This is a genomic window from Novosphingobium sp., assembly GCF_037133355.1.
Lineage (GTDB): Bacteria > Pseudomonadota > Alphaproteobacteria > Sphingomonadales > Sphingomonadaceae > Novosphingobium.
In genome coordinates, this window is record NZ_JBAXOI010000005.1 from 167,452 (window position 1) to 221,726 (window position 54,275).

Sequence of the window (54,275 nt, forward strand, 5' to 3'; positions counted from 1 at the left end):
GGCGATGTGAACTTCGACGTCGAGAACACTGGCATTGTCGAGGCCAATGTCTCGATTACCGGTTCATCGTTTGAAGGCAAGAACAGCATTAGCGCTGGCGCAATTGGGGCTACCTTGGGCAATTCGGTGAAATTCATCAACTACACCGGTGAAGCCGTTTCCTTCCACGGCACGTACGGAACGGTGAACTACATTGTGCTCAACACCGCATCAATCCGCGCCTCCGGCGGGATGGATGCCCCTGTGATCCCTGATGGCTTCGGCATCGGCTGGTCCGCGAACGCGATTGGCGCGGCTGCCTCGTTCTCGCTCTAAACCAGCGCCCCCTCTTCTTTCGATCACGGTTCTGGCGTAAGGGCATCGGCCTATGCCCTCGAGCCCACCTCCCCGCACCTTCCACGTCAAGAGCTTCGGCTGCCAGATGAACGTCTATGACGGCGAGCGAATGGCCGAACTGCTGACCGCAGAAGGCATGACGGCGGCCTCGGAGCGCGAGGCGGCCGATCTTGTCGTGCTCAACACCTGCCATATCCGCGAGAAGGCGACCGAAAAGGTCTATTCCGATATCGGCCGGATCGTGAAGGAAGGGCGGCGTGAGGACGGCTCGGCGCCGCTGATCGCTGTGGCCGGCTGCGTCGCGCAGGCCGAAGGCGAGGAAATCATGACGCGGGCCCCCGCGGTGCGCGTTGTGGTCGGGCCACAGGCCTATCACCGCCTGCCCGCGATGGTGGCGGAAGCGGCGGCGGGTGGCCGCGCGACCGAGACCGACATGCCGGCCGAAGCCAAGTTCGCCGCCTTGCCGAAGCGCCGCAAGGTGGGCGCCAGCGCGTTCCTTACGGTGCAGGAAGGCTGCGACAAGTTCTGCACTTATTGCGTCGTTCCCTATACGCGCGGCGCCGAGCTTTCGCGGCCCTACGCCGATCTCGTCACCGAAGCGCGCGCCTTGGTCGAGGGCGGCGCGCGCGAGATCACGCTGCTCGGGCAGAACGTGAATGCATGGGCGGGCGAGGACGAACTTGGCCGCACCGTGGGACTGGCCTGCCTTGCCGAAGAACTCGGAAAGATCGAGGAACTCGCCCGCATCCGCTACACCACCAGTCACCCCGCCGACATGGACGAGGCGCTGATCGAGGCGCATGGCCGAAACCCGAAGCTGATGCCGTTCCTCCACCTGCCGGTGCAATCGGGTAGCGACCGGGTGCTGAAGGCAATGAACCGCAGCCACTCGGCCGAAAGCTACCTGCGCATTCTGGAGCGCGTCCGCGCCGCCCGGCCTGATATTGCGCTTTCGGGCGATTTCATCGTCGGCTTTCCCGGCGAAACCGAGGCCGAGTTCGAGGCAACGCTGCAGATCATCGAGGCTGCACGCTATGCGCAGGCTTTCAGCTTCAAGTTCTCCTCGCGTCCCGGCACGCCGGCTGCGACCATGGATGGCCAGATCGCGCCAGAAGTGATGGACGAGCGGCTGCAGCGCCTTCAGGAAGCCCTCCAGCGCCACAGCCTGGCCTTCAACCGGGCAAGCGTGGGCAAGCGGTGCACCGTGCTGGTGGAGCGCAAGGGGCGCCATGCGGGGCAGTGGCTCGGCAAGTCCCCCTGGCTGCAATCGGTGTACTTCACCGGCGATGCGGTGCTGGGCGACCTTGTGGAGGTGGACCTGATCGAGGCCGGGCCCAATTCGCTGGGCGGCAAGCTGGTGGGGCGCGCTGCGGCCTGACGCACGCCTGATGCCGGATCATGGCCCGGCGTGATGAAACTCCGGAAAACCGGCGAGCGGTGCCCGGCCAATGCAACAGGACGGTGCATAGGATGCGATTTAGCGCCCGCTTGTCTTGCGCCTGTCGCATCGCTGCCTAATCTGGTGCGGCACAAACTGAAAGGAGCGCATGGCCCGCAAGTTTCCCCGCTCGCACGAAGAGGCTGCCCGCAGTTATGGCAGCGATCGACCCGATTTGCGCCGGGGTGATCCGCCCTGGGGTGAGGCGGCAAGATCCGACGCCCCCAAGCGCGCCCGGATCGAGATCGCGTTCGAGGAGCAGACCGTTCTCGGCGCGCTGTTCGGCCAGTTCGACCAGAACCTCGTGCAGATCGAGAACAGGCTCGGCGTCTATATCTCGGCGCGCGGCAACAAGGCGGTGATCGAAGGGCCGGACGAAGCTGTCGCCCGCGCGCGCGATGTGCTCAAAGGCATGCACCAGCGCCTGCTTTCCGGGCACGAAGTCGATGCGGGTGCGGTCGAATCGCTGATCATGATGTCTAACGAACCGACGCTGGAAGGCATCATCACCGGTGCGCCTGACGGTGCGCCGCCGATCATGATCCGCACGCGCAAGAAAACCATTGTCCCGCGCTCGGCCACCCAGATCGAATACATGCGCGCGCTGGTGCGTGATGATCTCATCTTCGCGCTTGGCCCGGCAGGCACCGGCAAGACCTATCTCGCGGTGGCGCAGGCGGTGGCGCAGCTGATCAGCGGCAGCGTCCAGCGCCTGATCCTCTCGCGCCCGGCGGTGGAAGCCGGCGAGCGGCTCGGCTTTCTTCCCGGCGACATGAAGGAGAAGGTCGACCCCTATCTGCGCCCGATCTACGACGCGCTCTACGATTGCATGCCGCCCGAGCAGGTCGAACGCCGCCTCGCCTCCGGCGAGATCGAGATCGCACCGATCGCCTTCATGCGCGGGCGCACGCTGGCCGATGCCTTCGTCATTCTGGACGAGGCCCAGAACACCACGCCGATGCAGATGAAGATGTTCCTCACTCGCTTCGGCCAGAACAGCCGCATGGTGATCTGCGGCGATCCCAAGCAAACCGACCTTCCCGGCGGCCCGGCCGCCAGCGGTCTCAACGATGCGGTGAACCGGCTGGAAGGCGTGGACGGCATCGGCATGGTGCGCTTCAATGTAGCCGATGTGGTGCGCCACCCGATTGTCGGGCGAATTGTCGAGGCCTACGAGGGCAAGGACGGATGAGCGAGCGGCGGATCGCTGTGATGATGCGACAGGTTGCGGCGACACTGGCCCTGGCGGCCATGACGATCCAGCCGGTCATGGCTGCTCCGGCCACGTGCCTCCGCTCGTCCGACTTCCGCGCCGCCGCGCATTTTCTGGTGCCGATTGCGGTCAATGTCCTCAGCACCAAGTGCATGCCCATGCTGGGCAACACCTCCTACCTCGCCACCAAGGGCAGCGAACTTGCCAAGCGCTACGAGGCGCTGCCCGGGGACGACAGCGTGGTGGCCAGCTTGGTCGAGAAGTTCGACTCGAAAGGCGAACTGAAGGACATGACCGTCGATGAGCTCCGGGTCTTCATCAAGGTCGGATTTGCGAAAGAGCTGAGCAAGGAGCTAAAGCCCGAACTGTGCCGCAAGATCGACAAGGTGCTGGCCATCGTTGACCCGCTGCCGGCTGAGAATACCGCCGCACTGCTGGAATTCATCATTCGCGAGGTCGAGGCCAGCGACGCCAAGAAGGCCATGCGCAGCGGCAAACCGTTCGAGGCCAAGCTGTGCCCGCTGCCGTGATCCATTTCGCCCCGCCGCGATGACCGCGCCCACTTTCGAGATAGACATCGACCCGGTCTGGCCGAGCACCACCGACTGGGAGGCACTCGCCGCACGCGCGGCAGAGGCGGCCGGGGCGGTCGCGCCCGAACTGGCGCACGAGCATCTGCTCGTCAGCCTCGTTCTGGCAGACGACGAGGAAGTCCATGCGCTCAACAAGCAGTGGCGCGCCAAGGACAAGCCGACCAATGTGCTCTCCTTCCCCATGCTGAGCCGCGAGGAAGTGCTGGCCGCCGCCGCCGCGCCCGGTGCGCCAGGCATGCTGGGCGATCTCATCCTCGCCCACGGTGTCTGCCTGCGCGAAGCGGAGGAGAAATGCGTGGCGGTCGAGGCCCATGCCGCGCACCTCATGGTCCACGGGCTGCTGCACCTTGCGGGGTACGACCATGAGACCGGCGAAGATGACGCTGCGGAAATGGAAGCTTTGGAGACAAAGGCGCTTGCGCTCATGGGCCTCGCAGACCCATATGCGGCACTGCAATAAAGCAGGAGTTCGGGGCAGTGCCGGAAGTTGGTGGGTCGGGCGGCGAAAGCCGATCAGGCGAAGGCGACAGTAGCCGCGCGCTGTGGCGCGCGCTCAAGGCGTTCTTCCGGGGGCCCGATCAGGACCAGTCGCTGCGTGCGCAGATCGAGGAAGCGATCGAGGAGCATGAAGGCGAACCGGGCAAAGGCAGCGGTGCGGATGGCGATCTGCTGCCGCTCGAGCGCCAGATGCTCAAGAACCTGCTCCATTTCAGCGAGAACGACGCCGACGACGTCGCCATCCCGCGCGGCGAGATTGTGGCGATCCCGGCTTCGGCCACGTTCGAGGAAGTGGTCGGCGCCTTTGCCGAACATGGCCACAGCCGCTTGCCGGTCTATGCCGACTCGCTCGACGAGGTGATCGGCATGCTCCACGTGAAGGACCTTTTCCCGATCGTGGCGGGCATGGCGATTGCCGGCAAGGCCGCGCCGAAGGACTGGGGCAGCCTGATGCGCCAGCCGCTGTTCGTGCCTCAGGCCCGCGGCGCGCTCGACGTGTTGGCCGACATGCGCGCCAGCCGGACGCACCTTGCCATCGTGATCGACGAGTATTCAGGCACCGACGGGATCATCACCATCGAAGACCTTGTCGAGGAGATCGTCGGCGAGATCGAGGATGAGCACGACGACGCGCCGACCGAGCTGCTCTGCCGGATCGATGAGTACACCTGGGAAGCCGACGCGCGCGCCGAGCTCGACGATGTGGGCGAGACGATTGATCCCCGGCTTGCACTGGTCGACGAGGATGTCGATACTCTGGGCGGCCTTGCGGTGGTGCTGGCAGGTGAAGTCCCGCCGGTCGGCCGCGTGCTCGAACACGACAGCGGATGGCGGATCGAGGTGACGGCAGGGGACGAGCGCAGGCTCACCCGGCTACGCCTCCATGCGCCCATTCCCGAGATACCTGAGGAAGACTGAGCCTGCGATGATCCGCCGCCTGCCCCCGCTGCGCTCGCTCGAGGCGTTCATCCGCGTCGTGCGCGCAGGTTCGGCCAAGACGGCCGCAGCCGAGCTTGCGCTGAGCCCCTCGGCGCTCTCGCGCCGGTTGGGCGCGCTTGAGGAGTTCATCGGCAAGCCGGTGTTCGAACGCAAGCACCAGCTCCTGAAGCTGACCGAGGAAGGCCAGCAGCTCTACGATGCCGTCGCGCCGCTGATCGACGAGATGGCCGACCGGATCGACCGCCTGATCGATACCGGGCAGGTGCTGCGCCTGCGCCTCGGCGTGCTTCCCCTGTTCGGCAGCCAGCGCCTGTTTCCAAGGCTGGGTGAACTGCGCAAGCTCCACCCCCAGCTCCACATCGATATCGACAGTTCGGCCGCCGCCGAAACCAAGCTGGGTGACACGATCGACGCGGCGATCATTCTCTCGGAAGGTCCGGACGGATCGCTCCACTCGGTGCGGCTCGATCACAACCGTGTCTATGCCATCGCCACGCCCGATATCGTTGCCGAACTCGGCCACCGGCCCGATCTCGCCAAGCTGAGCAAGCAGACCTTCCTCGTGCACAACGACCTGCCGATGAGCTTCGAGGCATGGAAGCGCACGCTCCACCTCGAAGCCTTGCAGCCCGCCGCGATCGACCACTTCGATTCCGGCCAGCTGATCCTCGAGGCCGCCGCGCAGGGCCTTGGTATCGCGATCATGCACGATGACCACTACAAGCGCAGCCACGACCCACGCGTCGCCCGGCTCTACGATATCGAGGTGGATAGCCCCTATTCCTACTGGTTCGTGTGCCGCCCCCGCGCGCTGCAATCGCGCCCGGTGCGATTGTTCCACGACTGGATGATCAAGGCGGGGCTCTGAAGATGGACACCGCCAGCAAGCCCGCACTGCGCGTGGCCGTTCATGTGCCCGTCGCTGCCGAGACGCTCGCCGCGCTGCTAGCCGGCAATCGCGGCGCGCTGGAGGCCGATCCGGTCATGGCCCGCATGCTGGCGATCCTGCGCGCCCCGGGCGCACTCGGCGATTTCGGCGTGTATCACGGCGTCGCCGAAATCGGCCTCGGCTGGGAGACTTTCGCGCCGAGCCCCGATGCCAATCCGACCCTTGGTGCGGCAGGCAAGATCGAACATTCGCCGACCGTCACCCTCGTCAGCTGGATCCCGGCAGAAGCGCCGGCCGCCGCCATCGACGCCGCGCTCGCCGCGCTGATGGACGCCCACCCCTGGGAAGTGCCGGTGATCGAGGTGACTGAAACGCGGCTGCTGGTGCGGGGCTAGCGATCGGTCCGCTGACCGGCTTCGAACCGCTCCGAATAGCGATCGACCAATTGCTCGGCATGCGGCCGCAGCAGCACGGTGAAGCGGACGAGTTCCTCCATCACGTCGACGATGCGCTCGTAGTAGGTCGAAGGCTTCATCCGGCCCTCCGCGTCGAACTCCATATAGGCCTTCGCCACGCTCGACTGGTTGGGTATGACGAACATGCGCATCCAGCGGCCAAGGATGCGCAATGTGTTGACGCTGTTGAACGACTGCGATCCGGCGCTCACCTGCATCACCGCCAGCGTGCGCCCCTGCGTCGGTCGCAATCCCTGATAGGCGAGCGGCAAGTGGTCGATCTGGGTCTTCATGATCCCGGTGATCTGGCCATGCCGCTCCGGGCTGCACCAGACCTGGCCCTCGGACCACAGCGCGTGTTCGCGCAGTTCATGAACCGCCGGGTGATCGTCGCCCGCTACCTGATCGGGGAGCGGCAAATCGGACGGATCGAAAATCCGCGTCTCGCAGCCGAAGAACTGCAGCAGCCGCGCGGCTTCCTCAACCGCATGGCGCGAGAACGAGCGTTCGCGCAGGCTGCCGTAAAGCAGCAGGATACGCGGGGGGGTGCGTGAGATCGCCAAGGCCCACCGCTGGGCTCCGGTGAACGTAGGCCGGGTTCAGCGCTGGAAGGTGGTCTGGATCGGCAAGCGTGCGCAGACGGGTGTGGGTGGTCATGCTATCCCTCGCGGCCCAGCTACAGCATCACCCGGTACTGCACGAACCCCGAGCGCTCCGCGACCTTGTCGTAGAGCTTCATCGCATCGGTATTGGTCTCGTGCGTCAGCCAATAGAGCCGCGAGGCGCCCGCCGCCTCGGCCTCCGCACGCACATGCGCGATCAGGGCCCGGCCGGCGCCGCTGCCGCGCACATCCTCATCGACATAGAGGTCCTGCAGATAGCAGTAGTGCCCCGCCGTCCAGGTCGAGCGGTGGAACACCCAGTGGACCATGCCGACCGCCCGCGCGCCAGACCACGCCAGCGCCGCAGCCATCGGCTCGGCCGGATCATGCAGCCGTGCCCAGGTCAGATCGCTGACGGCCTCGGCGATCTCCACCTTGTAAAAGCGCTGGTAGCCCTGCCACAGGCGGTCCCAGGCGGCGCGGTCCGCCGCCCCGGGAGGCCTGAGCGCGAGGTCTGCCACGCGCCCGCCCGTCAGGCCGCGACGATCGCCGCCTTCTGGATCACACCCGGCTTTGCCGGCGGCTCGCCCTTGGGCAGCGCGTCGACGTGTTCCATGCCGCTCTCGACCGTGCCCCACACGGTGTACTGCTTGTCGAGGAAGCGCGCATCATCGAAGCAGATGAAGAACTGGCTGTTGGCCGAATGCGGATAGCTCGTGCGGGCCATCGAGCACACGCCGCGCACATGCGGATGATCGTTGAACTCGGCCTTGAGATCGGGCTTCGACGAGCCGCCCATCCCGGTGCCCTGCGGGCAGCCACCCTGGGCCATGAAGCCGGGGATCACCCGGTGGAACTTGACCCCGTTGTAGAAGCCCTCGCCCACCAGTTCCTTGATCCGCTCGACATGCCCGGGCGCAAGATCGGGACGCAGCTTGATCACCACATCACCGCCATCGAGCGTCAGCACCAGATTTTCGTCAGCCATGGTCCACAAATCCTTCCTGTCTGGCGAGCGCATATAGTCCCTTGCCCGCCAAAGTATACCTCTTGGAGCCAACGAGGTTGCTTTTGACGCATGCCCGCGTATCGCCTTGGGTCATGGCGCGCGATGAAGACCGGCACGACTCTGCTCTGGCGGAAGGCGGCTCCGTGATGACGGAGGCGCCGGTCGCCATGGAGCTTGCGCGCAACGCCGAGAGCCTCGACGACGAGGACAACACGCTGCGTCCGGGCTTCATCCGCCGCGTGACCGAGGCGCTCGACGCCGAGGATCAGGAGACCGTCTACAACCTCGTCGAGCCGCTCCACCCGGCTGACATCGCCGACTTGTTCGAACTGATCGGCCCCGATTACCGCGTCGATCTGGCCCGTGCGATCAACGACCTGCTCGGCAGCGAGGTGATCGCCGAGCTCAATGATTATGTCCGCGACGATCTCGTCGAGGAGCTCGATCCCGACGAAGTCGCCGAACTGGCCGGCGACATGGAGACCGACGACGCGGTCGCGCTGATCCAGGACCTCGACGAGGAAGACCAGCAGGCCGTCCTCGCCGAAATGGAGCCCGAGGACCGCGCCGCGATCGAAAGCGCGCTGGCCTATCCGGAAGACTCCGCCGGCCGCATGATGAGCCGCGAGGTGATCGCGGTGCCCGAGCACATGACGGTCGGCGATCTCATCGACTACATGCGCGAAGATCAGGACCTCGCGACCGAGTTCTGGGAAGTGTTCATCGTCGATCACAAGCACCACCCGATCGGCACCTGCGCGCTTTCGTGGATCTTGCGCACCCCGCGCTCGATCGCGCTGACCGACGTGATGAAGCGCGACCAGACGCTTATCCCGGTGACGATGGACCAGGAGGAAGTCGCCCTCCGCTTCCAGAAATACGCGCTGATTTCCGCCGCGGTGGTGGATGAGAGCGGACGCCTCGTCGGCCAGATCACCGTCGACGACGTGGTCCACATCATCCAGGAAGAGGCGAGCGAGGACATCCTTCGCCTCTCGGGCGCGGGCGACGGCGATATCAACGAGCCGATCCTGATGACGGTGCGCACGCGCCTTTCATGGCTGGTGGTCAATCTCGGCACCGCGATCATCGCTTCCTCGGTGGTCGGCATGTTCCAGGGGGCGATTGCCAAGCTGGCGCTGCTCGCCGTGCTGATGCCGATCGTCTCAGGGATGGGCGGCAATGCGGGAACGCAGACGCTTGCAGTGGTGGTGCGCGCCATTGCCACCAACCAGCTGACGAGTTCGAACACCGTCCGCATGATCCTGCGCGAATTTCGCATCGCGCTCGCCAACGGACTCTCGCTTGGCCTGATGATCGGCACCGGCACCGCACTCCTGTTCCAGAACCCGCTGCTCGGCGCGGTGATCGGCGCGGCCATGGTGATCAACAACCTCGTCGCCGGGCTCGCCGGGATCATGGTGCCCGTCACGCTTGACCGGCTGAAAGTCGATCCCGCGGTGTCCTCGGCCGTATTTGTGACGATGGCGACCGATGTGATGGGCTTCTTCTCGTTCCTTGGCCTTGCCGTGCTGAGCGGGCTGGCCGGCTAGACCCATGCCCCTCCACATGACCAAGGTCGCCTACGGCGCGACATCGTTCGAAGACCTCCACGGCTGGTTCAAGACGCGCGGGCAAACCGCCCGCCTCACCACGCGCTACCTGCCCAAACGCCATGCCGAGATGATCGGCGGCTCGCTCTACTGGATTTTGAAACACCAGCTTGTCGCGCGCAGCGAAATCCTCGGCTTCGAGGAAGCGGAGGGCGGGCGCACGCATATCGTGATTTCGACCAGGCTGGTCGATGTTCACCCCAAACCCAAGCGCGCCCATCAGGGCTGGCGCTATCTGGAAGAGGCGGACGCGCCCGCCGATCTGGCGGACGATGAGAGCGCCGAGATGCTGCCGCCTTCGATGGCGGGGGAGTTGGCGAAGCTGGGACTGGTTTAGAACGCGACCACCCGGTCCGGTCGCGGCAGCGTTTCGGCAAAGGCGGCAGGAAGCACCGCGTTATCTGCCGCCGCGATCCGCAGGCCAAGTCCGATCCGCACAGGTCCGCCACTCAGCTTCGGCCGCACATCGTCCGGCGTCGTCACGTCGCGTGATCCGTGCAGCAGGCGCGGGTGAAACACGAAGAATGTGCCCGGCTCGAGCAGCATGGGGAGCGCGTCAAGCTGACCGCCTGGATCGCGCCAGAAATTGGGCGCACCATACTTGCCGCCCTCGCTTCCCGGAACCAGCCGGAAGCCCCTTGCGGCAAGCTCTCCGCGGCCGAAGGCGTGGCTGCCCGGCACGATACGAATACAGTTGTCCGCAAAAGTACGGGAGAGCGAGAGGTGAACCGAAACCTGCCGCGTATCGTCCGCCAGCAGCGTGAGATACTGGTCCCGGTGCCAGCGCAGGCCCTTGCCCGTTTCCATGAAGAACATCTGCGAGCGCCACAGCACCATGTCGGGCCCCAGCAGCGCGCGGGCAAGTGCCAGGATCGGCGCGGCGCGGGCGATGCCGTCGATCAGCGGCCAGTCAAGATGGCGATTGCGCCGGGCTGCGAAAGGCGCGTCCGACCCGCCAACCTCGCGCCGCAGCGTCTCGGCGGCAGCCAGTGCCTCGGCTTCGGGCATTGCCCGGAACGGACCGGCGTAGCCCTCGGCGCGGAATTGCTCCCTTGCTGCCGCGAGCGACGGTCCGGCCACGCCGTCAAGCGCCTGCATCAGGCCGCCCCGGCAGTCTCCGCCGCCAACGCCGCCTCACGCGCCACTACGCGGCGCAGGGCATTGGCGTAAGTCGCCGGGTCCTGCGCGCCGGGGATCATGTATTTGCCGTTGATCACCATCGCAGGGACGCCGCTCACGTTCCAGTCCCAGGCCTGCCGTTCGCCCGCATCGACAATCGCGTCGATCTCGGGATCGGTCAGCGCGGCGGCGGCTTCGGCGCGGTCGAGGCCGACCGAGGTTGCGATGTCCGTCAGGACGGCGGGGTCGTTCATCCGGCGGCGCTGCTGGAAGTGCGCGTCGAACAGCGCGCGCTTGAGCTTCACCTGCATGTCCGGGCCGTGCTCACGCAGCGCATGGACCAGCAGGCGGTGCGCAAGGCGGGTGTTCCACATCATCGCCGGCGGCGGATCGCCTTCTCCAGTGTAGCTGAACGAATAGCCTGCCGCTTCGGCCGCCTGCGCCATCCGCCCGCGCGCGTCCGCCGCCTGATCGGGGGTGCGGCCATACTTGCGCTGGATGTGGGCAGCGCTTTCCTCGCCGCCCTCGGGCATGTCAGGGTTCAACTCGAAGGGGTGGAAGCGCACCGTAGCGCTGATCTCGCCCGCGAGCCCGGCGAGCGCGGTCTCAAGCTGGTTGTGGCCGATCACGCACCACGGGCACATGACATCGGACCAGATATCGACGGTGACTGCTGCGGGAGTGCTCATTGCTCGATCCACCATTTGAGGAGGTGATGGGCCACCGCGAAAGGCGGCGGGGCGATGAAGGCGCCGTCTTCGCGCCCGGTTTTGAGGCCTTCCATCGCGTAGACCACCTCTTCGCGCGTGAACCAGCGCGCGTCGTCGAGTTCGGTCTTGTCGATGGTGATCGAAGGATCGTCGGCATAGGCATGGCAGCCGATCATCAGCGAGGAGGGGAACGGCCAAGGCTGGCAGGCAACATAGCGCACATCGCGCACCCGCACACCGGCTTCCTCGAACACTTCGCGCGCCACGGCTTCCTCAATCGATTCACCCGGCTCGACAAAGCCGGCCAGCGCCGAATAGCGCCGCGCCGGAAAGCGCGGCTGGCGGCCGAGCAGCAGTTGGCCTTCCCATTCGACCGACATGATCGTCACCGGATCGACGCGGGGGAAATGCTCCGCCTTGCAGTCCATGTTGACGCACTTGCGCTGCCAGCCACCCTTGCCGAGCTTCGTGGTATAGCCGCAGCGCGCGCAGAAGCGGTGCCGCGCATGCCAATCCACCAGCGCCCGCGCGCCGCCATAGGCAGCAAGATCGCCCGCCGGGAGCGAGGCCATCGCGCCCCAGAGCCGCGGATTGGCCGGTCCCGGATTGCCTTTGAGCGTAGGCGCAACCGCCGCGAAGCAGGCCCTCCCGCTCTCGTCGAGGCCGAGGAACACCAGTTCATCGGCCGGGTCCGCCTCGGCAAGGCTCGCCCAGACCAGCGCGCCATCGTCGCCGATCACCGGATCGAGCCCGTCCATGCGCATCAGGCGCGCACGCCAGTTCATCAGTTCGGCAAGCTTGTCGGGATCGGCGCGGATATGATCGGCGCGGTCGAGACCTGCCCCGGTGAAGGCGATCGGAGGATTGGGCCGGTAGAGCATCGCCGTCACGCCGCCTTCTTCATCGCCGAAACATCAGTGAGCACCGCCTTGGGGAATTCCTCCCCGAGCGGCAGCGCCATCGATGGCATGTACTGCACATAGAGACCGGCGCGCAGGCCGATCCGCGTATTGACGAAGCCCACTGTGCCCGCCGCGCCCGACCAGCCGAACGTCCCGGCATCGGCGCCCAGTCCGACCCGGCCGCCCGCCCCAAAACCGGCGCCCGCGATCCACGTGCCCGCAAGGTCCACGGCCTGCGGCAGAAGATTGCTGGTGCCGAGCCGAACCGCCGCCTCGCTCATCACCCGGGCGCCGCCGATCATGCCCCCGCCCGCCAGCATCATCAGGAACCGGTCATAGTCGCGCGGGCTGCTGATGAGCCCCGCGCCGCCGAAGGCAAATGCCGGCGGATCGAGATAGACCGAGTTGGCGCCGGGATCGAGCAGGTCGGCCTTGCCATCGTGCAGCACAAAGTTCGATGTGAGGCGCGCGGCCTGTGCGGGGCTGACCTGGAAGCCGGTGCTCGTCATGCCGCAGGGGCCGAACACGCGTTCGGCAAGGAACGCATCGAAATCCTGACCGGTGACGACTTCGATGATTCGCCCGACCAGATCGAGGCTCACCGAATAGCTGAAACGCGTGCCCGGCTCGTAGACCAGCGGCATCTCGGCGAGCCGGTCGGCAAACAGGGCGAGGGTGGCGGCTGTGTTGACATTGCCGAGCACCGGAATGGGCTGGCGGCTGACCCGCGCGGGGACCAGCCCGGCCGCCTCGTAAGCGTCTTTCAGCGGGCCTTTCTGGATGATCGTGTAGCCAAGGCCTGCCGTGTGGGTGAGCAGATGGCGCAAGGTGATCGGCGTCTGCGCGGGCTTCAGATCGGTGATTGAGCCGTCCGGGGTCACCTGCACCTGCATCTTCGCGAACCTGGGCAGGAAATCACTGATCGGCTGGTCGAGCTCGATCTTGCCCTCGTCAACCAGCATCATCGCGGCCATGCCAGTAATCGGCTTGGTCATCGAATAGATGCGGTAGAGGCTGTCCAGATCGACCGGCACCAGCGAGTCCGGCGCCAGCGTACCGCGCGCGATCTGCGCGGGCGGCGCGTCGCCCCAGCCAAGTGCGGCCACCACGCCCGCCAGCTTGCTCGACGCGACGTATTCGTAAACCAGGTTCGCGACCGACGGGTACATCGCCTCTGCCGCAGGCTGGGCGAGCAGGCGGGCGGGCAGCAGCCCCGAACCGGCGAGGCCGGCACCGAACCATCCCGCACTGCGCAGCAGCGAGCGCCGGGAGAGCAACATCGTCGTATCTTGCATGGACTACCTGTTTGCGAGCGCCAGGCGCGCGGCCTTGGCAAAAACTGTGGGTAGCCCAGCCGCCTCGATCCTCTCGACCGGCCAGAACTCTCCCTCCGGCAGACTAGCCGATTCGGCGTCGCGGCAAAGCATCAATTGCAGTTCGAGATCGAAATGCGTGAAACCATGCCGCACCGTGCCGCCCGCGTGCCACGCGCCCGGGAAAGGCGGGGTGCCGTGCCCGTCGGCGCGCGCGGACCAGGCGTCATCGGGCAGCGCGCGCATACCGCCGAGCATGCCTTTCCCCACGCGGGTCACAAGGAGCACCGCCCCCGCGCGCTCGACCCACCAGGCCGTGCCGGTGCGCGTCGGCTTGGCTTTCTTCGCAGCCTTGACCGGATAGGCCTCAGCCTCACCTTGCGCACGCGCGGCGCAGTGGTCTGAGAGGGGGCACAGCAGGCAGCGGGGACTGCGCACCGTGCAGATCGACGAACCCAGATCCATCAGCCCTTGCGCGAAATCGCCCGCCCGGCGCGCCGGTGTGATCGTGTCGGTCGCAGTGCGGATCGCAGTGCGGCCACCGGGCAGCGGCTCGGCAATCGCGAACAGGCGCGAGACCACGCGCTCGACATTGGCATCGACCACCACCGCGCGCTCCCCGAAAGCGATCGCGGCGACGGCAGCGGCGGTATAGGCGCCAAGGCCGGGCAAGGTGCGCAAGCCCTCCTCGGTGCGCGGGAAGGCGCCCAGCCGTGCCACCTCGCGCGCACAGGCCAGCAGATTGCGTGCGCGGGCATAATAGCCAAGCCCCGCCCAAGCGGCCATGACATCGGCGTCCTCGGCCGCCGCCAGCGCCTCGACCGTAGGCCAGATCGCGAGGAACTTCGCGTAATAGGCGCGCACCGCCGCCACAGTGGTCTGCTGAAGCATGACCTCCGAGAGCCAGACCTTGTAGGGTTCCGGCCGCGGCTCACCCGGCAGCGCGCGCCAGGGCAAGCGCCGGGCATTCAGGTCATACCACGCCAGCAGCGCCGCCGCGACCGCGCCTGCTTCCCCGATCTCCACGCTCTCGCCACTGGCCTGCATGGCGCGGCTATGGCATGGCGGCGGGCACAATGGAAAGTGATCCGCCGCCCCCTGCCCGCAAGACCAAACCCGCACCTGCCGCCCGCACCTACGAGCGACCGCGCGGTGGCGAGGCGCGCGCGATTGCCGATCTCATGCCCGCGATCGGTCGCACCGCCTTTCGCCGCTTCGGCTTCGTGCAGAGCTCGGTCGTCTCCCGCTGGCCCGAGATCGTCGGGGCCGCGCATGCCCGGCACTGCGCGCCCGAATCGATCCGCTTCCCCCCCGGCGAAAAGGCAGACGGCATTCTGCAGCTCGTTGTCACCCCGGCACATGCTCCGCTCATCCAGCACGTTATTCCCGAGATCATGGAGCGGGTGAACCAGTTCTTCGGCTACCGCGCGGTGGCACGGGTCAAGCTTCGGCAAGGTGCTGTTCAGCCGCCCGCCGCCATTGACGCACAGCGTCCGCACCGGACCGCGCCGCCATCGCTCAAGCCGATTCCTGTGGAACTCGGCGACAGCCTGCGCGATATCGGCGACCCGGAGCTGCGCACGGTGCTTGAATCGCTGGCGCGCAGCCTCGGCGAGGTCAACGGGAAGCAAGACTGACGATGCGCAATTTGTTCAAGACGATGGGCCTTTTCCTTGCCGCGCTGTGCGGAACGGTGCTGCTGACGGCAGCCGCCAAGCCGGCACCGGCACCAGCAAAGGCTAACTGGAACAACGTTGTAACCCGCACCGCGGCCGACAGCCACCTGCTGGGCAACCCGGCCGCGCCGATCAAGCTGGTCGAGTATATCAGCTACACCTGCCCGCATTGCGCGCACTTCGAAGCAGAATCCGATGCCCAGCTGCGTATCGGCTTCGTCGCCACGGGCAAGGGCTCGATCGAGGTGAGGAGCTTCGTGCGCGATCCTGTCGACCTCACGGTCGCGCTCCTTGCCCATTGCGGGCCTCCGTCGAAGTTTTTTGCCAACCACAGCACCTTCTTGCGCCACCAGACGACCTGGCTGGCACCGCTCGCCAATCTGACCGAAGCGCAGCGCGCGCGCTGGTCGAACCCCGACTTCTCCGCGCGCACCCGCGCCATCGCTGGTGACCTTGGGCTCTACACGCTGATGGAGGCGCGCGGCTATGACCGGCCCACGCTCGAGCGCTGCCTGGCCGACAAGGCGCTGGCCGAGCGGCTGGCCCAGCACACCAAGGACGCAGCCGAAAAGGATTTCGTGAACGGCACGCCCAGCTTCCTCCTGGGCGGCGTGCCGCTCAGCGGAACCTACACCTGGGAGGCGCTCAAGCCGCAGATCGAGGCACGGCTGCGCTGAACGATCACCGGCCAGTTAATCCCCGGGGCTTGCAGCCCGGCCTCTTCAATCCCGCTGGCCGATGCGCTAGCAAAACCGGCGTCTGTCCTCCCAGCCACGAAGCGAAACCCAGCCCCATGCAGACCAAGCTCTTTTCTCCCGGCCGTCTCCTTCTCGCGCTCATTGCGCTTCCGCTCGCCCTCGGCCTTGCCGCCTGCGGCAAGAAGGACGATGCCCCGGCAGCAGGCCCGGTCGGCGGGCCGCTCGCCGCGGTTGCGCCGCCGGCGGGCAAGGCCTGGACCGACATCGTCGCGGTGACGCCGGATGGCGGCTATGTGATGGGCAACCCCAATGCGCCGATCAAGGTGGTCGAGTTCGGGTCGCTGACCTGCCCGCATTGCGCCGAGTTCGCCGAAAAGGGCTTCCCGCGCCTGCGCGAAGATTATGTCGCCAAGGGCACGGTCAGCCTCGAATTCCGCAACTTCGTGCGCGATCCCTACGATACGACCATGGCCATGCTGGTGCGCTGCGGATCGCCCGAAAGCTTCTTCGCGCTCACCGAGCAGGTCTACGCCAACCAGAAGGATATCTTCGACAAGCTCCAGCCGATCGGCGCGCAGCTCCAGGCCGAGAACCTGCCGCCGAACCAGATGTTCAAGGCGATCGGGGAGCGCGGCGGGCTGACCGACTTCTTCGCCGCGCGCGGGATCGCCAAGGATCAGGCCATGCAGTGCCTTGCCAAGAGCGAGTCGGCCACCAAGCTGGTGAACGACACCTCGAAAGCCGGCGACACCTACAACGTGACGGGTACGCCGACTTTCCTCGTCAACGGCCGCAATGTCGAGGTCGCGACCTGGGAGGCGCTTGAGCCCATCCTCAAGCAGGCGGGCGCACGCTGACCGGAAGCGGCGATCCGGCGGTTCTGATCGCAGCCATGCAACGCGGGGGCGGATAGCAGCGTGGACGAACGGGTGCCGATGCAGTTCACGCGGCTCAAGCTCTCTGGCTTCAAGAGCTTCGTCGAGCCCGCCGAACTGCGCATCGAACCAGGCCTCACCGGCGTGGTCGGACCCAACGGCTGCGGCAAGTCCAACCTGCTCGAAGCGATCCGCTGGGTAATGGGCGAAGGCTCGGCCCGCTCGCTGCGCGGCGGGGGGATGGAGGACGTGATCTTCGCCGGCACCGCGAGCCGCCCCGCGCGCGACTTTGCCGAAGTCATGCTCACGGCCCAGACCGATCCTTCGGGCACCTTCGGCGGCGAGCTTGAAGTCGTGCGGCGGATCGAGCGCGGTGCAGGCAGTGCCTACCGCGTCAACGGACGCGATGTGCGCGCCAAGGATGTCGCGCTGGTGTTTGCCGATGCCGCGACCGGCGCGCACAGCCCAGCGCTTGTCAGCCAGGGCCGCATCGCCGCCGTGATCGCCGCCCGCCCTGCCGAGCGCCGCGCCATGCTGGAGGAAGCTGCCGGCATCGCCGGGCTCCACGTTCGCCGCCGCGATGCCGAAAGCAAGCTGCGCGCCACCGAAACCAACCTCGCCCGGCTGGACGACCTCATCGTCACACTTGAAGCCCAGGTCGGCACCTTGCGGCGACAGGCGCGCGCGGCAGAACGCTACAAGGCGCTCAGCGAACGGGTGCGCGTCGCCGAAGCGCGGCTGATCTTTGCGCGCTGGCGCGATGCGGCGAATGCGGCCGAAGCGGCGCGCGCCGCCGCAAGCCGCGCCGAGGAAGCCGTCACTGCCGCGCAAGGCGCCGCGCGTGCCGCTCAGGACGCGCAGCACAATGCTGCCGCCGCGCAGAGCGCCGCCCGCGATACGCTGTTCGAACGGCGGCAGGATGCGGCGGCGCAAGGCCAGCGCATTGCCGCGCTCAGCGCACAAGCTGAAGCCGCCGCCCAGCGTCTCGCTGATATCGACCGCCAGATCCGCCGGATCGAGGACGAGCGCAACGAGGCCGACCGCCTTACCCGCGATGCCGCTGCCGCGCTCGCCCGGCTCGAGGCCGACCTTGCCGACGCGGAAGCCGCGCTTGCTGCCCAGACTGCCGAGGCCCCTCCGCTCAAGGCAGCCGAAGCGGCCGCAGAGCAAGCCGCACGCGCCGGTGAACTCGCGCTGGCTGCAATGGTGGCCGAACAGGCCGGGATCGAGGCCGAATGGCGCGTGGCCGAAGCCGCCGTCACCGCCGCACGCCAGCGTCTTGTCCGTCTCGAGGGTGAGGCAGCCAGGCTCGCCGCGAGCACGCGCGCGCTCGAAGCCGAGCCTGATCCGGCCGAGGCCATGATCGCCGCCGAAACCCGGCGCGCCGCTGCCGCCGCCGCACTCGCCGAAGTGAGCGAGACGCGCGCCCTTTTGACCACCCAGCGCGAAACGCTCGCCGCCGCGCGTGAGGCTGCCTCCGCAGCGCTTGCCGCCGCGCGCGCCGATCTCGTGGGGATCGAGCGCGAGGCGGCAGCGCTCGCACGCGACAAGGCGGCGCGCGAAGCTGCGGCCGCGCGCGCCGGACGCGGGCAGAGCGCGCTTGCCGCCACCCGCGCCGCGCCGGGCTACGAACGCGCGCTCGCCGCTGTGCTCGGCCGCGATGCCGCCGCCCCGCTGGGGGCCGCACCGGCCGAGGGCGATGGCCGCTTCTGGACCGGCGCTGAAGCCTGCTCCCCACACGCCGACGCGCTGCTCCATCACGTGACCGCATGCCCGCCCGAACTCGCCGCACGGCTCGCCATGGTGCGTGTGGCCGAAGTGGACGCGGGCGTGCCGCTCGCGCCGGGCGAATGGCTGGTCACGCTGGCCGGCCACTTGCGCCGCTGGGACGGCTTTGTCGCGCGCGGCGAAGGCGGGGCGGAAGCTGCTGTGCTCGCCGCCGAGAACCGGCTGGCCGAACTCGAAGCCGCGCTCCCCGAACGCCGCTCCGCCGCCGAAGCCGCCGAGGCTGCGAGCAGCGCCGCGCAAGCCGATCTCGCGCGCGTGCAGGCCGAACTTGCCGCGAGTGAACGAGCGCTCGCCGCCGCCGCCGATGCCGAGCGCAGTGCACTGCGCGCGATCGACCAGGCCGAGGCTGCGCGCGCGCGCATGGCTGCAAGGCGCGCGGAGCTCGACCGCGCCGCCGCCGATCTCGCCGCCCAGCGCCGCGCGGCCGAAACCGATCTCGCGGAAGCCGAGGCGCGCCGCGCCGCGCTCCCGGACCCCGCTGCCGGCCGCGCGGCGGTCGATGCCGAGCGCCGGCGCAACGACCTCGCCCGCAGCGCCTACCAGTCCGCGATGGCTGCTGTCGCCGCACATGGGCAAGCGCTTGCGGTGGGCAAGGAGCGGCTCGGCGCGCTACGCGGGGACATCCGCGGCTGGCAGGCCCGCGCCGGAGACGCCGCGCGGCGATTGGCGGCCATGGCCGGGCAAGCCGAGGACCTTGCCGGCGAGCGCGCGGTTCTCGCCGCCCGTCCCCCGGCCCTGGCACGCGATATCGCGGAGGCAGAAGCGGTGCATGGGCGCTTTGCCGCTGCCTTGACCGAGGCCGAAACGCAGCTGGCCCGCAGCGAGTCGGAGGCCCGCATCGCCGAGGCCGCGCTTGCTGCGGCAAACGAGGCATTGGCCAGCGCGCGCGAGAGCCGCGCCGCACTCGCCGCGCGCGCCGAGAACGAGGACCTGCGGCGGCAGGAAATGGCGGGCATCGCGGGTGAGCGCTTCCAGTGCCCGCCCCCGCTGCTCCCCGAACGTATCGGCTTTCCCGGCAGCGACGTCGGCGCCGCGCCGGAGGAGTCCGCCGCGCATGACCGCCTGATCGCCGACCGCGAGCGCCTCGGGCCGGTCAACCTCGTTGCCGCCACCGAACTGACCGAGGCCGAGGCGCAGCACATTGCCGTCGTCACTGAGCAGGCCGAGCTGACCGAGGCGGTCCACCGCCTGCGGGGCTCTATCGGCGCGCTCAACCGGGAAGGCCGCGAACGCCTGCGCGCCGCATTCGAAGCGGTCGACGCGCACTTCCGCCGCCTGTTTGCGCGCTTGTTCGGCGGCGGCGAGGCGCATCTAGCACTGATCGACAGCGACGATCCGCTCGAGGCCGGGCTCGAAATCTTCGCCCAACCGCCGGGCAAACGCCTGCAATCGCTCACGCTGCTTTCGGGCGGGGAACAGGCGCTCACCGCCGTGGCGCTCATCTTCGCGCTGTTTCTGACGAACCCTGCGCCGATCTGCGTGCTCGACGAAGTCGATGCCCCGCTCGACGATGCCAATATCGAGCGCTTCTGCGACCTCCTCGATGCCATGGCCGCCGAAACGACTACCCGCTACCTCATCGTCACGCACAATGCGGTCACGATGAGCCGCATGCACCGCCTGTTCGGCGTGACCATGGTGGAACGCGGCATCTCGCGGCTGGTCAGCGTCGACCTGGGCGGCGCGGAGAGTTTGCTGGCGGGGGCGCCCGTTTAATCCAGCACAAACCGTGGCCCCGGCCCGCCAGCGCCGGCACGGTCTTCCTTGTTGTAAAGCGCACAGCGGTCGAGGCTCAGGCACCCGCAGCCGATGCATTCGTCCAGCTTGTTGCGCGTGCGCGTGAGGAGCTGGATGCGGCTGTCGATCTCGCCGCGCAGCGAGCGGCTGATACGCTGCCAGTCGAGCACGGTCGGCGTGCGGCCATGGGGCAGCGAGGCCAGTTCGCGCTCGATCTCGGCAAGGCCGAGGCCAAGGCGCTGCGCAATCAGGATAAAGCTGAGGCGGCGGATGTCCGAGCGCAGGAAGCGGCGCTGATTGCCCTGGCTTCGCACCGAAGCGATCAGGCCGCGCTCTTCATAATAGCGGATGGCCGAAACGGCGAGGCCCGTGCGCTGGGCAACGACGCCGATCGGCACGAGATCGTTGCGGCCTTTCACCAATTTGACAACCATCGCGCAGTCCCGAAAAATTAGCTTGACCTCAAGTCAGCTTGAGATTGCATAAGCGTTAGCGCGTATTTGTTCCAGTTTGGAGTAGGTAAAACCCATGAGCCCCGCGCGCCTTGAACACGTCAACATCCGCGTCGCCGATCCCGACCGCACCGCCGCACTGCTTACCCGCCTATGCGGCTGGCACGAACGCTGGCGCGGTCCCTCGGCTCTGGGTGGCTGGACAATCCATCTCGGCTCCGAGACCGATTATATCGCGCTCTATCAGGGGGATAAGCCGCTTGACGACCCCTTCTCAAAAGGCCTGCCGCTCAACCACATCGGCCTTGTCGTCGATGATCTCGATGCGGCGGAGCGGGTGGTGATCGAAGCCGGGCTCGTGCCCTTCAACCACGGGGACTATGAACCCGGCCGCCGGTTCTACATCTTCGATTGGGACGGGATCGAGTGGGAGCTGGTCAGCTATGCCTGAGGCACCGCGCCGATAACGAAACACGCCGCAGCCATCAGCGCGCCCGCGAATCGGTTGGAGCGGAACCGCGCGAGCGCGCTCAGGCCGTCCGCCGTTTCAAGCGTGAGCACCTGCCAGGCGAAGTGGAGGCCGACAGGCACCAAGGCCAAAAGCGCCACCGGATCAGGCCGCACCAGCCACACCGCGCCCGCCCAGCAAGCCAGCGCCATGGCATAGAGCCCGATCACACCGGCGCGCACATGCCGTCCGAACGAAAGCGCGGAGGAGCCGATGCCGACCATCGCGTCGTCCTTGCGGTCTTGCAGCGCGTAGATCGTGTCATAGGCCATGCACCAGGCCCAGCACCCGGCGTAGAGCGCGGCCAGCGGCGCGAGCCGGTCAAACCCGGTCACTTCAATCCACCCCACCGGCGCGCCCCAGGTGAACACGAGGCCGAGCCACGCCTGCGGCCAGCCGGTGATACGCTTCATGAAGGGATATGCCGCGACCAGCCCGAGGCTGCCGAGCGCCACCAGTTGCGCTTCCCAGCGCAATTGCAACAGCACGATCAGCCCCACCCCGCACAGCGCGAAGAGCCAGACCCAAGCCTCCTTCTTCGAAATCGCCCCGCTGGCAATCGGCCGCGAGGCCGTGCGCGCGACGCGGGCATCGAGATCGGCATCGACGATATCGTTGTAGACGCACCCCGCCCCGCGCATGGCAATCGCGCCGAGCAGCATCCACAACACAATGCCCCAGCGCGCCGTGCCGCCCGCTAGAAACACCCCCCAGGCGCAGGGCCAGAACAGCAGCCACCAGCCGATCGGCCGGTCAAACCGCGCCAGCAACGCCAGATCGCGCAAGGTTGGCGGCAGCGACGCCACCAGCCCTTTGTGTTCGCTATCGGGAACGATCGCCACAGGCTCCATGCGCACTTCTCTGCGCCGGATTGGCCCATGGAGCAAGATTGCCATTTGAGCCCGAAGTGGACACAAAATAGCAGCTGCGGGCAACTTGTTCACCTCCCAAACGCCGGTTAGCGTCGTTTCCTGCATTTGCCGGGGGCAGCGAAGACCATGCACATCCACCCGCCCAAGCCGCTCCACGGCTGGAAGGAGTTCCTCAACGAGATCGTCATCATCGTGATCGGCGTGCTGATCGCGCTGGGCTTCGAGCAGGTGGTCGAGGACCTGCATTGGCAGCACAAGGTGCATGAGGGCGAGGAACTGCTGGAGTCCGAGGCCCAGCGCAATCTCGCCATGAGCCTTCAGGCCTATGTGGTTTCACCCTGCGTTGATGCCCAGATCGAGCTGATCAGGCAAAACCTTTCCGAACCTCTCGACAGCCGAAAACCACTTCCGCGCTTTGTCGACAAGGCCGAGCGCTTTGTCATTCGCCAGCCTGGGCATCCCGTCTTTACATCAAACTGGCAATCGCTGATCGCTGATGGGACAATGAACCACATGCCTCGCGAGCGCGTCAGCCTGTGGGGACCATTCTACCAGGCAGTCGAGAAAAACAGCGAGGTTTCCACCGAAGCGCTTGGCCTTGGTGACCAGTTTGCCGTCCTTGCGAACCCGGTCGTGATCACGCCGGATGAACGGTTGCGCCTGATGGAGAAGGCCGAGCAGCTCGCTGTTGCCGCAAACCGATCGCGATCGGTCGCGATCCGAGAGGTGGACTGGTACCGGCAGCTTGGACTCGAAGTCCCCGACAAGCGAATCGAAGCCTTCATCTCGCACAGCGCGACGGCGTCCTTCTGTCGGTCACATGGCCTACCTCTGGCGGATTGGCGCAAGGCGCTGACCGAAACCTTGCCTCCGCTGACGATCTGAATCCCGGAATAAAAGGGGCAAACCATGCACGTACACCCGCCCAAGCCGCTCCATGGCTGGAAGGAGTTCCTCAACGAGATCTTCGTGATCGTGATCGGCGTGCTGATCGCGCTGGGGTTCGAGCAGGTGGTCGAGGAGCTGCACTGGCAGCACAAAGTGCACGACGGTGAGGAGCGGCTCGATAACGAGTTGAAGGCCGTTTATCGGGCGGCGATTCTTCAGGTCGTGGTGGCTCCTTGTGTGAACCGGCAGTTCGACGCGCTGGAAGAGCGAGTCCTCAAGAGCGGGGCGACACTTGATCCGGCAACGGCCATTCCGCTTTCGGACCGGATGACCTGGACCGGTGCGGCGCAACCCGTCATCCTGACGCGTCACCGATTGATGCCGACGGGTGTCTGGGCCACGCTCAATGCCGATGGCACGATCCTGCACATGCCCTTGAGGCAGCAGCGCCGCCTTGGCCTTATCTACAATTTCGCGCAGACTTATGGCGAGGCCGCCACGCATCTCGACGGATTGAGCGACCTGAGCCGCCCGGTTCCGCTGGATCCAGCAGTGCGCTATCTCATGATGGAGAGAATACAGGCTACCCGCAACGCCCACTTTGCCATGACCAATGCCGCCGTGCAGATCGCGGCGAACCTGAAAGAGATGGGCCTTGCGCCCGGGGTGCCGCAAACCGAGGCCGATCTGGGACAGGACATCGCGCCTTCACTCTCCGCATGCAAGCGCGCAGGCTATCCTCTGGCCGACTGGCAAGCCGCGCTGGCCAAACAGATGTCGCTCAAACAAGTGGGCCTCTGACGCGGCTGGCTTCACTCCGCCCTGCGCGCTAAGCCTTCCGGCATGACCACGCCGCTCCCCGCCACCCCCGCCTGGCCGCCCAAGTCGGCCCCTCGCCTCTTCGTCCCCGGTCCGCTCGCCGAGGGCACGGCTGTGCCGCTGGAAGGCGGGCAGGCGCATTATCTCGGCAAGGTCATGCGCGTGACCGCCGGAGATGCGGTGATCCTGTGCGATGACGAGACCGGCGAATGGCTTGCGCGCGTGGTCGAGGCGGGGAAGCGTGATGTGGTGCTGAGCGTCGAGCAGCGGCTGCGCCCGCGCGAGGGGGTGCCCGATTTCTGGCTCTGCGCCGCGCTGACCAAGAAGGCGGCGTTCGATCTGGTGCTGGAGAAGGCGACCGAACTTGGCGTTGCCTTGCTTCAGCCGGTGCTCACCCGCCGCTGCGTCGCCGACAAGCTCAACGCAGATCGCGCGCGCGCGATCATGACCGAGGCGGCCGAGCAATGCGCGCGCACCGCGTTGCCCGGTCTGGCCGAGCCTGCGCCGCTTGCCGCGCTGCTCCGCGACTGGCCTGCAGGCCGCCGCCTGTTCTTTGCCGACGAGGCGGGCGGCGTACCTGCCGCGACCGCCTTTGCCATGGAAAGTGGCCCCGCCGCACTGCTTGTCGGGCCCGAGGGCGGGTTCGACGATGCCGAGCGCGCGATGATCCGCGCGCATCCGGCGGCCATGGCCATCACGCTCGGCCCCCGCGTGCTGCGCGCTGAAACAGCGGCGATTGCCGGCACCGGGCTGTGGATGGGCACGCGCGGCGACTGGGGCGCGGCGGCGCTTGAGGAGTGAGACCACTCCCAAGTTTTCGGCTGGCGCGCGCGCCTTCCGCGCTTTAACGGAACAGCCATGAGCACGAGACAAGTTTCGAATCGCAACGATCCCGTCATCGAAAGCCGCGACCAGCTGGTCGAACCGATGGCGAAGGGCGAAAAGCCGCGCGAGGCCTGGCGGATCGGCACCGAGCACGAGAAGTTCGTCTATCGCACCGCCGATCATGCCGCGCCCAGCTACAGCGAGCCGGGCGGGATCCGCGACCTGCTGCTCGCGCTGCAGGACTATGGCTGGACAACCATCGAGGAAGACAGCGACACCGGCCCCAACGTGATCGCGATGGGCGGACCGGATGGTGCGGTGAGCCTCGAGCCGGCCGGTCAGCTGGAGCTTTCGGGCGCGCCGCTCGAAAACCTGCATCAGACTTGTGCCGAGACGGGCCGCCACCTCGCGCAGGTCAAGACCATCGGCGACAAGCTGGGGCTGGCCTATCTCGGCGTGGGACTGTGGCCCGACAAGACCCGCGAAGAGCTGCCGATCATGCCCAAGGGCCGCTATGACATCATGCTGCGCCACATGCCGCGCGTGGGCACCATGGGCCTCGACATGATGCTGCGCACCTGCACCATCCAGACCAACCTCGATTATTCGAGCGAGGCAGACATGGTGCAGAAATTCCGCGTTTCGCTTGCGCTCCAGCCGCTCGCGACCGCGCTGTTTGCCAATTCGCCGTTCCTTGAAGGCAAACCCAACGGTTTCCTGTCCTATCGCAGCCACATCTGGTCGGACACCGATCCGGCGCGCACCGGCATGCTGCCGTTCGTGTTCGACGAAGGCTTCGGCTACGAGCGCTATGTCGACTACATGCTCGATGTGCCGATGTACTTCGTGTTCCGGAATGGCCGCTATATCGACGCGGCGGGCCAGTCATTCCGCGATTTTCTCGATGGCAAGCTCCCCGCGCTGCCGGGCGAGAAGCCGACGCGTTCGGACTGGATCGACCACCTCTCCACCGCCTTCCCCGAAGTGCGGCTCAAGAGCTTCCTTGAGATGCGCGGCGCCGATGGCGGCCCTTGGAGCCGCATCTGCGCGCTGCCCGCGCTGTGGGTCGGCCTGCTCTATGACCAGACCGCGCTCGATGCGGCGTGGGACCTCGTCAAGGACTGGGACATGGATGGCCGCGAAGCCTTGCGCGCCAGCGTGCCCAAGCTCGGGCTCGATGCCCCGCTTCCGGGCGGCGGCAAATTGCGCGATATCGCCGCCGAAGTGCTGGCGATCGCGCGCGGCGGCCTTGCAGCACGCGGCAAGCTCAACGAAGCGGGCGACAACGAGACCGGCTATCTCCAGCCGCTCGACGAGATTGTCAGCACCGGCAGAACCCCCGCCGAGCGCCTTCTCGACCTCTACCATGGCGCCTGGGGCGGCAAAGTTGATCCGATCTACGAAGCGAAGAGTTTCTAGAAACAGAACATCATCGGGAGAGACACAATGATCATCGTGATGGGCAAGCTGCGCATTGACGCCGAAGCCATCGAGGCGGCGCTGCCGGCGGCGCGCAAGGTCGTCGCCGCGACGCAATCGGAAGACGGCTGCATCCAGTACGATTATTCGCGTGACATCAGTGATCCCGAGATCTTCCACATCACCGAACGCTGGACGAGCCGCGAGGCGCTGGCCGCGCACCTCAAGACCCCGCACGTCGCCGAATGGATCGCTGTCCTCTCGGGCATGACGATGAAGGAGCGCAATATCCGCATCTACGATACGGATGAAGGCGAGGCGCTTTAAGCCATGCTCGTCGTGATGGGCACATTCCGCGTTGCGGCGGAGCATATCGAGACGCTGCTGCCGCTCGCGCGCAAGGTGGCGGAAGCGACCCGGGCCGAGCAGGGCTGCATCCAGTACGGCTATGCGCAGGACATCGACGATCCGGCGCTGTTTCATGTGGCCGAACGCTGGACAGACCGGGCTGCTCTGGCGGCCCATGCCAAGTCCGCGCATATGGCCGAATGGGTCGCGGCGCGCGCCGGGCTAGGCTTCCATGACCGCGTGATCCGGCTTTACGAGACGGACGAGGGCGTGGCGATCTAGGGCGACCTACTCGGCCGGATGCACCGCGCCGATGACCGGCGGCTCCACCCGCGGCCGCCCGCGCGTAAGCATCCGCCCGATGCGGTTGAGCGTCCCCGTAACGAGGCCGTGCTCGGCCATCCACGCATGGTATTCGCGGTACTTGGCGTCCTCGGCGAGGAGATGCGCTTCCTCGGTCTTGGCGCGCCAGAAATAGACCGTGCTGACCAGAGCGAGGATTACCGTGTTGCGGATCGCGTCGACCATCGAGTGCGTCGTGGTGAGCCAAGGCAGGGTCGAGAGCCACCAGAAGGTGTTCTTCGAAAGATAGGCCGGGTGCCGCGTGAAGGCATAGGGTCCGTTCGTCAGCACACCGCGATAGGTGAGGTTGGAGAAGCGCAGACCGAACGCGACCGTCGCCCAGGCATAGATGCCCGTCAGGACAACGAGCAGCGCCACCCATATCCACTGCAGCACCGGCATGCCCTGCAGCCAGAAAGTCCATTCGGCGCCGTTGGCCCGGTAATCGAGCACACCGCCGCCGCCCATCAGGATGAACGGCGGATAGCAGATCAGCGCCGCGACCCAGCCCGCCAGATAGGGATTGGCGCTGCGGATCTGCGCATCGAGCGGCTTCATCGTGAGCAGGTAGCCGACCATCGCAATCTGCACGTCGACCAGGAACATCGTCTCGACCAGCGCATTGCCCACCGCGACCGGATCGCCGAGCACCTCGCTGTAGTTCATCATCACGATATTGGCGAAGCCGCCGGGGATGATCGAGAACATGAAGGCGCAGAAGAAGCCCTTGACCGCCCAGGCGCGCAGGTGATGCGCCACTTCGGCGCGGTCATAAGCCTCGCGCCCGATCAGCATCGCGCCGAAATGCCACGAAGCATCGCGCGGATTGACCAGCACGCGATCGAGCCAGAGGACATAGGGGATCGTGCCAATGAACAGCAATGGCGCCAGCCCCGAGATCACGTCCATCGCGAAGAGATACTGTCCGCGCCAGTACCAGCGGCACAGGCAATAGACGAAGCCGACCAGCGACCAAGTCGCCCAGAGCCCGGCGACCTTGGTGATCGAGACATCGACGATCTCGCGCACCGGGCGCGGGTTCTTCCAGTCGATGCCCGTAGAGGCGCGCAAGTGCACCTTGTCGACCACGATCGACCACGCCACCATCGGCAAGCCGGAGAAGATCATGGCTGCAAGCGCCGCATTAGGCCCGGCGAGCGGGCTGTGCGGCCCGGGCAGCGCGAGCGCATCGGCGATCCCCGCCCAGTTGCGGCAGATCACCACCCACAGCGCGAGACCGGCGAGGCCGGAAAGGCCGACGCCGGCCGAAACGTCGCTGGGGGGCCTCGAGGCAGGAGCGGTCATAGCCGCAGCATTAACGGAGAACTCTGATAAAAGCGTTTATGCCGCTGCAAGAAATGCAGGCGCCGCGTCAACGCATGGCGGTGACATGCCCGCTGTCGTCCAGCACGTAGAGCGTCCCGCCAGCCACGATCGGCGCCAGCGTGACCGGTGCGCCGAGCTTGGCGTAGCGCTTGACCGCACCATCGGCCACGGCGGCTGCGAAGATCTCACCTTCCGAATTGGCCATCCACAGCTTGTCGCCCGCCAGCACCGGGCCGGTCCAGAAGATCGGGCCCTTCTTCTTCTTCACGCTGCGATAGGGCTTCATCTGCGCAATCCAGCGCACCTTGCCGGTGGTCTTGGCGATGCACAGCAGCTTCGCCTCATCGGTCAGGGTAAAGATCCAGTCGCCCGCGATGGCAGGGGTGGAAATGCCCGCAAGGTTCAGTTCCCAAACGCGCTGGCCGGTAACCAGTTCGTAGGCGGCCATGCGCCCGCCCTGACCCAGCGCATAGACGCGGCCACGCTCGATGATCGGATCGGCATCGATGTCGGTCAGCGTCGAGACCGACGTGGCGATGCTGGTCCGCGCAAGTGCGTCAGACCACAGCTGCCGCCCGTTCTCGTAGCGATAGGCGACCAGTTCGCCCGAGCTGTAGCCCGCAACGATCGTACCCTGCCCGGCTGCCGCCGCCGCCACGCCGAACACGCCGGTCTGCGCGACCGAGCCGGATTCGCTCCACAGCTGCGCGCCGTCGGCAATGTTGAGCGCGATGATCTGGTTGTCCTGCGTCATCACATAGACCGCGCCGTAGGCGATCGTCGGGCTGCCGCGCAGGGGGCCCGCGGGCTTGACGCGCCACAGCAGCTTGCCGCTGGCCGCATCGACTGCGGCGACTTCGCCGAGGCCGGTGGTGATGAAGACTTTGCCGTCGTTGAAGCCCGCGCCGCCACCGAAGACCGATGCGGTCGATTCGGGCAGGCGGAACGCCGCCTTCCATACTTCGCGGCCGCTGGTCGCATCAAAGGCGCGGACCATCCCTTCGGTGTCCATCACATAGAGCCGCCCACCGCCTACGACAGGCGCGGCGGCAAGGCGCTGCTTCGGGCTCGACCCGGCGATGCGCACGCTCCACACCTTGCGCGGCGCCGCACCCAGTGCGAGGTGGCCATAGGACTTGGAAGCCGAGCCGCCTGCCTGTTCCCAATCGGGATTGGGCTCGGCCACTGGCAGCACGACATCAAGGACCGCCATGCCGGTATCGACCTTTGTGCCCGCCTCGATCCGCGAAAGAATCGGGATGCGGTTGCCCACGGTCGGTGTCGACTTGGTCTTGCCCTTGGTGAGCCCGCAGCCGCCGAGCGCAAGCGCCACGACGACCATGGCGGCAACGGCGATGCGCCGGATCGACTTTGCGGCGGTCATGTCCTCGGATCCCATCATTTTCCTGCTTCGGCGCGCACGGCGGCGGCTACATTGTCTACGGCATCGATGCCGAGCTGCCCGGCAAGCTGACGCGTGCGGCGGCGGAGCGTATCGGGCACGGAAGTATCCTTCGAGATCGAGGCCAGCAGCGCGCCAGCCGCCTCGGTCTTGCCCTGCTTGAGATAGGCCTGCGCCACCAGTTCGCCGGCGCTGCCGAACCACGGTTTGCCGGGCACGGCCAGCGGCTTAAGCCGGTCGATCACGGTCTGCGGGGGAAGCTTGTCGAAATTGGTGGCGACTTCGCGCAACGTGGCGAGATCGCGATAAGGCCCGGGTAGCGAAGCATCAGCCGCCACCGCGGCATAGGTCTTGGCCGCATCGGCTTCCTTGCCGAGTTGCTGGGCAATACCCGCCTGGGTGATCTGCACCGCCGCGCGGTAACCAGGATTGCCGTCCTTGGCGAGGGGAGCCATGGTCTGCTTGGCGGTCTCGTTACGGTTGGCCTGCAACTGGTCGAGCGCGGTAACAAAGGTCTCGCCCTGCGTGTCGCTCACCGACCGCTTGTGATCGATGTACCACAGCCAGCCGGCGAGCCCGACAAGACCGCCCGCAACAAGCGCGAGGATCGGCCGGCCGCGCTTGACGATGAGGTTGCGCAGTTGGTCCTCACGCAGCGCATCGTCCACTTCACGCAGGAAGGTTTCCTGCGCCGCGGCGTCCTTGCCGGTGGCAGGCGGGGTGCCGGCCGTGCTTTTCGGGGTGAGAGCCAAGGCTGCGCTTTCGCTTCTTCTGGTTAACGGGGGCGGAGGGTCCGCCCGAATGCGGCTGTTTAGCAGGGGGCCATGCCAATTCAACCGCTTTGACGCGCGCTGTCCCCGGCGCGCATCGCCGCATGGGCACGCGTAAGGTAGTCTATGGAAACGTCGGGACGCCCAGCGCGGCGGCATAAAGAGCGCCGTGGCGCGCGGCCATCGCCCCCTCGTCGAAATCGGCCCGGGCGCGCAGTTGGTTGGCATCGCCGATGCGGCGGCGCAGCGCCTCGTCCCCAGCGAGCCGGACGAGCGCGGCAGCCAACGCCGCCTCATCGCCCTGCGGCACGATGAAGGGCGCGTTCTCCGCTGCGACAATCTCGGCCACGTCGCCCACTGCGGGGCTTGCCACCGCAAGGCCGGTGGCCATGGCCTCCACCACCGAAAGCGGGAACTGCTCGCTGTCTGAAGAGAGCGCGAAGAGATCGAACAGCGCGGCGGCTTCTGCCGGATGCGCGACATGGCCGGGCAAGTGAACGCGCCCGCCGATCCCGAGCCGCTCCGCCTCGGCCCCGATCACCGCGCGCTCCGGCCCCTCGCCCACGATCACCAGTTGCCAGTCCGCAGGCAAAGCGGAAAAGGCCCGGACGAGGCGCGGCAGCGCCTTGACCGGCCGCAACCCGGCAAGCGTGCCCACCCACTTGTCGCCGGGCCGCTTGACCAGACCCGGCAAGGCATCGGGGCGTGGTGGTTTGCCATAGTCGCCAACCGCAATGCCGTTGCCGATGCGGTGGACCCGCGCGCGCGGCTGATGCCACACTTTGAGCGCCACTTCCTCCAACCGGCGCGAGGGCACGATCAGCGCGCTTGCCCGGGCCAAAGCGACGCGGCGATACCAGCCTCGTGCGGGTTTCAGGCGCTGCGCCTCGTCGGCGTTGAACCCGTCCTCGTGGTGAATCAGCGGGGCAAGCCCCATCGAAGGCGCGAAGACTGCATGGGCCATAGCCGCATCCATTGCGCCCCAGTTGTAGGTGAGGATGAGGTCGAAGCCGCGCATTGCCCGCGCCAGCGTCTGCAACCGCCGCACCCCGAAGCGCCCGGCCAGCGGCGGGAAGCCGAACGGGAAATGCACCGAAAGCCCCGGGTCGATCTGCCCGCGCGCACCCATCGCCCCAGGCTGGGCCGAGACGATGCTGTGATCCACCGCCTTGCCGAAGCGGTTGATCAGGCTGGTCGAGCGCCGCTCCTTGCCGCCAGCATCGAAGGTCGAATGCAGGTGGAGGAGATGCAGCCGCTTCGGCGTGTTCATGGCCGCAGGCTCACGCCGCCCGGGCGAGCAGCCGGTCGATCGCCGCGATCGCCTCGGGCTCGTCGAGCGTGGGAGCGTGACCCACCCCGGGGATGGTGACCAGCTCGGTCGCAGCGCCGCGCACTTTCATGCGCGCAGCCACTTCGGCGGACAAAATGTCCGAATGCGCGCCGCGCAGCACCAGCAGCGGCCGGCGCGCGATGGCTTCGTACATGCCCCACATAACCGCAGGCTCAGGGGCCGGGCCATCCGAAGCGCCGAACGCTTCGGCAATGTTCATATCGTAGTCGAACACGATGCGCCCGCTGCTGCCGATCACCATGCAGCGCTTGGCGAGGCGGAGCCAGTCGGGCAGTTCATAGCCGGGATAGATGTCGCGGTTCGCCTCCTGCAGCGCCCGCGCGGCGTGAACCCAGGTCTCGTAACTGCGGCCCTGCCCGACATATTCGCGAATCCGCTTGAGCCCTGCCGCATCGATCTCGGGCCCCACGTCGTTAATGACCGCGGCGGCGATGCGCGCGGGGTCCCTGGCCGCCAGCATCATCGTCATCAGGCCGCCGAGCGAGGTGCCGATGGCGATGAACCGCGTGATCCCCTCTGCCTGCAACAGCGCCTCGACATCCTCGACATAATGAGCCGGCGTGTAGGTCATCGGATCGCGGGCATAATCGCTGTCACCGCGCCCGCGCATGTCGGGGCAAAGCACGCGCCAGGTTCCGGCCAGACTGGCGGCGAGTGCCTCGAAATCGCGGGCATTGCGCGTGAGGCCGGGCAAGCAGAGAATCGGCGGTTGACCCTCGGGTCCCGCATAATCGCGCAAATGCAGGCTCAGCCCATCGCGGCTGGTCCAGCCGCGATCCTCCCAGCCCCGCTCGACCGCGGCGCGTTCCCGGCCCGATGCCAACCCGTCTGCCATACTCTGTTCCAGCCGCGCTGAGCTCACAAACAAAAGGGCCGCGCTTGCACGCCGCCCGCTTCGGCCCCACTATCGCGCGATGCAGCCTGCCCCGCAAGACGCGATCTATCGTCCCGCCCCCCGCATTCTCGATCTTGCCTCCTGGATCGGCGATCCGGTCGGACCGGCTGACTTTCCCGAGACCAAGCTGCGCTTCCGCAACCAGCCGGCGGCAGCCGAAGTGGGCTTGGCCGGGCTGAGCGATGCGGAGTGGATCAGGCACTTCGGCCGCTTTGAATCGCTGCCCGAAAACCTGCCTCACCCGCTGGCGCTGCGCTATCACGGCCACCAGTTCCAAGTCTACAACCCCGATCTGGGCGACGGACGCGGCTTCCTTTTCGCGCAGTTGCTTGATGGGACGGGTCGGCTGATGGACCTTGGCACCAAGGGCTCCGGCCAGACGCCGTGGAGCCGGCAGGGCGACGGGCGCCTGACACTCAAAGGCGCGATGCGTGAGGTGCTCGCCACTGAGATGCTCGGCGCGCTGGGCGTGAATACCAGCCGAACGTTCTCGGTGATCGAGACCGGTGAGGCCCTGTGGCGCGGCGACGAGCCCTCGCCTACCCGCTCGGCGGTCATGGTGCGCCTCAGCCACGGGCACATTCGAATCGGCACCTTCCAGCGACTCGCTGCGCTGGGCGAGGCGGACAACATGGCGGCGCTGGTGGGCTATTGCCTGGCGAACTTTCCCGGCAATGATGGGCCGGAAGGCGCGAGCCCCGCCGCGCGGCTGTTGAACCAGGTGGTGGAGCGCATGGCCGATATGGCGGCGAGCTATGTCGTCGCCGGCTTCGTACATGGCGTGCTCAACACCGACAACATGAACGTGACCGGCGAGAGCTTCGACTACGGCCCGTGGCGCTGGTTGCCGCGCTGGGACCCGGCCTTCACCGCCGCTTACTTCGACAGCAGCGGGCTCTATGCCTTCGGCCGGCAGGCCCAGGCGATCCACTGGAACTGCGGCCAGCTCGCCGTCGCGCTGCGCACGCTGGAAGAAGCGCCGCCGCTGATCGCGGCGCTCAACCGCTTCGAGGAGCATTACCGCGCGGCGGTCACGCGGCGCTGGTGCTGGAGGTTGGGCATCCAATCGCTGGGAGCTGAGGAGGACACCGCGCTGATCGGCCTGTCCGAGGAAGCCATGACCGCCAGCGGCGAGGGACCGGACGCCTTCTTTTTCCATCATCGTGGCGGGCGCGCAAATGCAGCGGACGCGCTCGGCGAGGCACTGGCAGCCCGCGGACCTGTGGCGGACACCCACGCCTATTGGCACGATGCGGCGCCGCAATCGCTGTTGATCGAGGAAGTCGAGGCAATCTGGGCGCCGATCGCTGACGGCGATGACTGGTCGCAGTTCGAAGCCAAGGTCGCCGCACTGCGCCGCATGGGCGAAGCGCACGGCGAGCCCCCGCAAGCCGCCGGTCACGCCTGAAAGCACGAGTGCGGCACTCCTCTGGTTTCTTGTTTGGTTACCACTCGCGTGCCATAGGCCGCTCACTGAAGCGGCAAGGCGCCGTACAAGGAACCCGATAGAGGAAGGCCCCTTACGCCCGTGTCCAGCGGCGAAATCGTCTCTTACGAGCCAGCGACCGGATCGGAGCTGTGGCGCGGCAGGATCGGCGACGCCGAGGACATCGTCGCGCGCGCCCGCCGCGCCTGGCCGCTCTGGGCCGCCCAGCCGCTGTCCACCCGCATCGAACTGCTGCGCCGCTTCGCCAACGAAGTGCGCAAGGAGGCCGACAAGCTCGCCACCATGATCGCGCGCGAGACCGGCAAGCCGATGTGGGAAGCGCGCGGAGAAGTCGACGGCGTGGTCGACAAGGTCGAGGTCTCAGTGCGCGCCTATGCGGAACGCACGGCGCAGCGCAAGCTCGACAGCGCGCTCAACGGTACGGCGGCGGTGCGGCACAAGCCGCACGGTGTGCTGGCCGTGATCAGCCCCTACAACATGCCCGCCCTGTTGCCCGCCGGGCACATCGTGCCTGCGCTGATCGCGGGCAATGTCGTGGTGTTCAAGCCTTCCGAAAAGGCGCCGGCATCGGGTGATCTCCTCGTGCGCTGCTTCCACCGCGCCGGGATTTCGGCGGCCGTCGTGCAGGTCCTGTTCGGCGGAGCGGAGCAGGGCCAGCAGCTGGCCGTGCATGACGGGATCGACGGCGTGCTGTTCACCGGATCGGCCCACGCCGGGGTTTCGATCAACCGCAAGCTCGCCGCCAATCCGGGCAAGCTCGTCGCGCTCGAATTGGGCGGCAACAACCCGATCGTGGTGTGGGACACACCCAAGATCTCCGATGCGGCGGCGATCGTGGTGCAATCGGCCTTCACCAGTGCGGGTCAGCGCTGCTCGGCGGCGCGGCGGCTGATCGTGAAGTCCACGCTCTATGACGCGGTGATCACCGAAGTGCGCCGCCTCACCGAGCGCCTGATTGTCGGCGCTCCCTTCGATACGCCCTCGCCGTTCATGGGCCCGGTGATCGACAATGCCGCCGCCGACGGCCTTACAGAAAGCTTCGTCTACCTGCTTTCGAACGGTGGCCGCGCGATCAAGCACATGGCCCGCCTGCGCGATGACCTGCCGTTCGTCAGCCCAGCGATCATCGACGTGACCCGAATCGAGGACCGCCCGGATGTCGAGCTGTTCGGCCCGCTGCTTCAAGTCGTCTCGGTCGGCGATTTCGACGAGGCGATTGCCGAGGCCAACAACACCCGCTTCGGCCTCACCGCCGCGCTGATCGGCGGGTCGCCGCAGGAGTACAACCGCTTCTGGGCCAATGTCCGCGCCGGGATTGTCAACTGGAACCGCCCGACCATCGGCGAGGCGGCAGCCGCGCCGTTCGGCGGCACGGGCCTATCCGGAAACAACCGGCCCGGCGCCTACTACGCCGCCGATTCGTGTGCCTATCCGGTCTCCTCGGCGGAGATGGAGCAACCCCGCGCCACCATCGGCGTGGGCCTGCGCGACACCTAGCTTTTCGGATCGGGCAAAGGCAGCGCGGGATCGGCAGGGCCTGCGGGCACTACCGCGAGATTGCGCATGTTCGCCTGGCTGAGATCGGGATCGACCATGAGCTGCCCCTCGATCGCGGCGCTCATAACCGGATCGTGCACCGGCCCTTCCTCCGCCCCGCGCGTGCGCGGCGTCTCGGCCGAACAGGCGGCCAGCGCAGCGCCAAGCAGCGCGGAGAAGGCGAAGCGAAGGATCATCATCGTCCCCCATGCACCGCTTGGGGTTAATCCCGCGTCACCGGCGCCGGTATCGCCCATGCCATTTTGATGCTTGGTCGCGCCCGCAAGGCCTGCCATGGGGAGCGGCATGTCTTCTGCCGCCTCCCGCCACAACGGTGCCATTGCGGCCATTGCGACGTATGCCTTCTGGGGCGTGATGCCGATCTACTTCAAGCTGCTGGGCGGCGTCCCCGCCCCCGAACTGCTCGGCTGGCGGATCATCTGGAGCATGCCGATCTGCCTCGCGATCATCGCGCTGCAGCGTCAGGGCGCCTCGCTCGCCGCCACGCTGTGGGACCGCGGCGTGCTGCTGCGCCTGACGACCAGCGCTTTCCTCACCTGCACCAACTCGCTGATATTCTTCGTCGCCGTCGTCACCGGCCATGTCCTTGCGACCAGCCTCGGCTACTACATCATGCCGCTCGTCAATGTCTTGATCGGCACGGTTTTCCTGAAGGAGCGGCTGAGCCGCATCCAGTGGAGCGCGGTCGTCATCGCCGCCACCGGCATTGGCCTGCTCGCGTTTGGCGAGCTTGACATGCTGTTCGTCGCCGTGGCGCTCGGCGTGACTTATGCGCTCTACGGCTTCGTGCGCAAGGTCACCCCAACCGGCGCGCTGGAGGCCGTCACGATCGAGACGGGCGTGAGCCTTGCCCCCGCGCTGGCCGTGGTCGGCTGGTATGCCGCATCGGCCAGCGGCTCGAGCCTGGCCACAAGCTGGCAGATGGCGGCGCTCCTGATGATCGGCGGCCTGTTCACCGCGATCCCGCTGCTGCTATTCGGCCATGCGGCGCGGCGGCTGACGCTCTCGGCGATGGGCTTTGCCCAGTTCATCACGCCGAGCATCGGTTTCCTGCTCGGCCACTTCCTCTATGGCGAACCGCTCGATGCCGCGCGCACCGCCTGCTTCCTGCTGATCTGGACCGCGCTCGCCCTGTTCACCTGGGACATGGTCCGCCAGACGCGGCTCAATTCACATACGAAGACGCCAGTCTAACGTCTCCCCGGCGTGGAAGGGCACCACCATGGTCTCGCCCACGTCGATTTCGTCCGGCACGGTCACCGGCGCCCGCTCGAGCGTGACGGTGCCCTCGTTCAGCGGAAGGCGGTAGAAGCGCGGCCCGTGCTCGCTGGCAAAGCCCTCGAACTTGTCCAGCGCGCCTTCTTGCTCGAACACCTTGATGTAGCTCTCCAGCGCAAACGGCGCGTTGAATATCCCCGCGCAGCCGCAAGCCGCTTCCTTGAGGTGCCTGGCATGCGGTGCGCTGTCGGTCCCTAGGAAGAACTGCGCGCTGCCCGAAGTCGCCGCCTTCCTGAGCGCCAGCCGGTGATGCTCGCGCTTGGCCACGGGCAGGCAATAAGCATGCGGACGGATGCCGCCGACCAGCATGGCATTGCGGTTGATATGGAGGTGCTGCGGGGTGATCGTGGCCGCGAGGTTCGCGCCCGCACTTTCCACGAACTGCACCGCCTCGCTGGTCGTCACGTGCTCGAACACGACGCGCAAGGCCGGCAGTGCTTTCACCAGCGGGATCAGCGTGCGCTCGATGAACACCGCCTCGCGGTCGAAAATGTCGACGTGGTTGTCTGTCACCTCGCCATGGATAAGAAGCGGCATGCCGATCTTCTCCATCCGCGCCAGCACCGGAATGATGTTGGCAATGTCCGTCACCCCATGCGCGGAGCCGGTGGTGGCGTGGGCCGGGTAAAGCTTGGCCGCCACGAAGACGCCCGCTGCATGCCCCCGCTCGACTTCATCCGGATCGGTATGATCGGTAAGGTACAGTGTCATCAGCGGCGTGAATTCGCTGCCTTCGGGCAGCGCCGCCATGATCCTGTCCCTATAGGCCGAAACCCCCGCCACGTCGGTCATCGGCGGCGAAAGATTGGGCATGACGATGGCGCGGGCAAACTGGCGCGCGGTGTGCGGGGCAACGCCCGCAAGCAACGCGCCGTCGCGCAAATGGACGTGCCAGTCATCGGGGCGGCGGATGGTGATCGTGTCGAGCGTGGTCATGGCCTTCCCCTTACGCGGGAAGCTGCCTATCTGTCACCCATGAGCCAACCCCGTCTTGCCGATCGCGCCCTGGTCCGCCTCTCCGCGCTGGATGACAGCGAAGATGTCGCCGCCTTCCTGCAAGGCCTCGTCACCAATGACGTCAAAGGCCCCCTCCCCGTCTGGGCCGGGCTGCTGAGCCCGCAAGGCAAAGCCTTGTTCGACTTCATTGTCTGGCCTGACGGCGCGGACCTCCTGCTCGATTGCGAGGCTGCCGCTGCACCCGCGCTCGTCAAGCGTCTCTCGCTCTATCGCCTGCGCCGCCGCATGGCCATCGCGCCGGACCCTGCGCTCGGCGTCTACTGGCAGACCGAGGGCGAGCCGACCGACCCGCGCCTCCCCGCGCTCGGCCACCGCTGGATCGCGCCCGTCAGCGCCGACGACGAGCCCGCCGATGCCGCGTGGCTGGCGCACCGCCTTGCACAAGGGGTGCCCGAGGGGCTTGCAGAATTCGGCAGCGAGCAGACGCTCTGGCTGGAAACCAATGCGGTGGAGCTCGGCGGCGTCAGCTTTACCAAGGGCTGCTACGTCGGCCAGGAAAACACCGCGCGGATGAACTGGCGGCAGAAGGTGAACCGGCGTTTGCTGATCGTGCCGCTCGATCAGTCCGATCCCGCCCGCCAGCGCATCGCCTATCCGGAGCTGGGGCTGGCCATCGATCACCGCCGCGTGGAAGACATCCCCGCCGAGCTTGCGCCGGCGTGGCTGGACCTCAGCCCGCCCGCATGAGCTTGGCGTTTTCGGTCGCGGTAATGAGCATCTGCGCCGCGTAGTCCCGCGCCGCCGTGCGCGGCAGTTCGAGCGCCTGGCTCAGCGGCCCGCCCATCTGCGCATCGCCCAGTGCCATGAGTACCAGCGTCAGCGTCGTGCCGCGCATTGCGTCTGATCCGAACTCGTTGAGCTCGATCACCAGATCGTGGATCACATCGACAATCGGATCGAGCGCGTCCTCGTTGCCGGTCAGGAGCATCCACGAAGCGAGCGCGCCCGCGCCTTCGCGGTCGAACGCATCGAAAGTCAGCTCGACGACATCGCGCGGGGAGCCGATGCCGGAGCGGCTGGCAATCACCGCCTCGCGGATTACCACGCAGATCGTCTCGGCCAGATAGCGTGCGAGCTCCTTCTGCAACCCCGAGGCGGAGCCGAAGTGATGCAGGAGATTGGCATGTGTGCGCCCGATCCGCCCCGCGACCGCTTTCAGTGTCACGGCCTGCGGCCCCGTCTCGATCAGGAGGGCGCGCGCGGCTTCAAGGGCGGCGATACGGCTTTCTTCGGGACTAAGGCGCTTTCGAACTGACATTTTCAGGCGGTTTTCCCCTTTGCGGCGCGCACTTCCCCCCGCGCGCCGGAATGGAAACGCCTAGAACCGCAGCGCGCCGGGAGCAAGAGGGGCGCGCACGATCACGCCGCGCGGCGCATCGGCTCGCCTTCGCTCCCGCCGGCGCCGCCATCGCCGCCGTCGCCGCCGGTGGCGGTCCCCAACCGGATTTCATAGACCACGCTTGTCACCACGGCGCCCCGTCCCGCGCTGCGGCGTGGTCGATGCTCGCCGGTGGGGGTGAAGCCGAGCTTCCTCAGCACCCGGCCCGAGGCGGGATTGTCAAGGAAATGGCTCGCCTCGATCCGGTCTTGGCCAAGACTGCGCGCGACCGACAGCACCGCGCGCGCCGCCTCGGTGGCAAAGCCGCGGCCCCAATGGCTGCGCGCGATCCAGTAGCCGAGCTCGACCGCACCCTGCTCGCCGGGCGCAATCCCGGCGCAGCCGATGATCCGAGCGCCTTCCGCGCCGGGCAGCGTGATCAGAAAGTCGGGATGGTGGGCATCCTGCGGCCGGTTCACGAACCAGTGCGCATCCTCAGCCTTGTAGGGCCAGGGCGCGCGCGCCAGATTGCGCACCACGTCAGCATCGTCGATCGCGACGTGCAGTTCGGCCCAGTCTTCGGGCCAGGCAGGGCGCAGGAACAGTCTTTCGCTGCGAATGAACATGCCTTGTCTCCTCATCCGCCCCTCGGTCCCTTTGGCGCCTAACCAAAGGTAATGACAGGCATATTGCGATGTGCTGGATCACCTGCGCGATTTGCGGGCGGTCCTGGATTTGAGGGAGACAAAGAAAAAGGGAGACGGGCTGGCCCCTCTCCCTCGTCAAGCCGGCTGGTGAGTGCCGGCGGGGGCCATCCATCCTGGATGGCCCGTCATGACCATCCGGTTATTCTGCGGCCTCGGCCACCATATCGACCGATACGTACTTGCGGCCAAGCTTGCCCGAGTGGAAACGCACGCGGCCTTCGGCGAGCGCGAACAGGGTGTGGTCCTTGCCCATGCCGACATTGGCGCCCGGGTAGACCCTCGTGCCGCGCTGGCGGATGATGATGTTGCCGCCGATCACAAGCTGATCGCCGAACTTCTTGACGCCGAGGCGGCGGCCAGCCGAATCGCGACCGTTGCGCGAAGAGCCGCCTGCTTTCTTATGTGCCATCTGAGCTTACTCCGGAATCTTGTCAGGTGCCGCGATCAAGCGACGCTGAGGATGCGCAGCAGGGTCATCTGCTGACGGTGGCCGTTGCGGCGGCGATAGTTGTGCCGACGGCGCTTCTTGAAGACGATGACCTTTTCGGACTTCGCCTGAGCGATGATCTCGGCCGAAACGGTAACGCCCTTGGCATCCGCGATCGCGCCTTCGCTCCCCGCGAGGAGGACGTCGGTCAGCGTGATCGTGTCACCGGCTTCACCCGCCAGCTTCTCGACAGCGATCTTGTCTCCGGCGGCAACCCGATACTGCTTGCCGCCCGTGCGCACGATTGCGAACATGGTTCCTGCTATCCGTTTCAAGTGTCTGGTTGCCGCATCACCCGCGAATCGCGGACAACAAGCAACATGGCCGAATCTCCGCTGGATTGCGAAGGCCCGGAAAGAGCGGCGCGAGTAATCGAATGACAGCCCCGTGTCAACGCCGCCGCGCGAGGGAATCGCGCCCGCGCCCCGCTTCCCGACTTGCGCAAAAGACTCTATGGCCCGGACATGCCTGTCCCGTCCATCCGTCTTGCCGCGCCCGTCCTCGCCCTGCTCGCGCTCAGCGCTTGTACAGCGGACCGCACGCGCTTCCCCTCGCTGGCGATGCGCCCGGCCGAGCGCGCCTATGGCATAGGGCAGCCAGCCACGCCCGCACCGGGCCTGCCGCTCACCGCGCAGGTGCTTGCGGGCGCCGATCTGTCCACCCGCGTCGCTACGCTGCGCGATGCGGCCCGCACCGCCCACGCACGCTTCCTTGATCAGCAGGGTGCCGCCACGCGCCTGATCGAGGCCGCGAAAGGCGCCGCGCCCGGCACCGATGCCTGGAGCAGCGCCGCAATCGCGCTCGCCGGACTCACCTCGGCCCGGGGGCAAGGCATGGTCGCACTCGCCGATCTCGACCGCCTGCTGATCGCCGCCACCGAAAAGGCCGCGATCGGTCCGGATGCCGATCTGCAGACGGTCAGCCCCGCGCATCACGAGGTCGCCGCCCTGCTTGCCGAGGAAGACCGCGTGATCGCTGCGCTGAACGCGGCGATGAGCGACTAGCGCACCTTGCATCGCCGACGCGCCGCCACGAGCAGAACACCGGCCAGCAGGACAAACCCAGCGGGCAGTTCCCGCATCAGTCCAGCAAACACGCGTTGGTCTTTCCCGCAATCAAATCAAATGCGAGGCGGTAGGAAGGCGCGCATTAACCGCTATAGCCAAGGTTCCGCCGCCCCGGATTCGGCACAGAATTCAGTGCCCTACCAGCGCGCCAGATCGCGGTGGTCGTCCGGACGCGGTTCGATCCAGCGCCAGCCTTTCGCGGTTTTCTCGCGCTTCCAGAACCAGCTCTGGCTTTTGAGGTGATCCATGGCGAAGTCGGCGGCGGCAAAGGCATCGCGGCGGTGGCGTGCGGCAGCGGCGACAAGCACGATGGGATCGCCCGGATGCATCACTCCGTAGCGATGGATGATCAGCAGGCCATCAAGCGGCCAGCGCGCCGTGGTCGCAGCGGCAAGTGCCTCCATGCCCGGCAGGGTCATCGCCGCATAGTGCTTCAGCTCCAGCGCCTCGACCGCAAGGGGCCCCTCTTCCCGCCGCACCTGGCCGAGGAAGCTGACCAGCCCCCCCGCTTCGGGGTGTGCGGCGGTGAAGGCGGCGAGTTCTTCCGAGGCCGAGAAGGCTTCGCCAAGCAGGCGGACCTCGGCCACTTCAGCCCCCGCTCACCGGCGGCAGGAACGCAAGCTCGTCGCCATCCGCCAGTACGACCGCACCCGCATCCCCCAGCAGCGCGCCGTTAAGCGCCATGCGCACCCGCTCGCCCAGCAGTTCGACCGCGAGCGCCGGATCAAGCGCGGCCAGCACCTGCTCGAGCGGCCCGGGCGAAACGGCGAGCTCGCCCGTACCGGCGATGTCCTCGAGCCGGCCCAGAAACACCAGTCTTGCGGCCATCTCAGCCGCCCGTCATCGACATGTGGCGCGCCAGGGCAGGCGCGGCGCCGGGCTTGTCGATCACGAAGCCATGGCGTTCCGGCTTTTCGCCCATTGCGCGGGCAAAGGCCTCGGTCACGGCCGCTTCCGGGTTCTCCGAACGCAGCGCGGCACGCAAGTCCACCTTGCCCTCGCCGCCGAGGCACATGAACAGCTGCCCCGTCGCGGTCACGCGCACGCGGTTGCAACCCTCGCAGAAATTGCCCGTGAGCGGGGTGATGAAGCCCAGCCGCCCGCCCGTCTCGGCAATGTCGACATAGCGCGCAGGCCCGCCGGTGCGCGCCTCGCTGGCCGTCAGCGTCCAGCGCGCCTCAAGATCGCGGCGGACGGCATCAAGCGGCAGGTAATGATCGAACCGGTCGCCCTCGACCTCGCCCAGCGGCATGACCTCGATCAGCGTGACCGAATGGCCCTCGCCATGCGCCCAGCCGATCAGATCGGGCAGCTCATGCTCATTGATGCCCTTCAGCGCCACGGCATTGAGCTTGATCCTGATCCCCGCCGCCTTGGCCGCCGCAATGCCCTCGAGCACCTGCGGCAGGCTGTCGCGCCGGGTCAGCTCGGCAAACTTTGCCCGGTCCAGCGTATCGAGCGAAACATTGATCCGCTTCACCCCCGCCGCCGCCAGATCGTCGGCAAATTCCGCCAGCCGCGTGCCGTTGGTGGTGAGCGTCAGTTCGTCCAGACTACCATCATCGATCTTCCGCCCCAGCGCGCGCACCAGCTGCATCATGTCGCGCCGCACCAGCGGTTCGCCGCCCGTCAGCCGGATCTTGCGCACTCCGCGCGCGATAAAGGCGAGCGCAACCTCATGCAGCTCTTCCAGCGTCAGCACTTCGGCGCGCGGCAGGAAAGTCATGCGCTCGGGCATGCAATAGGAACAGCGCAAGTCGCACCGGTCCGTCAGCGAGAGCCGCAGATAGGTGATGCGGCGCGCGAAGCGGTCCATTAACGGTGCGACGGGTGTGCTCATGTCGCGAGGTATACGAAGTCTCGCGCATAAGATTCAAGGTGCGCGCCCCCATCAACAAAAATAGTCTGCCCCGTCACCGCCCGCGCTCCGGCAAGGAACAGCACGGCCTCGGCGATTTCCGCCGGATCGGCGAGCCGCTCCAGCGGCATCATTGCGGTCAGCCGCGCCCATTGCGCCTCGCTGTAGTCCGGCGTCGGCAAGGTCAGCCCCGGCGCAACCGCATTGACGCGCACCCGCGGCGCAAGGCTGCGCGCCAAAGTGCGCACTGCCGCATGGAGCGCCTGTTTGGACAGAGTGTAGCTCAGCTGATCCGGGACGGGATTGAGCACGCGCTGGTCAAGGATATGGACAACCGCCGCCTCGCCCTGCGCCAGATCGGCCAGCGCCCGCGTCAGCAGCACCGGCGCGGCAAGGTTCACCGCCAGATGCTCGTCAAGCATCCCGGCGGTAACAGTGGCGATCGTATCCTCGCGGAACATGGCCGCGCAGTTCACAAGCAGCGTCGGCGCGCGGCCGGCAAGCGCCATGGCCCCGCCCGGCAATCGCGTCACCGCATCGGCATCGGCAAGGTCCGCCGCAAGCGGAAAAATGGCGGCACCCAAGGCTTCCAGCTCGGCCGCAAACGCCGGATCGAACGTGCTTTCGCTGTGGGCATGCAGCGCCAGATCCCAGCCCGCTCCGGCAAGCGCGCGGGCAATCGCTGCGCCGATGCGCCGCCACCCGCCGGTCACCAGAGCAAGCGGCCGGGCAGCGTCCGTCATGGTCAATCGCGCCTGTGGCGGGTGAGCGTCATGCCGATCTCCTCGCCGCGCTCGCTGATCGCAAGCTTGACGATCTTGACCGTGACGCGCGTCACCCGCTTGTCCTGCAGGAACAGCGTCTCGCAGATGTGGTCCGCGACTGACTCGATCAGCTGAAAATGTACGCCCTGCGGCAGGCCCTCGGTCGCGGCGAACTTCAGGTCCATGTAGTTCTTGCTCGCGCTTAGCGGGCAATCGGGCGTGTAGCGCTCTTGCGGGCCGAGCGCCGCTGTGATCGAGATGCGCAGCGGCTGCGGACGGCCGGTCTCCTCCGAGTAGATCCCGGTGAGGACATCGCTTTCGATGTTGGCGACTTCGAGGATAAGGCTGTCGTTCACGGGCCGCGCCTCTGGCACCCTGCCGCCCCCTTGTCCAGTGCAGCGGTCCCCCAGATTTTCTTATGCCCCGGGATTGGACCAACGCGCGAAGATCGCCGTCGGCAAGATGCGTCCGCCTCCAAGGCCTTCAAGGCCCTCTTCGTGGATCGCCAGATCGCCGTGCTCGATCGTTCCCGGAAGGTCCTTCAGCACCTCGGCCAGGAGCCCCCCGATGGCAAGCGAGGACATGCGCACGGCATAGACCGTCAGGAACAGGAACCGGCTCCCGCCGTCCAGCAGCCGTGCGCAATCGGCGATCAGCGCGGGCAGGTTCTCCTCCAGCCGCCAGACCTCGCCTTCGGGCCCGCGCCCGAACTTGGGCGGATCGAGGATGATCCCGTCATAGCGCTTGCCCCGCCGCACTTCGCGCGCGGCAAACTTGGCGGCATCGTCGACGATCCAGCGCACCGGCCGGTCTTCCAGCCCCGCCACTGCCGCATTGGCCCGCGCCTGCGCCACTGCCTTCTTCGAAGCGTCCACGTGAGTCACCGGTCCGAAACGCGAGAGCGCCATGGTGCCGACGCCGGTATAGCCGAAGAGGTTGAGCGTGGAGGCGTCTTGCCGGCCATCCAGTTGCTCCCCCATCCAGTCCCACACCGGGGCCATATCGGGAAAGAAGCCCAGATGCCGGAAGGGGGTGCACTGCGCGGTGAACGCGATCCCGCGCCAATCGAGCGGCCAGCCTTCGCGCGGCACCGGCTTCGCATAAGTCCAGCGCCCACCGCCGTCCTCGTCGGAGCCCGGCACGAACTCGCCGTCCGCATCCCAAACAGCAGAGCGCGGCGCCCACATCGCCTGAGGCTCCGGGCGAATGAAGCGGTGCGGGCCATAGCGCTCGAGCTTGCGCCCGTCGCCGCTGTCGATCAGGCCGAACTGGTCCCAGCCCGCCCCGACCATGAGCTTGGCCTGTAGATCGAGCGCAGCCACCTCAGCCGGCGCCCAGAGCGTTCCTGGGCGTCGCGCGCTCGGAGATCCATGCGGCGACGGTGTCATAGTCGCCGGGCAGCCGCGTATAGGCTTCCTCGCGCTCGAACAGGTCACCCATGCGCGCGGGCAGTGCCGGCCGCACACCGGTCGCCCGCTCGACCGCGTCGGGGAACTTGGCAGGATGGGCGGTTGCCAGCGTTACCACCGGCACATCGGCAGTAAGCCCGGCCGCGGCGCGCGCGGCATGCAGACCGATTGCGGTGTGCGGATCGAGCACCTCGCCGCAGGCCTCGTGCGCCCAGCGCATTGCCTTGGCCATCTCCGCCGCATCGGCACGCGTGCTGGTGAAGAGCGCGGCGGCGCTTTCGCGCTGTGCATTGGTCAGCTGCAGCGCCTTCGCGGTCTCGAACTGCTTCATCTGCGCCGCCATCGCCGCGCCGTCGCGCCCGCCGGCATCATAGAGCAGCCGCTCGAAATTCGACGAGACCTGGATATCCATCGAAGGCGCGGCGGTCGGCGTCACCGTCCCCGCCGAATAGTCCCCGCTGGAAAGCGCACGGTGGAGAATATCGTTGATATTGGTCGCCACGATCAGCCGCTCGATCGGCAGCCCCATCTGCGCTGCGACGTAGCCTGCAAACACATCGCCGAAATTGCCCGTCGGCACGCTGAACGCGGCCTTGCGCTGCGGCGCGCCCAGCTGAAGCGCGGCGGCGAAGTAGTAGACCACTTGCGCCATCAGCCGCGCCCAGTTGATCGAATTGACCGCCGCGATGCCGAAGCGGCTGGTCATCGCGCCGTCGTTGAACATGCGCTTCACCATCGCCTGCGCATCATCGAAGCTGCCGTCGATGGCGATGTTGTGGACGTTGGGCGCGAGCACCGTGGTCATCTGCCGCCGCTGCACATCGGAAACGCGGCCATGCGGGTGGATCATGAAGATATCGACCTTGGCGCGCCCTGCCACCGCATCGATCGCCGCCGAGCCTGTATCGCCCGAAGTCGCGCCAACGATGGTCAGGTGGTCGTCACGCCGTGAAAGGAACTCCTCGAACAGCAAGCCCAGCAGCTGCAGCGCCACGTCCTTGAACGCCAGCGTGGGCCCATGGAACAGCTCGAGCAGCCATTGCCGCTCATCCAGCTGCACCAGCGGCGTGACGGCAGCATGGGCAAACCGGCCATAGGCCTCGCGGGTCAGCTCCAGCAGCCGCTCGGGCGAGATGCAGTCGCCCACGAAAGGATGCATGACCTTGGCCGCCAGCTCAGCATATGGCAGGCCGGCCATCGCGGCGATCTCGTCTTGCGTAAACGTCGGCCAGCGCTCGGGCACATAGAGCCCGCCATCGGACGCGAGGCCGGCGAGGGTCACGCCCTCGAAATCGAGCGAGGGCGCCTGGCCCCGGGTGCTGACGTACTTCATGGGCCTGCCGGTTAGCGGGCGGGCGCGCGGGGCGCAAGGATTTGGGGGTGGCGGAGAGGGCGATACGGATTTGGCATCGGCGGCGGCGCCTTGCCCGGTTGTCCCTCCCACCTCACCCCTTCGTCTTCCCGGTCCCTTCCCGCCCCACCCTTCGTCATCCCGCCCCCCATACCCTTCGTCATCCCCGCGAAGGCGGGGATCCAGTGCGAGGTAGCGCTGTGGCCGCCCTGGATCCCCGCCTTCGCGGGGATGACGAGGGGTTGGAGGAGCACCGTTCGTGTCGAGCGAAGTCGAGACACCAAGCGCGGCGCTTGGGGTTCAGCCCTCGCGCATCCGCTTCCTGAGCGCCAGCGCATAGATCACCAGAGCCACCCCGGCGAAGAGGAACCACTGCACCGCATAAGCGAGGTGGTTGTTGGGAATGTCACGCGGATCGGGCCGGGCATTCGCCTCCAGTCCGCCCACCGGCGGATCCGCCACAAGGCGCGGACCCGGCGCAATCCAGCCTGTCACCATGCCGCCCGTCCACGGCCGCGAAGCCGGATCGCGCGACCAGCCGAGTACCACCTGCCGCTCGCCGCCTTCGACGTCCGCACAAGTGGCGACATGGGCGAGGCCTGCCTCCCCCTTGGCGTTGCGTCCGGAAACAGTGGTCGGTACGCGGGCCGCGCGGCAATCGAGCCGACTGCGATGATAGAGCGCGCGCTCAGTGGCAGCAGACGATTCCGGCCAGCGCACTTCGCTGCCAGAAACCTGCGCCGCCTCATACCGCGCCAGCATCGCCTCCTTCTCGCTCAGCCGTTCGAGCTGCCAGAACCCGAGGCGGATCATTACGCCCACCGCAATCAGGACGATCAGCGTCGGCACGATCGGAATGCGCTTCACGCAACAACTCCCGAAGCGCGCAGCCGCGCCATGAGCAAGGCCGCCTTCATGAGTCGCAGCGCGCCGATGATGACACCGGGCACCACCACCAGGATGATCGCCAGCAGCAACCACAGGGGCGGACGCAAGAGATCGTCCAGCTTCAACGCCCCTGCGATCAGCAGGAATGTCAGCGGCAGAAGCACGAAATAGAGCCCACGCCCCCTCGGTTCATAATCCGCAAAGGCCAGCCCGCAGCCCCTGCACGCGGGCGCAAAGGCCGCCGGCGCATCCCACAGCGTCCGCGCCGCGCAGCGCGGGCACAAACCGAAAAGGGCAGCGCGGATAAGCCCGCCCTGCCCTTTCTGGTTGGTTTCGGTGGTATTGCTCACCGGAGCCCGATCACTCGATCGGCGCGCCCCAGCCGCCCCACACGTAGATTGCGACGAAGAGGAACAGCCACACCACGTCGACGAAGTGCCAGTACCAAGCGGCCGCTTCGAAACCGAAGTGCTGGCGGGGCGTGAAGTGGCCGGCATAGGCGCGGGCTTGGCAGACGATCAGGAAGATCGTGCCGACGATCACATGGAAGCCATGGAAGCCGGTCGCCATGTAGAACGCCGAACCATAGGTGTTCTCACCGAAGCCGAACGGCGCATGCATGTATTCATAGGCCTGGATCGAGCTGAACAGCAGGCCGAGCGCGATCGTCGCCCACAGGCCCTGCTTGAGGCCTTCGCGGTTGCCGTGGATCAGTTCGTGGTGAGCCCAGGTCAGCGTGGTGCCCGAGCACAGCAGGATCAGCGTGTTGAGCAGCGGCAGGTCGAAGGGGTTCATCACCGCCTCGATGCCCTTGGGCGGCCAGACACCGCCGACAACGTCCACCAGCTTGTTCGGGAACAGCGAGAAATCGAAGAAGGCCCAGAACCAGCCGACGAAGAACATCACTTCCGAGGCGATGAACAGGATCATGCCGTAGCGCTGGTGCAGCTGCACCACCGGCGTGTGATCGCCCGCATGCGCTTCCTTGATCACGTTGCCCCACCACGAGAACATGGTGAGCGCAACGCCGAACACGCCGAGCATCAGCGCGATCTTGCCGCCGGCCATGCCGTGCATCGCGAACACGCCGCCGCTGGTCATCGTGAGCGCCGAGAACGCACCGACGATGGGCCAGATATCGGGCGGCAGAATGTGGTAGTCGTGGTTCTTGGTGCCGGCCATGATCGTACTCTAACCCCCGTCAGCTTGGGACTTGCCGGACCAATCCCCGAAGGGTCGATTCAGCTTGTTTGAAAACGCCTTTATCGAGCCCTTTGAGCGCGGTCCAGAGGCTTTCCACCTTGTTTTTCAAGCACGGCGGGCGTGCTGTCGGCCGCTTCCATGAAGGTGTAGGAAAGCGTGATCTCGGGCACGTCCCTCGCGTTGGGATCGTTGAGCATCTCGGGATCGACATAGTAGATCACCGGCATGCGCACCTGCTCGCCCGGCTCGAGCCGCTGCTCGTTGAAGCAGAAGCACTGGATCTTGTGGAAATAGGCCCCGGTCTGCTCGGGCGTGACGTTGAAGATCGCGCGGCCGACGATCGGGCGATTGGAGGTATTCTTCGCGATGAAGAACGCCATCTTGCGCTCGCCGATATGGCCGTCCTGCGTCACCTGTTCGGGATGGAACAGCCACGGCATGCCCTTGGTCACATTGCCGTCGAAACGGATGGTGATCGGTCGCGCGGTGGTCCTGATTGCCGCCGCTTGTGCCGCTGTCGCGCGCATCGTGGTCCCGCCGAAACCGGTTGCCTGGCAAAAAATACGGTAGATCGGCACGGAGGCAAAGCCGAGCCCGAGCATCGCAAGCGCTGCGCTGGCGGCAATCATCGCGACCTTGCGGTTGCGCCTTGTGGCGGCATCGAGCGCGACGGCCATCAGGCATGGCCCCCTAGCGTTCCGGACTTCGCGCCTGGCGCAGGCGCCTGCGGCTCCGCGCTCTTCGGGTGCGGCGCTGCGATCTTTACGATCGAAATCGCAAAAAACAGGATCACGAGAAAACCAAGAATGAGGCCCATGACCATGTTGCGCGAGCGCTGCCGGGCGCGAAGTGCTTCGGTCTCGGCGGCGGTCAGCGGGCGGGTCTCGGGAAACTGGATCATGCTTGCAGGCCATAAATCGTCGCGAAGCGGTCGACGACCAACATCGCGAACAGGATGAAGAGATAGAAGATCGAATAGGCGAACAGGCGCTTCTCCGGCTTCATGCCATCGCCGGGGGTGCTGGTGCGCAAACCGACCTTGACCGACAGCCACAGGAACACGGCGCCCAACAAAAACGCGGCAAGCCCGTAGACCCGGCCCGTCCCGCCAATGAACCACGGCGTCATCGAAAGCGGCAGCAGGACCGCCGCGTAGGCCAGGATTTGCCAGCGCGTGGACTTCTCACCCGCCACGACCGGCATCATCGGAATGCCTGCCTTCGAGTAGTCGATCTGCACAAACAGGGCGAGTGCCCAGAAGTGTGGCGGGGTCCACATGAAAATGATGAGGAACAGAAGCACAGGCATCAAGGTGATGTGCCCCGTCACGGCGATCCAGCCGATCAGCGGCGGAAAAGCCCCGGCCCCGCCGCCGATTACGATGTTCTGCGGCGTGCGTGGCTTCAGCCACACGGTGTAGATCCACGCGTAGTAGAAGATCGAGAAGGCGAGAATGCCCGCCGCCAGCCAGCCGATTGCAAGACCCATGGTCATCACCGAGAGCCCGGACAGCGCAAACCCGAAGTCGCGCGCGGACTCGCGCTCCATCCGCCCGCCCGGAAGCGGGCGGCGCGAGGTGCGCTTCATCACCGCATCGATATCGGCTTCCCACCACTGGTTGAGCGCCGCTGCACCACCCGCGCCGACGGCAATGCACAGGATCGCGGTGAAGGCGAGCACTGGGTGCAGCGTGCCGGGCGCGGCGAGCATGCCGCAAAGCGCGGTGAAGATTACCAGCCGCATCACGCCCGGCTTGGTCAGCGCAAAGAAGTCGCGCCAGTCGGCGGGCAGGATCAAGGCCTTGGGGGTCGCGGTGCTCATGATCGGCGGCCTATAGGACTGCGCGCGCCAGAGTGGAAGCGAAACGGCATGGGGCTTTGGGGTAAAGCTCTGCTGGAGGTGTTGCGCAGGCCCACCCCCGACCCCTCCCGCAGGCGGGAGGGGAGAGACAGCGCCACAGGCTCCCCTCCCGCTTGCGGGAAGGGGCGGTTGTAGACCCCGGTGGTACCAAGCACAAAGGGCCCCGGATCGCTCCGGAGCCCTCGTGTTCAGTGCAGACCGAGGTCCGATCAGTGCGCGTGCGCGTCCTCGATTACCGGAAGCGTTTCGAACTGGTGGAACGGCGGCGGGCTGGAGAGCGTCCACTCGAGCGTGGTCGCGCCTTCACCCCAATAGTTGCCGACGGCCTTCTTCCCCGCAACGAGCGAGTAGGCGATGTTGATGAAGAAGATCACCATCGAGGCCGCCATCACGGTGTAGCCGTAGCTCGCGATCGTGTTCCAGTACTCGAACGCCGGCGCGTAGTCGGGGTAGCGACGCGGCATGCCCTGCACGCCAAGGAAGTGCATCGGGAAGAAGATCAGGTTCACGCCGATGAAGAACACCCAGAAGTGCAGGTGGCTCAGCAACTCGCTGTGCATGCGGCCGCTCATCTTCGGGAACCAGTAGTAGAAGCCCGCGAAGAGCGAGGTGACCGCGCCCAGCGACAGCACGTAGTGGAAGTGCGCCACCACGTAGTAGGTGTCCTGGAGGTTGTCGTCGATGCCGCCGTTGGCGAGCACCACGCCGGTCACGCCGCCGACAGTGAAGAGGAAGATGAAGCCGATCGCCCATACGAGCGGCGACTTGAACTCGAGGCTGCCGCCCCACATCGTCGCGATCCACGAGAAGATCTTGATGCCGGTGGGCACCGCGATGACCATGGTGGCGGCGGTGAAGTACATCTTCGTGTTCACGTCGAGGCCGGTGGTGTACATGTGGTGCGCCCACACGATGAAGCCCACCGCGCCGATCGCGACCATCGCGTAGGCCATGCCGAGGTAGCCGAACACCGGCTTCTTCGAGAAGGTCGAGATGATCTGGCTGATGATGCCGAAGCCCGGCAGGATCATGATGTAGACTTCGGGGTGACCGAAGAACCAGAACAAGTGCTGGTAGAGCACCGGATCACCACCGCCGGCCGGGTTGAAGAAGGTCGTGCCGAAGTTGCGGTCGGTCAGCAGCATGGTGATCGCTGCGGCGAGAACCGGCAGCGAGAGCAGCAGCAGGAACGCGGTGACGAGCATCGACCACACGAACAGCGGCATCTTGTGCAGGGTCATGCCCGGCGCGCGCATGTTGAAGATCGTGGTGATGAAGTTGATCGCGCCGAGGATCGAGCCCGCACCGGCAAGGTGGAGCGAGAAGATCGCGAAGTCGACCGCAGGGCCGACCGACCCGGAGGTCGAGAGCGGAGCATAGACCGTCCAGCCGGTGCCAGCTCCCATGCCGGTGCCGCCGGGCATGAAGGCCGAGATCATCAGCGAGCAGAAGCCCGCAAACGTGAGCCAGAACGAGATGTTGTTCATGCGCGGGAAGGCCATGTCGGGCGCGCCGATCATGAGCGGCACGAACCAGTTTCCGAAACCGCCGATCAGCGCAGGCATGACCATGAAGAACACCATGATCAGGCCGTGGGCCGTGATCAGCACGTTCCACATGTGGAGCGTGGCGTTGAAGTCCTGGTCGTTGCCGCCGAGGAAGTGCGTCCACCAGCCAAGGTACTGGATGCCCGGATGCGCGAGTTCGGCGCGCATGATGCCCGAGACGCCGCCACCGATGATCCCCGCGAAGATCGCGAAGATCAGGTAGAGCGTGCCGATGTCCTTGTGGTTGGTCGACATGAACCAGCGCGCGAAGAACGCGGGCTTGTGGTCATGATCGTGCGCCTCGTGGTGCGCGTCGAAGCCTTCGTGGGCTGGAATGCTGGCCATGGTGATCTAACCTTGTCCTCGAAATCGGTTACGCTGCCGGAGCAGTCTTGGCGGGAGCTGCCGCCGTGGTGGTTGCGCCGGCGGCCGGGCCGACCGTGCCGCCCTGGGTCTTCACCCATTCTTCGAACTTGGCGCGGGGCAGAGCCTCGACCACGATCGGCATGTATCCGTGGCGCGCGCCGCACAGTTCGGAGCACTGACCGTAGTAAACGCCCGGCTCCTTGATGAAGAGCACCTTCTCGTTGATCTTGCCCGGCACCGCGTCGAGCTTGAACCACAGCGAGGGCACCGCGAACGCATGGATCACGTCCGAACCGGTGGTCTGCATGCGGATCGGCTCACCTGCGGGGACGACCATGCGGTTGTCGGCGGCGAGCTGCGGCTGCTCGCCGCGCTTCAACGCTTCAGCGTCGGGCAGGATGTTCGAGATCACCTCGAACCCGCCGTTGTCGGGGTAGGTATAGCCCCAATACCACTGATAGCCGGTCGCCTTGACCGTGAGTGCACCCTTGGGCGCGGGCGCATACTGGTGCGCCAGGAGGCGGATAGAAGGCACTGCGATCACAACGAGGATGAGGACCGGAACGACCGTCCAGATGATCTCGATCGTAGTGTTGTGGCTGGTCTTGGAAGCCACCGGGTTGGCGCTGCGGCGGAAACGAACCATCACGAAGAGCAGCAGGAACAGCACAAAGAGCGAGATCACCGTGATGACCGGCATCAGCAGGTAATCATGCATGGCCAGCGCTTCTTCGCCGGTGGGCGAGAACTGCTTCTGGAACGTCATGCCCTTGGCAACCGGCTGGCCAATGCCATCAACCGGCTTCATCGGGGTGTAGGAACCCTTGTCGACCGGAGCAGCTGCGGCATCCGCCGGAGCGGCGCTGGCGGCAGGAGCCGGCGCGATCGCGACGGGGGCTGCAGGGGCAGGGGCCGGAGCAGCGGCGGCTGCCGCCATCGCCTGCGGTGCAAACGCCAGCGCGGCCGCAATGCTCAAAGTCCGGATTGCGCCCGTTACCAGGCGGGCAGTTTGGGAAAGACTCATGGTATACCGCTCTCGATTTTTTGCTGCCGCAGCGGGCGTTTGCCCCGCTACTCCACACCCTAATCCTTCAATTGCAGGGGCCTATACGCGCGCTCGCCGCAAGCCTCAAGCGCCAGAGCGCCTTTTTTTGGGGCAAGGCACGACGCTCCCCGCACTTTGCCCTAAAGCTCTACGGCATAACCCGAATATCACCCGGCCCGCAGTCCCCCGTAGCGTAGGGCGCGCGGCTTCGCTATGGACCTTGTCCCATACAGTGTTCTGCGGGCCCCGGCCCCGCTTCCGAACGGATGATCATGCAGGAAGACGAAATCCTCTCCGAATTCCGCGCCAGCGAGGCCCTGCTCGAGGGGCATTTCCTGCTCTCCTCGGGCCGCCACAGCGCGCATTACCTCCAGTGCGCGCGCGTTCTGATGGACCCGATGCGCGCCTCGCGGCTTGCCGCCGCGCTTGCCGCGACTCTGCCGCGCGACTTGCGCCACCAGATCGCCAAGGTCGTCTCACCCGCGA

Annotated in this window: 62 protein-coding genes and 1 pseudogene (2 of these 63 only partly in view); 27 read left to right on the top strand and 36 right to left on the bottom strand. The window is 66.7% G+C overall.

Annotated features, from left to right (window positions below):
- The 8 genes from WCL10_RS07375 to WCL10_RS07410 all read left to right on the top strand — a co-directional run.
- A protein-coding gene (locus WCL10_RS07375; RefSeq protein WP_336894995.1) for a hypothetical protein crosses the window boundary here: on the top strand, positions 1 to 315 show its end. 888 nt of this gene lie to the left of the window's left edge; 315 of the gene's 1,203 nt are visible here — the last part of the coding sequence; its start codon lies beyond the left edge, outside the window; it ends in the stop codon at positions 313 to 315.
- Positions 316 to 367: 52 nt separating this feature from the next.
- Complete coding sequence (gene miaB / locus WCL10_RS07380; RefSeq protein WP_336894996.1) at positions 368 to 1,714, top strand: tRNA (N6-isopentenyl adenosine(37)-C2)-methylthiotransferase MiaB; 1,347 nt, start codon at positions 368 to 370, stop codon at positions 1,712 to 1,714.
- 169 nt (positions 1,715 to 1,883) lie between these two features.
- Entirely contained in the window at positions 1,884 to 2,966 is a 1,083-nt protein-coding gene (locus tag WCL10_RS07385; protein ID WP_336894997.1) for a PhoH family protein, read from the top strand.
- A 20-nt stretch (positions 2,967 to 2,986) separates the two neighbouring features.
- On the top strand, positions 2,987 to 3,517 hold the full coding sequence (locus WCL10_RS07390; RefSeq protein WP_336894998.1) for a hypothetical protein: 531 nt from the start codon (positions 2,987 to 2,989) through the stop codon (positions 3,515 to 3,517).
- A 19-nt stretch (positions 3,518 to 3,536) separates the two neighbouring features.
- Complete coding sequence (gene ybeY / locus WCL10_RS07395; protein ID WP_336894999.1) at positions 3,537 to 4,040, top strand: rRNA maturation RNase YbeY; 504 nt, start codon at positions 3,537 to 3,539, stop codon at positions 4,038 to 4,040.
- A 17-nt stretch (positions 4,041 to 4,057) separates the two neighbouring features.
- Complete coding sequence (locus WCL10_RS07400) at positions 4,058 to 4,996, top strand: hemolysin family protein (RefSeq protein ID WP_336895000.1); 939 nt, start codon at positions 4,058 to 4,060, stop codon at positions 4,994 to 4,996.
- Between the two features lie 7 nt (positions 4,997 to 5,003).
- Positions 5,004 to 5,885, top strand: a complete 882-nt coding sequence (locus tag WCL10_RS07405) for a LysR substrate-binding domain-containing protein (protein ID WP_336895001.1) — start codon at positions 5,004 to 5,006, stop codon at positions 5,883 to 5,885.
- 2 nt (positions 5,886 to 5,887) lie between these two features.
- Positions 5,888 to 6,301, top strand: coding sequence for a hypothetical protein (locus tag WCL10_RS07410; RefSeq protein ID WP_336895002.1), 414 nt, complete (start codon positions 5,888 to 5,890; stop codon positions 6,299 to 6,301).
- Here WCL10_RS07410 and arsH read toward each other — a convergent pair.
- The 3 genes and pseudogenes from arsH to WCL10_RS07425 form a co-directional block, all read right to left on the bottom strand.
- Positions 6,298 to 7,018 (bottom strand): annotated as a pseudogene (gene arsH, locus WCL10_RS07415) (arsenical resistance protein ArsH). The gene WCL10_RS07410 and the pseudogene arsH sit on opposite strands and share 4 nt — an antisense overlap.
- A gap of 19 nt (positions 7,019 to 7,037) precedes the next feature.
- A complete protein-coding gene (locus tag WCL10_RS07420) occupies positions 7,038 to 7,484 on the bottom strand; it encodes a GNAT family N-acetyltransferase (RefSeq protein WP_336895003.1) in 447 nt (148 codons plus the stop codon).
- Between the two features lie 11 nt (positions 7,485 to 7,495).
- The gene (locus WCL10_RS07425; RefSeq protein ID WP_336895004.1) at positions 7,496 to 7,951 is read right to left on the bottom strand and encodes a peptidylprolyl isomerase; all 456 of its coding nucleotides are present in this window, start codon (positions 7,949 to 7,951) and stop codon (positions 7,496 to 7,498) included.
- Positions 7,952 to 8,118: 167 nt separating this feature from the next.
- On the opposite strand from WCL10_RS07425, the gene mgtE reads away from it, so the two are divergent.
- On the top strand, positions 8,119 to 9,525 hold the full coding sequence (mgtE, locus tag WCL10_RS07430; protein ID WP_336895077.1) for a magnesium transporter: 1,407 nt from the start codon (positions 8,119 to 8,121) through the stop codon (positions 9,523 to 9,525).
- A gap of 4 nt (positions 9,526 to 9,529) precedes the next feature.
- Positions 9,530 to 9,922, top strand: coding sequence for a DUF1489 domain-containing protein (locus tag WCL10_RS07435; protein ID WP_336895005.1), 393 nt, complete (start codon positions 9,530 to 9,532; stop codon positions 9,920 to 9,922).
- Here WCL10_RS07435 and WCL10_RS07440 read toward each other — a convergent pair.
- From WCL10_RS07440 to WCL10_RS07460, 5 genes are read right to left on the bottom strand one after another with little or no spacing between them, the layout of a single operon-like run.
- Positions 9,919 to 10,683 carry a phytanoyl-CoA dioxygenase family protein gene (locus WCL10_RS07440; RefSeq protein ID WP_336895006.1) on the bottom strand — a complete coding sequence of 255 codons (765 nt, stop codon included), beginning with the start codon at positions 10,681 to 10,683 and terminating at the stop codon, positions 9,919 to 9,921. The two genes, WCL10_RS07435 and WCL10_RS07440, sit on opposite strands and share 4 nt — an antisense overlap.
- Entirely contained in the window at positions 10,683 to 11,393 is a 711-nt protein-coding gene (locus WCL10_RS07445; protein ID WP_336895007.1) for a DsbA family oxidoreductase, read from the bottom strand. The genes WCL10_RS07440 and WCL10_RS07445 overlap by 1 nt, the downstream gene beginning before the upstream one ends.
- Positions 11,390 to 12,295 (bottom strand): NAD(+) diphosphatase, encoded by a 906-nt coding sequence (gene nudC / locus WCL10_RS07450; RefSeq protein WP_336895078.1) that lies wholly within the window; start codon positions 12,293 to 12,295, stop codon positions 11,390 to 11,392. The genes WCL10_RS07445 and nudC overlap by 4 nt, the downstream gene beginning before the upstream one ends.
- A gap of 5 nt (positions 12,296 to 12,300) precedes the next feature.
- The gene (locus WCL10_RS07455; protein ID WP_336895008.1) at positions 12,301 to 13,611 is read right to left on the bottom strand and encodes a serine hydrolase domain-containing protein; all 1,311 of its coding nucleotides are present in this window, start codon (positions 13,609 to 13,611) and stop codon (positions 12,301 to 12,303) included.
- A 3-nt stretch (positions 13,612 to 13,614) separates the two neighbouring features.
- Entirely contained in the window at positions 13,615 to 14,676 is a 1,062-nt protein-coding gene (locus WCL10_RS07460) for an A/G-specific adenine glycosylase (RefSeq protein ID WP_336895009.1), read from the bottom strand.
- A gap of 29 nt (positions 14,677 to 14,705) precedes the next feature.
- Between WCL10_RS07460 and WCL10_RS07465 the strand changes: the two genes are divergently transcribed.
- The 4 genes from WCL10_RS07465 to smc all read left to right on the top strand — a co-directional run bounded on the left by WCL10_RS07465 (position 14,706) and on the right by smc (position 20,382).
- Positions 14,706 to 15,266: a DUF721 domain-containing protein gene (locus tag WCL10_RS07465; protein ID WP_336895010.1), complete on the top strand. Its 561-nt coding sequence runs from the start codon at positions 14,706 to 14,708 to the stop codon at positions 15,264 to 15,266.
- Positions 15,267 to 15,268: 2 nt separating this feature from the next.
- Positions 15,269 to 15,982: a thioredoxin domain-containing protein gene (locus WCL10_RS07470; protein ID WP_336895011.1), complete on the top strand. Its 714-nt coding sequence runs from the start codon at positions 15,269 to 15,271 to the stop codon at positions 15,980 to 15,982.
- Positions 15,983 to 16,098: 116 nt separating this feature from the next.
- Positions 16,099 to 16,860 (top strand): thioredoxin domain-containing protein, encoded by a 762-nt coding sequence (locus WCL10_RS07475; protein ID WP_336895012.1) that lies wholly within the window; start codon positions 16,099 to 16,101, stop codon positions 16,858 to 16,860.
- Between the two features lie 78 nt (positions 16,861 to 16,938).
- Positions 16,939 to 20,382, top strand: a complete 3,444-nt coding sequence (smc, locus tag WCL10_RS07480; RefSeq protein ID WP_336895079.1) for a chromosome segregation protein SMC — start codon at positions 16,939 to 16,941, stop codon at positions 20,380 to 20,382.
- Here smc and soxR read toward each other — a convergent pair.
- Complete coding sequence (soxR, locus tag WCL10_RS07485; RefSeq protein WP_336895013.1) at positions 20,379 to 20,837, bottom strand: redox-sensitive transcriptional activator SoxR; 459 nt, start codon at positions 20,835 to 20,837, stop codon at positions 20,379 to 20,381. The two genes, smc and soxR, sit on opposite strands and share 4 nt — an antisense overlap.
- Before the next feature lie 94 nt (positions 20,838 to 20,931).
- On the opposite strand from soxR, the gene WCL10_RS07490 reads away from it, so the two are divergent.
- The gene (locus WCL10_RS07490; protein ID WP_336895014.1) at positions 20,932 to 21,306 is read left to right on the top strand and encodes a VOC family protein; all 375 of its coding nucleotides are present in this window, start codon (positions 20,932 to 20,934) and stop codon (positions 21,304 to 21,306) included.
- On the opposite strand, the gene ubiA is transcribed toward WCL10_RS07490, so the two are convergent.
- The gene (gene ubiA, locus WCL10_RS07495; RefSeq protein ID WP_336895015.1) at positions 21,297 to 22,214 is read right to left on the bottom strand and encodes a 4-hydroxybenzoate octaprenyltransferase; all 918 of its coding nucleotides are present in this window, start codon (positions 22,212 to 22,214) and stop codon (positions 21,297 to 21,299) included. The two genes, WCL10_RS07490 and ubiA, sit on opposite strands and share 10 nt — an antisense overlap.
- Positions 22,215 to 22,361: 147 nt before the next feature.
- Between ubiA and WCL10_RS07500 the strand changes: the two genes are divergently transcribed.
- The 6 genes from WCL10_RS07500 to WCL10_RS07525 are packed head-to-tail and all read left to right on the top strand — an operon-like array spanning position 22,362 to position 26,816.
- Complete coding sequence (locus WCL10_RS07500) at positions 22,362 to 23,120, top strand: hypothetical protein (protein WP_336895016.1); 759 nt, start codon at positions 22,362 to 22,364, stop codon at positions 23,118 to 23,120.
- Between the two features lie 24 nt (positions 23,121 to 23,144).
- Positions 23,145 to 23,924, top strand: coding sequence for a hypothetical protein (locus tag WCL10_RS07505; protein ID WP_336895017.1), 780 nt, complete (start codon positions 23,145 to 23,147; stop codon positions 23,922 to 23,924).
- Between the two features lie 42 nt (positions 23,925 to 23,966).
- Positions 23,967 to 24,743 (top strand): 16S rRNA (uracil(1498)-N(3))-methyltransferase, encoded by a 777-nt coding sequence (locus tag WCL10_RS07510; RefSeq protein ID WP_336895018.1) that lies wholly within the window; start codon positions 23,967 to 23,969, stop codon positions 24,741 to 24,743.
- Between the two features lie 57 nt (positions 24,744 to 24,800).
- Entirely contained in the window at positions 24,801 to 26,186 is a 1,386-nt protein-coding gene (locus WCL10_RS07515) for a glutamate--cysteine ligase (RefSeq protein WP_336895019.1), read from the top strand.
- Between the two features lie 27 nt (positions 26,187 to 26,213).
- Entirely contained in the window at positions 26,214 to 26,513 is a 300-nt protein-coding gene (locus WCL10_RS07520; RefSeq protein WP_336895020.1) for a putative quinol monooxygenase, read from the top strand.
- A 3-nt stretch (positions 26,514 to 26,516) separates the two neighbouring features.
- Entirely contained in the window at positions 26,517 to 26,816 is a 300-nt protein-coding gene (locus WCL10_RS07525; protein ID WP_336895021.1) for a putative quinol monooxygenase, read from the top strand.
- A 6-nt stretch (positions 26,817 to 26,822) separates the two neighbouring features.
- Here WCL10_RS07525 and WCL10_RS07530 read toward each other — a convergent pair whose 3' ends face one another.
- The 5 genes from WCL10_RS07530 to WCL10_RS07550 all read right to left on the bottom strand — a co-directional run bounded on the left by WCL10_RS07530 (position 26,823) and on the right by WCL10_RS07550 (position 32,560).
- Positions 26,823 to 28,181, bottom strand: a complete 1,359-nt coding sequence (locus tag WCL10_RS07530; protein ID WP_336895022.1) for a protein-S-isoprenylcysteine methyltransferase — start codon at positions 28,179 to 28,181, stop codon at positions 26,823 to 26,825.
- A 67-nt stretch (positions 28,182 to 28,248) separates the two neighbouring features.
- A complete protein-coding gene (locus tag WCL10_RS07535; protein WP_336895023.1) occupies positions 28,249 to 29,586 on the bottom strand; it encodes a PQQ-binding-like beta-propeller repeat protein in 1,338 nt (445 codons plus the stop codon).
- Between the two features lie 14 nt (positions 29,587 to 29,600).
- Positions 29,601 to 30,356: a tetratricopeptide repeat protein gene (locus WCL10_RS07540; RefSeq protein WP_336895024.1), complete on the bottom strand. Its 756-nt coding sequence runs from the start codon at positions 30,354 to 30,356 to the stop codon at positions 29,601 to 29,603.
- Between the two features lie 142 nt (positions 30,357 to 30,498).
- Positions 30,499 to 31,644 carry a glycosyltransferase family 4 protein gene (locus WCL10_RS07545; protein ID WP_336895025.1) on the bottom strand — a complete coding sequence of 382 codons (1,146 nt, stop codon included), beginning with the start codon at positions 31,642 to 31,644 and terminating at the stop codon, positions 30,499 to 30,501.
- A gap of 10 nt (positions 31,645 to 31,654) precedes the next feature.
- A complete protein-coding gene (locus WCL10_RS07550; protein WP_336895026.1) occupies positions 31,655 to 32,560 on the bottom strand; it encodes an alpha/beta hydrolase in 906 nt (301 codons plus the stop codon).
- Positions 32,561 to 32,639: 79 nt separating this feature from the next.
- Between WCL10_RS07550 and WCL10_RS07555 the strand changes: the two genes are divergently transcribed.
- On the top strand, positions 32,640 to 34,028 hold the full coding sequence (locus WCL10_RS07555) for a YdiU family protein (RefSeq protein WP_336895027.1): 1,389 nt from the start codon (positions 32,640 to 32,642) through the stop codon (positions 34,026 to 34,028).
- Positions 34,029 to 34,148: 120 nt separating this feature from the next.
- On the top strand, positions 34,149 to 35,564 hold the full coding sequence (locus WCL10_RS07560) for a succinylglutamate-semialdehyde dehydrogenase (RefSeq protein WP_336895028.1): 1,416 nt from the start codon (positions 34,149 to 34,151) through the stop codon (positions 35,562 to 35,564).
- Here WCL10_RS07560 and WCL10_RS07565 read toward each other — a convergent pair.
- The gene (locus WCL10_RS07565) at positions 35,561 to 35,911 is read right to left on the bottom strand and encodes a hypothetical protein (RefSeq protein ID WP_336895029.1); all 351 of its coding nucleotides are present in this window, start codon (positions 35,909 to 35,911) and stop codon (positions 35,561 to 35,563) included. The genes WCL10_RS07560 and WCL10_RS07565 overlap by 4 nt on opposite strands.
- Between WCL10_RS07565 and rarD the strand changes: the two genes are divergently transcribed.
- On the top strand, positions 35,910 to 36,818 hold the full coding sequence (gene rarD, locus WCL10_RS07570; protein ID WP_336895030.1) for an EamA family transporter RarD: 909 nt from the start codon (positions 35,910 to 35,912) through the stop codon (positions 36,816 to 36,818). The genes WCL10_RS07565 and rarD overlap by 2 nt on opposite strands.
- Here the strand turns inward: rarD and pyrC are convergent.
- Entirely contained in the window at positions 36,795 to 37,838 is a 1,044-nt protein-coding gene (pyrC, locus tag WCL10_RS07575; protein WP_336895031.1) for a dihydroorotase, read from the bottom strand. The two genes, rarD and pyrC, sit on opposite strands and share 24 nt — an antisense overlap.
- A gap of 39 nt (positions 37,839 to 37,877) precedes the next feature.
- On the opposite strand from pyrC, the gene WCL10_RS07580 reads away from it, so the two are divergent.
- Positions 37,878 to 38,606: a folate-binding protein gene (locus WCL10_RS07580; protein WP_336895032.1), complete on the top strand. Its 729-nt coding sequence runs from the start codon at positions 37,878 to 37,880 to the stop codon at positions 38,604 to 38,606.
- On the opposite strand, the gene WCL10_RS07585 is transcribed toward WCL10_RS07580, so the two are convergent.
- From WCL10_RS07585 to rplU, 4 genes are all read right to left on the bottom strand, one after another.
- Entirely contained in the window at positions 38,590 to 39,177 is a 588-nt protein-coding gene (locus WCL10_RS07585) for a TetR family transcriptional regulator (RefSeq protein WP_336895033.1), read from the bottom strand. The two genes, WCL10_RS07580 and WCL10_RS07585, sit on opposite strands and share 17 nt — an antisense overlap.
- Before the next feature lie 101 nt (positions 39,178 to 39,278).
- Complete coding sequence (locus tag WCL10_RS07590; RefSeq protein WP_336895034.1) at positions 39,279 to 39,863, bottom strand: GNAT family N-acetyltransferase; 585 nt, start codon at positions 39,861 to 39,863, stop codon at positions 39,279 to 39,281.
- Between the two features lie 220 nt (positions 39,864 to 40,083).
- Entirely contained in the window at positions 40,084 to 40,353 is a 270-nt protein-coding gene (rpmA, locus tag WCL10_RS07595) for a 50S ribosomal protein L27 (protein ID WP_336895035.1), read from the bottom strand.
- A gap of 35 nt (positions 40,354 to 40,388) precedes the next feature.
- Entirely contained in the window at positions 40,389 to 40,685 is a 297-nt protein-coding gene (gene rplU / locus WCL10_RS07600) for a 50S ribosomal protein L21 (RefSeq protein ID WP_336895036.1), read from the bottom strand.
- A 210-nt stretch (positions 40,686 to 40,895) separates the two neighbouring features.
- On the opposite strand from rplU, the gene WCL10_RS07605 reads away from it, so the two are divergent.
- Positions 40,896 to 41,435, top strand: coding sequence for a hypothetical protein (locus WCL10_RS07605; protein ID WP_336895037.1), 540 nt, complete (start codon positions 40,896 to 40,898; stop codon positions 41,433 to 41,435).
- 200 nt (positions 41,436 to 41,635) lie between these two features.
- Here the strand turns inward: WCL10_RS07605 and WCL10_RS07610 are convergent, their stop codons facing one another.
- From WCL10_RS07610 to coxB, 15 genes are all read right to left on the bottom strand, one after another.
- On the bottom strand, positions 41,636 to 42,085 hold the full coding sequence (locus WCL10_RS07610; protein WP_336895038.1) for a molybdenum cofactor biosynthesis protein MoaE: 450 nt from the start codon (positions 42,083 to 42,085) through the stop codon (positions 41,636 to 41,638).
- Between the two features lies 1 nt (position 42,086).
- Positions 42,087 to 42,326, bottom strand: a complete 240-nt coding sequence (locus WCL10_RS07615; RefSeq protein ID WP_336895039.1) for a MoaD/ThiS family protein — start codon at positions 42,324 to 42,326, stop codon at positions 42,087 to 42,089.
- A 1-nt stretch (position 42,327) separates the two neighbouring features.
- Complete coding sequence (gene moaA / locus WCL10_RS07620; RefSeq protein ID WP_336895040.1) at positions 42,328 to 43,338, bottom strand: GTP 3',8-cyclase MoaA; 1,011 nt, start codon at positions 43,336 to 43,338, stop codon at positions 42,328 to 42,330.
- Positions 43,335 to 44,099 carry an SDR family oxidoreductase gene (locus tag WCL10_RS07625; RefSeq protein WP_336895041.1) on the bottom strand — a complete coding sequence of 255 codons (765 nt, stop codon included), beginning with the start codon at positions 44,097 to 44,099 and terminating at the stop codon, positions 43,335 to 43,337. Before WCL10_RS07625 ends, moaA begins: the two co-directional genes overlap by 4 nt.
- A 2-nt stretch (positions 44,100 to 44,101) precedes the next feature.
- The gene (locus WCL10_RS07630; RefSeq protein ID WP_336895042.1) at positions 44,102 to 44,476 is read right to left on the bottom strand and encodes a dihydroneopterin aldolase; all 375 of its coding nucleotides are present in this window, start codon (positions 44,474 to 44,476) and stop codon (positions 44,102 to 44,104) included.
- 60 nt (positions 44,477 to 44,536) lie between these two features.
- On the bottom strand, positions 44,537 to 45,412 hold the full coding sequence (locus WCL10_RS07635) for a class I SAM-dependent methyltransferase (protein WP_336895080.1): 876 nt from the start codon (positions 45,410 to 45,412) through the stop codon (positions 44,537 to 44,539).
- A gap of 31 nt (positions 45,413 to 45,443) precedes the next feature.
- Positions 45,444 to 46,862 (bottom strand): threonine synthase, encoded by a 1,419-nt coding sequence (gene thrC, locus WCL10_RS07640; protein ID WP_336895043.1) that lies wholly within the window; start codon positions 46,860 to 46,862, stop codon positions 45,444 to 45,446.
- 318 nt (positions 46,863 to 47,180) lie between these two features.
- Complete coding sequence (locus WCL10_RS07645) at positions 47,181 to 47,747, bottom strand: SURF1 family protein (protein ID WP_336895044.1); 567 nt, start codon at positions 47,745 to 47,747, stop codon at positions 47,181 to 47,183.
- Positions 47,744 to 48,118, bottom strand: coding sequence for a DUF983 domain-containing protein (locus tag WCL10_RS07650; protein WP_336895045.1), 375 nt, complete (start codon positions 48,116 to 48,118; stop codon positions 47,744 to 47,746). Before WCL10_RS07650 ends, WCL10_RS07645 begins: the two co-directional genes overlap by 4 nt.
- Positions 48,119 to 48,128: 10 nt before the next feature.
- Complete coding sequence (locus WCL10_RS07655; RefSeq protein ID WP_336895046.1) at positions 48,129 to 48,950, bottom strand: cytochrome c oxidase subunit 3; 822 nt, start codon at positions 48,948 to 48,950, stop codon at positions 48,129 to 48,131.
- 80 nt (positions 48,951 to 49,030) lie between these two features.
- Positions 49,031 to 49,648: a cytochrome c oxidase assembly protein gene (locus WCL10_RS07660; protein ID WP_336895047.1), complete on the bottom strand. Its 618-nt coding sequence runs from the start codon at positions 49,646 to 49,648 to the stop codon at positions 49,031 to 49,033.
- Positions 49,648 to 49,872: a hypothetical protein gene (locus WCL10_RS07665; RefSeq protein ID WP_336895048.1), complete on the bottom strand. Its 225-nt coding sequence runs from the start codon at positions 49,870 to 49,872 to the stop codon at positions 49,648 to 49,650. The genes WCL10_RS07660 and WCL10_RS07665 overlap by 1 nt, the downstream gene beginning before the upstream one ends.
- Entirely contained in the window at positions 49,869 to 50,792 is a 924-nt protein-coding gene (locus WCL10_RS07670) for a heme o synthase (protein ID WP_336895049.1), read from the bottom strand. Before WCL10_RS07670 ends, WCL10_RS07665 begins: the two co-directional genes overlap by 4 nt.
- Positions 50,793 to 51,040: 248 nt before the next feature.
- A complete protein-coding gene (gene ctaD, locus WCL10_RS07675) occupies positions 51,041 to 52,723 on the bottom strand; it encodes a cytochrome c oxidase subunit I (RefSeq protein ID WP_336895050.1) in 1,683 nt (560 codons plus the stop codon).
- A 28-nt stretch (positions 52,724 to 52,751) separates the two neighbouring features.
- Complete coding sequence (gene coxB / locus WCL10_RS07680) at positions 52,752 to 53,768, bottom strand: cytochrome c oxidase subunit II (RefSeq protein ID WP_336895051.1); 1,017 nt, start codon at positions 53,766 to 53,768, stop codon at positions 52,752 to 52,754.
- Positions 53,769 to 54,061: 293 nt separating this feature from the next.
- Between coxB and pyrE the strand changes: the two genes are divergently transcribed.
- Positions 54,062 to 54,275 carry the 5' end (the start) of an orotate phosphoribosyltransferase gene (pyrE, locus tag WCL10_RS07685; protein ID WP_336895052.1) on the top strand. It continues 368 nt past the right edge of the window, so the window shows 214 of its 582 coding nt (coding positions 1–214); the start codon lies at positions 54,062 to 54,064; its stop codon lies off the right edge, out of view.

Coding starts and splice junctions, on each gene's coding strand:
- WCL10_RS07455 (WP_336895008.1), bottom strand. CDS start 13,611: ATGCAAGATACGACGATGTTGCTCTCCCGGCGCTCGCTGCTGCGCAGT.
- WCL10_RS07410 (WP_336895002.1), top strand. CDS start 5,888: ATGGACACCGCCAGCAAGCCCGCACTGCGCGTGGCCGTTCATGTGCCC.
- WCL10_RS07445 (WP_336895007.1), bottom strand. CDS start 11,393: ATGAGCACTCCCGCAGCAGTCACCGTCGATATCTGGTCCGATGTCATG.
- rpmA (WP_336895035.1), bottom strand. CDS start 40,353: ATGGCACATAAGAAAGCAGGCGGCTCTTCGCGCAACGGTCGCGATTCG.
- WCL10_RS07490 (WP_336895014.1), top strand. CDS start 20,932: ATGAGCCCCGCGCGCCTTGAACACGTCAACATCCGCGTCGCCGATCCC.
- ybeY (WP_336894999.1), top strand. CDS start 3,537: ATGACCGCGCCCACTTTCGAGATAGACATCGACCCGGTCTGGCCGAGC.
- WCL10_RS07520 (WP_336895020.1), top strand. CDS start 26,214: ATGATCATCGTGATGGGCAAGCTGCGCATTGACGCCGAAGCCATCGAG.
- rplU (WP_336895036.1), bottom strand. CDS start 40,685: ATGTTCGCAATCGTGCGCACGGGCGGCAAGCAGTATCGGGTTGCCGCC.
- WCL10_RS07590 (WP_336895034.1), bottom strand. CDS start 39,863: ATGTTCATTCGCAGCGAAAGACTGTTCCTGCGCCCTGCCTGGCCCGAA.
- WCL10_RS07505 (WP_336895017.1), top strand. CDS start 23,145: ATGCACGTACACCCGCCCAAGCCGCTCCATGGCTGGAAGGAGTTCCTC.
- moaA (WP_336895040.1), bottom strand. CDS start 43,338: ATGAGCACACCCGTCGCACCGTTAATGGACCGCTTCGCGCGCCGCATC.
- WCL10_RS07545 (WP_336895025.1), bottom strand. CDS start 31,644: ATGAACACGCCGAAGCGGCTGCATCTCCTCCACCTGCATTCGACCTTC.
- soxR (WP_336895013.1), bottom strand. CDS start 20,837: ATGGTTGTCAAATTGGTGAAAGGCCGCAACGATCTCGTGCCGATCGGC.
- WCL10_RS07660 (WP_336895047.1), bottom strand. CDS start 49,648: ATGGCCGTCGCGCTCGATGCCGCCACAAGGCGCAACCGCAAGGTCGCG.
- WCL10_RS07635 (WP_336895080.1), bottom strand. CDS start 45,412: ATGGTCGGGGCGGGCTGGGACCAGTTCGGCCTGATCGACAGCGGCGAC.
- pyrC (WP_336895031.1), bottom strand. CDS start 37,838: ATGACCACGCTCGACACGATCACCATCCGCCGCCCCGATGACTGGCAC.
- WCL10_RS07670 (WP_336895049.1), bottom strand. CDS start 50,792: ATGAGCACCGCGACCCCCAAGGCCTTGATCCTGCCCGCCGACTGGCGC.
- WCL10_RS07515 (WP_336895019.1), top strand. CDS start 24,801: ATGAGCACGAGACAAGTTTCGAATCGCAACGATCCCGTCATCGAAAGC.
- coxB (WP_336895051.1), bottom strand. CDS start 53,768: ATGAGTCTTTCCCAAACTGCCCGCCTGGTAACGGGCGCAATCCGGACT.
- WCL10_RS07460 (WP_336895009.1), bottom strand. CDS start 14,676: ATGCAGGCCAGTGGCGAGAGCGTGGAGATCGGGGAAGCAGGCGCGGTC.
- WCL10_RS07535 (WP_336895023.1), bottom strand. CDS start 29,586: ATGACCGCCGCAAAGTCGATCCGGCGCATCGCCGTTGCCGCCATGGTC.
- WCL10_RS07580 (WP_336895032.1), top strand. CDS start 37,878: ATGAGCCAACCCCGTCTTGCCGATCGCGCCCTGGTCCGCCTCTCCGCG.
- WCL10_RS07435 (WP_336895005.1), top strand. CDS start 9,530: ATGCCCCTCCACATGACCAAGGTCGCCTACGGCGCGACATCGTTCGAA.
- WCL10_RS07655 (WP_336895046.1), bottom strand. CDS start 48,950: ATGGCCGGCACCAAGAACCACGACTACCACATTCTGCCGCCCGATATC.
- mgtE (WP_336895077.1), top strand. CDS start 8,119: ATGACGGAGGCGCCGGTCGCCATGGAGCTTGCGCGCAACGCCGAGAGC.
- WCL10_RS07500 (WP_336895016.1), top strand. CDS start 22,362: ATGCACATCCACCCGCCCAAGCCGCTCCACGGCTGGAAGGAGTTCCTC.
- thrC (WP_336895043.1), bottom strand. CDS start 46,862: ATGAAGTACGTCAGCACCCGGGGCCAGGCGCCCTCGCTCGATTTCGAG.
- WCL10_RS07605 (WP_336895037.1), top strand. CDS start 40,896: ATGCCTGTCCCGTCCATCCGTCTTGCCGCGCCCGTCCTCGCCCTGCTC.
- WCL10_RS07585 (WP_336895033.1), bottom strand. CDS start 39,177: ATGTCAGTTCGAAAGCGCCTTAGTCCCGAAGAAAGCCGTATCGCCGCC.
- WCL10_RS07565 (WP_336895029.1), bottom strand. CDS start 35,911: ATGCCGCTCCCCATGGCAGGCCTTGCGGGCGCGACCAAGCATCAAAAT.
- WCL10_RS07555 (WP_336895027.1), top strand. CDS start 32,640: ATGCAGCCTGCCCCGCAAGACGCGATCTATCGTCCCGCCCCCCGCATT.
- WCL10_RS07440 (WP_336895006.1), bottom strand. CDS start 10,683: ATGCAGGCGCTTGACGGCGTGGCCGGACCGTCGCTCGCGGCAGCAAGG.
- WCL10_RS07550 (WP_336895026.1), bottom strand. CDS start 32,560: ATGGCAGACGGGTTGGCATCGGGCCGGGAACGCGCCGCGGTCGAGCGG.
- nudC (WP_336895078.1), bottom strand. CDS start 12,295: ATGCTCTACCGGCCCAATCCTCCGATCGCCTTCACCGGGGCAGGTCTC.
- WCL10_RS07665 (WP_336895048.1), bottom strand. CDS start 49,872: ATGATCCAGTTTCCCGAGACCCGCCCGCTGACCGCCGCCGAGACCGAA.
- WCL10_RS07385 (WP_336894997.1), top strand. CDS start 1,884: ATGGCCCGCAAGTTTCCCCGCTCGCACGAAGAGGCTGCCCGCAGTTAT.
- miaB (WP_336894996.1), top strand. CDS start 368: ATGCCCTCGAGCCCACCTCCCCGCACCTTCCACGTCAAGAGCTTCGGC.
- ctaD (WP_336895050.1), bottom strand. CDS start 52,723: ATGGCCAGCATTCCAGCCCACGAAGGCTTCGACGCGCACCACGAGGCG.
- WCL10_RS07625 (WP_336895041.1), bottom strand. CDS start 44,099: ATGACGGACGCTGCCCGGCCGCTTGCTCTGGTGACCGGCGGGTGGCGG.
- WCL10_RS07390 (WP_336894998.1), top strand. CDS start 2,987: ATGATGCGACAGGTTGCGGCGACACTGGCCCTGGCGGCCATGACGATC.
- ubiA (WP_336895015.1), bottom strand. CDS start 22,214: ATGGAGCCTGTGGCGATCGTTCCCGATAGCGAACACAAAGGGCTGGTG.
- WCL10_RS07475 (WP_336895012.1), top strand. CDS start 16,099: ATGCAGACCAAGCTCTTTTCTCCCGGCCGTCTCCTTCTCGCGCTCATT.
- WCL10_RS07510 (WP_336895018.1), top strand. CDS start 23,967: ATGACCACGCCGCTCCCCGCCACCCCCGCCTGGCCGCCCAAGTCGGCC.
- WCL10_RS07405 (WP_336895001.1), top strand. CDS start 5,004: ATGATCCGCCGCCTGCCCCCGCTGCGCTCGCTCGAGGCGTTCATCCGC.
- WCL10_RS07615 (WP_336895039.1), bottom strand. CDS start 42,326: ATGGCCGCAAGACTGGTGTTTCTGGGCCGGCTCGAGGACATCGCCGGT.
- WCL10_RS07470 (WP_336895011.1), top strand. CDS start 15,269: ATGCGCAATTTGTTCAAGACGATGGGCCTTTTCCTTGCCGCGCTGTGC.
- rarD (WP_336895030.1), top strand. CDS start 35,910: ATGTCTTCTGCCGCCTCCCGCCACAACGGTGCCATTGCGGCCATTGCG.
- WCL10_RS07525 (WP_336895021.1), top strand. CDS start 26,517: ATGCTCGTCGTGATGGGCACATTCCGCGTTGCGGCGGAGCATATCGAG.
- WCL10_RS07530 (WP_336895022.1), bottom strand. CDS start 28,181: ATGACCGCTCCTGCCTCGAGGCCCCCCAGCGACGTTTCGGCCGGCGTC.
- smc (WP_336895079.1), top strand. CDS start 16,939: ATGCAGTTCACGCGGCTCAAGCTCTCTGGCTTCAAGAGCTTCGTCGAG.
- WCL10_RS07425 (WP_336895004.1), bottom strand. CDS start 7,951: ATGGCTGACGAAAATCTGGTGCTGACGCTCGATGGCGGTGATGTGGTG.
- WCL10_RS07465 (WP_336895010.1), top strand. CDS start 14,706: ATGGAAAGTGATCCGCCGCCCCCTGCCCGCAAGACCAAACCCGCACCT.